The following is a 52,322-nucleotide window of genomic DNA, read 5'->3' as shown; positions in this document are numbered from 1 at the left end:
CGGCGACCACGAGGGTGTCACCGCCGCGTTCGAGCAGCAGATGGCGGTTGCGCAGCGGCTCCCAGCCCAGCTCGTCCATCAGGTCGACCCAGCCCTGGGCCTCGCTGTAGTACTCGTGGTTGCCGGTGACGTACACACGGGCACGGGTGGCCTGGACGGTGCCCAGGGGGGCGGCCTGGGCGCGGCGTCGTTCGGCCGTGCCGTCCGCGATGTCGCCGGTGTGGCAGACCAGGTCGGCCTCCAGGGTGTTCACCGTCTCGCACACCCGTGCCGACCAGCGGGCGCGGTCCAGTGGACCGTAGTGGGTGTCCGTGATGAGGACGACCCGGGTGCCGTCCAACCCGGCACCCAGCCGGGGGAGCCGTACGTCGAGCCGGCGCACACGTGGCACGCGGCGGGCCTCGGCGTACCCCCGGATGAGCAGTACGGCGCTCACGCCGAGGACGGCCCAGGTGACGATCCGGGCCCGGTCCTGACCCGCACCGACGCCGGCCACGGCCAGGACGAGCCGCAAGAAAACGCCGAGCAGGACGGACCAGGTGAACAGGACCCAGCTGGTGCCCAGCAGCGTGTCACCGATGATCGCCGCCCGGTCCTGCTGGCGCCGGCCGTGCCCGCGCACCATGGCGAGCGGCATGCCTACGAGGCCGGCGGCGAACAGGGCGGTGCCGGCCAGCGTGACGGGCAGCGGCCAGTGCTGCCCGGCGTGCAGCAGCACCCAGCAGGGCACGGCCCACAGCAGAACGGGGGCGAGCAGGGGGACGTAGCGCATCAGGCGGTGCACCCGGCTCTGCCGCGGCGCTCCCGACTCCCCCTCGGCGGGCCGGGTGCTGCTGGTGTTGGTCACGCTTCCCCTCCTTCACCGCGCTGCGGTCCCGCGCACTGTATCCGGTCGCCCCCGCACCGGCCGGACCGGTCCACTCGTAGGGCGGTGCCCGGGCGAGGAGTCCGGCACCTGAAGCACCACGTCATCCAGGCAACCGGTTCCTCACGCGCGGGGCGAGTCACTGACAAGGGGTGTACCGGCAGTACATCCCTATGGCCGCCCGCGGGACGTACCGTCGAAGACATGGACAATCGTGCGGAGGTCCGCGAGTTCCTCACCTCGCGGCGCGCCAGGATCACCCCCGAGCGGGCCGGCCTGCCTTCCGGCACCCGGCGACGCGTGCCGGGCCTGCGTCGCAGCGAGGTCGCGGCGCTGGCCGACATGAGCGTGGAGTACTACGCGAAACTGGAGCGCGGCAACCTCGCCGGCGTCTCCCCTGGCGTCCTCGAAGCCCTGGTGCGCGCCTTGCAGCTCGACGACGCCGAGCGCGCCCACCTGGTGAACCTGGCCCAGGCCGCCGACGGCTCCGACGCCCTCACCCGCCCCCGCCGCCGGCGTACCGGCAACCAGTGGACGCCGCACCGCAGCCTGCAGTGGACACTCGACGCGATCACGGCCGGACCCGCGTTCGTCCGCAACGGCCGGATGGACATCCTCGCCGCCAACGCGCTCTCCCGCGCCTTCTACGCCGACATCTACGCCACGCCGGGCAACCAGGAGAACCTGGCCCGCTTCAACTTCCTCGACCCCGCCTCGCGGCGCTTCTACCCGGAGTGGGACGCCTTCGCCGACGTCGCCGTGGCCATCCTGCGCACCGAGGCCGGCCGCAACCCGCACGACAAGGACCTGCACGACCTGGTCGGGGAGCTGTGCACCCGCAGCGACGAGTTCCGTACCCGGTGGGGTGCGCACAACGTCCGCCACCACGGCACCGGCACCAAGCGCTTCCACCACCACGCCGTCGGCGACCTCACCCTCGCCTTCGAGGGCCTGGAGCTGGCGGCCGCACCGGGCCTCACCCTCACCGTCTACACCGCCGAACCCGGCTCGGCCTCCGAAGAGGGCCTGCGCCTCCTCGCCTCCTGGGCCGCCACCCGGGAAGCCGCCCCGGAGACGGAACGCTCCGCGGCCGGCTGACCGCTGTCGGCGCCGGGTCCCGCGCCCTCAGACGTGCCGGGCGGGGGGAAAGCCCGTCCAGCGCAGCTCGGCGGGCAGGTGGCGCATGTCGTTGGTCAGGAGGACGCAGGCCGCTCGGCCGGGCGCGTAGCGGATGACGGTGAGCGCCGCGTTGGCGTGGTCGAGGCCGAGCCACCGCCACTTCGGTGCGTGCATGGCGTCGCGGACGAGCCAGGCGATGAGGAAGTTGTGGGTGACGACCAGCTCGTGCCGGTCCTCGGCGCAGTCCGTCACCGCCCCCGTGAAACGGCGCAGCGCCTGACGGGCGAGCGCCGGTCCGCGTTCGCGTTCCTCGTCCGTGGCACCGGCGAGGAAGCCGAGGTAGTGGTCCGCCGACTCGGCCGGGAGCTCCTGCCGTTGCGGTACGTGGGGCACCTAGTCGCCGGCGCTCTCCGAAACGCGCGCAGTGACACCCTCCAGTTCGTCCGCGACCAGGCGCGCGGTCTCCGCCGCCCGCGGCAGGGGGCCGTGGTGGACGGCGGTCAGGGGAACGTCGCGCAGGCGCCGGCCGAGCAGGGTGGCCTGCCGCCGGCCGGCGTCCGTCAGCGTGCTCTCGTCCGGCGAGGCCTCGCCGTGCCGCGCGAGATAGAGGTAGCGGGTGGCAGTGCCGGTCATCTCGGGCTCCTCGGGGCGCACTGGCGATCTTGTGCTGCCACGGACGCCGGTCCCGTGCGCCCTGGTTCCCTGCCCGCCGCGTCGCCCTGGTTCCCTGCCCGCCGCGTCAGCGCACGACCTCGGCCCAGACCACCTTGCCGGTGTCCGTCCAGCGCACTCCCCACCGGCTGGTGAGCCGGTGCACCACGTGCAGGCCCCGGCCCCCGTCGTCGAGGAGCCCGCCCCGGCCCAGCCGCGGTCTGCCGTTGCCGGTGTCGCCGACCTCGCACAGCAGTCCTGGACCGGCCCTGATCAGCCGTACCGTGATCGGGCCGCCGGCGAACCGGACCGCGTTGGTGACCAGCTCGCTGACCAGGAGCAGCACACTGTCGCGGGCGCTGTCCCTGGTGCGCCACTGCCGCAGCAGCGCGGAGACCAGCGCGCGGGCCCGCGCGGCCGCGTCGTCGCGGGCGGGCAGCCGCCAGGTCGCGGTGTCCCCCTTGCGGTAGCCGATCATGCGCGCGAGCAGCAGGGTCACGTCGTCGCGCTGGCGCGCCGGCATCACCTCGGAGACCACCCGCCGCGCTGCCTGCTGCAGCGTGTCCCAGGGGTGCACCGCGGACACCGCGTCCGCCAGCCTGCCGATGCCCTCGTCGATCGGCACGGCCGGGTCCTCCACCAGACCGTCGGTGTAGAGGGCGAGCAGAGAGCCCGGGGGTGCGGCGAACGCGTGCACGCCGAACGGCTCCCGCAGTGCGAACTCCGCTCCCAGACCGGGGTGCGGGCGGACCGGGAGGGGGCCGGCGTGTCCGTCCGGCGTGACCAGGATCGGGGGCAGGTGGCCGGCGCTGGACAGCGTCACCCGGTGGCTGACGGGGTCGTAGACGGCGATGCAGCAGGTCGAGCCGAGGGCGCTGTAACCGGCCGCCAGTCCGGACTCCGAGTCGTCCAGCAGCGTCACGGTGTCGTCCAGGTGCTCCAGCACCTCGTCCGGTGCCAGGCCGGCGGAGAGCAGCGCGCGGGCCTCCATGCTCAGCTGGCCCATGGTCGCCGCCGCCCCCAGTCCGTGCCCGACGACGTCACCGACGACCAGCGCGGTACGGCCGTCCGGCAGCGGGAAGCTGTTCACCCAGTCACCGCCGACGCCCGCGCTGTCGGGGGTGGTGGGCTGGTAGACGCTGGCGGTCTGGACGGTTCCGCCGGCCGAGCGCGGCAGCAGCCGGCGCTGGAGGGCCAGCACCTGGGTGTGCTCGCGCTGGTGCTGGCGGGCCAGGTCCACGTGGTGGGAGGTCCTGGCGACCAGTTCCTGGAGGTCGAGCAGCTCGCTGTCGGCGAAGGGGCGGTCCGCCCGCCGCCAGACCTCCGCCACGCCCAGGACGACCGGCGGATCGCCCTCCAGCACCAGCGGTACGCACGCCACACCCGCCGACCGGTCCCCGGGCACCAGGGCACGCACCAGCCGCGGGCTGCCGAGCACCCGCTCGATCGCCTCCCGGTCGGGCAGGACGATGGACTGCGGGGCGTCGGCGCGCCGTATCGCCTGCGACAGCAGGCGGCTCGCGTCGCTGGGAAGATCCTCGCCGAGGGTCACATAGCCCTCGGGCCACGCGCGGTCCGGCACCAGGGCGGCCCGCCGCAGCCGGATGCGGCCCTGCGCCCGCTCGGTGACGCCCTCGCCCGTCCACACGGCGAAGTCGAGGTCGACGGCGGCCACGTCCCCCCACGCCAGCAGGGACTCCGCCAGCGACTGCGCTGTCTCGCCGATGTCCAGCGAGGTGCCGATCGCGGTCTCGGCGGCGTACAGGTGCAGCCTCCTGGCCATGGCGATCACGGAGACCGTCAGACCCTCCTGGGGCGCCGCCGCGGGCAGGATGCTCATCGAGACCACCAGCTCCGACCCGTCGCGGCGGCGCAGCCGCTGGACCCGGGCCACGTGGGCCTCGCCGGTCTCGAGGACCTGGCGCAACCGCCGGGTGACCGTCGGTACGTCACCCTGGGGCAGGAGATCGACGAACGGGCTCCCGACCACGGCGTCCAGTCCCGCGAAGACGGGGGCGTCGAGGTTGCTCCGGGTGACTCTCAGCTCCCGGTCCAGATTGACCGCACCGAGGATCTGCTCCGGTCGGCCCCCTGCAGGATGGTCGTGCTCCGGTTGATCGCCGCCGGGGTCCCCCTGCGACTCGGCGGAACCGGCCGCCGCCGCTCCGCCATGCGGGATGTACTGCCCCAGAGCGCTGCTGACCAGGTCGAACGGCGACGAGGACGACGGGGAGGGTGTGGAGTCCATGCGGCTCCCTCAGCTCGCTCGCCAACCCCGGCACAGTGCCGGGGCCGTACTCGAACCCGTGCGGATGAGCCCCCGAGGATCCCGACCGCACACCCCATTCAATAACACCGGCGCACGCTTCGCCCACACCAGCGGAGTGCACGCTGATCACGCAAGGTGACCGAGCGGCCCCTGGAGCCACTCCCCTTCCAGGGCGGTGGCCGTGAGGCCGGGGGCGGCCGCGTAGAGGACGGCACGGCTGCCCGCCTTCTGCCCGGCGTCGTGCGCCCGGCGCAGGATGTCGAACACGGCGGCGCCCCCGCGGTTGCCGCTGGTGTAGCTGTCCCGGCTGTACTCCAGGAGCCCCGACGGCCACTCCTCGGGCATCGTCTGCTCCATGTACTCCAGCACCCGGGTTCCGCCGGGGTGCGCGAGCAGGACGTCGGGGTGCCAGGAGGCGGGGTCGTCCTCGTAGCGGGCACGGAGCCACTCCCACATCGCGGTGACCGTGTCCTGCACCGCCCGCGGCCCGCGCCGGTCCATCACGAAGTGGGTGCCGTCCGCCCGCGTCTCCAGGCGGTGCAGGTCCCGTGTGCCCGGCAGGGTGTGGTGCCAGGAGGCGTCCAGCCGGAGCACCGACTCGCGCCGCGGGCGGCCGGTGACCACGGCGGCGACCGCGGTGTCCGCGAACAGCAGCCGGACGATCAGGGACTCCAGGGTGTCGTCGGCGGGCTGGTAGGTCGTACTCAGCGCCTCGGAGATCACCACCAGGACCACCCGGTCGGGGTCCGCGGCCACGAGGTCCGCCGCCAGCGCCAGGGAGCGGGTCCCGGCCACGCAGGCCCACTGGGTGGCCGGCAGCAGCATGGCATCGCCGCGCAGCGGCAGCCGGTTGGCCAGGGCCACGTCCAGTCCGGGCAGGGCCGGGGTGGTGGAGTTGCTGGTGATCAGGCAGTCGACGTCCGCGGCGTCCAGCCCGGCGATCTGCAGGGCCCCGCGGGCCGCACGTTCCCCGTAGGACTGGACGGCCTCCCAGGCAGGGGCGGTGCGTTCCTGGACGGTCTGCGGCGCGGGTACCGCCCCGAGGGCGGCGATCGCGCGCTCCGCCTCCTGTTCGGTGAACCCGTCGCGGGCCAGCGCCTGCCGGGCGGCCCCGAGGTCGGCGGTCCCCAGGGCGCCGCCCTCGCCGGGCGCGACGGCGGCCTCCAGGGGAAGCATCCAGCCGCGGGTCCCGATGCCCGTACTGGCCGCGATGCCGTCGATCCGCGTCGCCCACGCCGCGTCCGGGTGCCGGTCGCGCACTTCCGCCACGATCTCGCTGGTCTTCACGGAGTGCTCGCCGTGTATCACGGCGGGAGCGCACAGGTATGCGGCCACGATGGGCACCTTTCTGCGGGGAGGGGCAAGGCGGGGGAGGGGCAAGGCGGGGGAAGGATGGGCGCCACGAGTGCTGTGGCACGGCTCACTTGACTGTGTGGCGGCCAAGTCGACGGCGGTACGCGCGACTTCGCGCGGCGCCTCGCACATCGAGCATGACGGCGAAAAGGGCATTTGTGCAGTGACCCACGCAACTTGGTCAGGCGTGGGATGCGTGAGACGGCGCACACGCCGAGGGCCGTCCGGACGGCGGACGGTGGCGCCCGGTTCTACCGGCCGGGGCGGTGAAGTGCCGTGATACCGGCCAGGACGAGGGTGATTCCGGCGAGGAACTGCTCGCGGTCGTCGTGGCCGCGCACCTGGTCCGCCACGGCCCGGGTGAACGGGTACTCGTCCGGGTCGAGTCCTTCCCAGGCCGTCGACACGGTGTCCAGGAACTCGTCACGGTCCACGTCGCGCCCCGACGGGCCGGCGCTCACGGCGCCCGTGGAGTTCGCGGCGTTCTGGCCGGCGGCGCCGAGGATGTAGTGCATCAGAGCCGAGGACGCCGTGAACCAGTGCGCCTCGGGGACGCCCATCGCCCGGACCTGGCGGCCGAGGCTCTCGAAGATCCGGGGCGCCACCGTCCCCCAGGGGGTGCGGGACAGCTGCGTCGCGAGCTGCGTGGCCAGCCACGGGTGCGCTTCGGTCGCGTCGAACAGGCCGAGCGCCACGGCGCGGATCGCGTCCTCGGGCGCGTCGGCGGTGCCGGCGGCGTCGACGGTCACGGCGGCGGTGACGACCGCGTCCGTGGCGGCGGCGAGCAGTTCCGCCTTTCCTGTGATGTGCCAGTAGATCGCCCCGGGGCCGGTCGAAAGGCGCTCGGCCAGGGCGCGGAAGGTGAGGCCGCGCTCTCCCACGGTGTCGAGGAGTTCGACGGCGGCCCCGACGATGCGCTCCCGCGAGAGGGGTTCCTGCCGCCGTTCCGGGCGGCGCGACCTGGTTGCCATGGGTCTCATCCTAGACCTCCTGGAACGTCGTTCCAGCTTGACATGCGATGGAACGGCGTTCCACCCTGGATGTGCTGGAACGTTGTTCCAGTCTCTGTCGGTCCTTGCCGGCCCCGGCCCCGGGGGCGGCGATCAGGAGGTTCGCACCATGACCACGCACGTCACGATCGTCGGTGCCGGACTGGGCGGCCTCACGCTCGCCCGTGTCCTGCACGTCCACGGGATCCCGGCCACAGTCCACGAGGCCGAGACCTCGCCCACGGCCCGCGCCCAGGGCGGGATGCTCGACATACACGCCGGCAACGGCCAGCCCGCCCTTCGGGCCGCGGGGCTGTTCGAGGAGTTCCGCGGTCTCGTACTGGAGGGCCGTCAGGCGGCGCGGGCCCTCGCGCCGGACGGGACGGTCCTGTACGAGGAGGGCGACGACGGCACGGGCGGCCGCCCCGAGGTGATGCGCGGCGAACTGCGGCGGATGCTGCTCGACTCGCTCCCGGCCGGCACCGTCCGCTGGGGCCACAAGGTCCGGGCCGCCCGCTCCCTCGGCGACGGCCGCCACGAGGTGGCGTTCGCCGACGGCACCTCCGTCGTCACGAGCCTGCTGGTCGGCGCGGACGGCGCGTGGTCCCGGGTGCGGCCGCTGGTTTCCGGTGCCATGCCCGAGTACGTCGGCATGTCGTTCGTCGAGACGTGGATGTTCGACGCCGACGTCAGGCACCCGGCCACCGCGAAGGCGGTCGGCGACGGTGCGATGTTCGCCCTCGCGCCCGGGAAGGCGATCCAGGCCCACCGGGAGACCGGAGGGACCCTGCACGCCTATGTGGCCCTGCGCAAATCGCGGGAGTGGTTCGACGGCGTCGACCTCGCCGGGGCGACGGGCGCGGCGCGGGTGGCGGGGGAGTTCGCCGGGTGGGCACCGGAGTTGACCGCGCTGATCACCGACGCCGACACCGCGCCGGTCCTGCGTCCGCTGCACACCCTCCCCGCCGCGCACCGGTGGGAGCGGGTGCCGGGAGTGACCCTGCTTGGCGACGCGGCCCACCTCATGCCCCCGTCCGGCGAAGGGGCCAACCTGGCCATGTACGACGGCGCCGAACTCGGCCGGGCCCTCGCCGCGCACCCCGGTGACACGGAGGCCGCGCTCGCCGCGTACGAACGGGACCTGTTCCCGCGTGGTGCGGCGGAGGCCGCCGACGCGTCCCGGCTGCACGCGCTGATGTACGGCGACGACGCGCCGTACGGTCTGATCGACATGTTCGCCGGACAGGAGTAGGCGGGCGGTGCGGCGGTCCCGGGCGGGTGGCGAGCGCCCGGGACCGGTCGGGCGCGCCCGGGTTCAGGCGGACGTCGGCGTGTCCGTGGGCAGTGTCCGGGTGGCCCGTTCGCCGCCGTCATCCCGCCGCGGGCGGAGGCGGGAGGCCAGGCTCCAGCGGCCCGGACCGACGGCGGCGACCAGGAGGAAGGACCAGCAGAACATGGCCGCCGACTCCCCGCCGTTCTCGATGGGGAAGAGCCCGTCGGGCTGGTGTTCCACGAAGTAGGCGTACGCCATGGACCCGGAGCACAGGACGGCCGCGGTGCGGGTGCCGAGGCCGCACAGCACCAGTGTGCCGCCGGCGAGTTGCACCACGGCGGCCCACCAGCCGGGCCACGCGGCGAAGCCGGGCGCGGCTCCGTGCGGGCCGCCCAGGACGTCGAACAGGGTGGCGGCTCCGTGGCAGGCGAACAGCAGGCCCATGACGATGCGGAAGAGCGCGATCACGTGCTCCCTGCGATTTTCCAGCGCTTCCAACGGTGGTGCTCCTCTCTTGCGCAGCGGCCACGGGTCGGGGACCGGCGGCCGGTGGGGATGGTGCGCGGCACGAAGGCGGGGTCAGAGGGCGTCCCGAGGGAGGGGGGAGACGCACGACCCATTCGACTGTCAACCATCACGCCGACCCTTGTCTAGACCAATAGCGCAACGAGTTGCGCGGTGCGGCCGTCGCGTCAAGTCGGCTCCGTTTCTTGGCGGTTGATGTTGCGCCGGCGCTTGACCGGACCAGTGCGCCGAGTGACCGGCGAGAAGCCCGGCACCACCGGCGGGTGGGGCGTCCGGGAAGCCCTCGGAGCCTGCGCTGCCGCGTGACGAACGGGTCCCGTTTTCCGGAAAGCCGGTAAAATAATTCGAAAGCGGAAAGGGGGCCGCGATGGATCCGTGGCTGATCTGGCTGATCGTTTCGGCGGTCCTGATCGTGGCGGAGATCTTCACCCTGACCGCCGCGCTCGGAATGCTGGGAGTGGCCGCGCTGATCACTTCCACCACCGCGGCGGCGGGTCTTTCCACGCCCTTTCAATTCCTCGTTTTCACGGTCGTCTCCGCGGTCACCCTCCTCTTCCTCCGCCCCGTCGCGCTGCGTCACCTCGTCCAGCCCGAGACCAAGCGCTTCGGCGTCGACGCCCTGATCGGCCAGGCCGCCTACGTCGTCTCCGACGTGACCGGAAGGGAAGGCAGGGTCCGCATCGGCGGTGAGGAATGGACGGCCCGCTCCTACGACGAGACGCTGGTGATTCCCCGGGGTGCGACCGTCGACGTCCTGGAGATCAGCGGCACCACCGCATTCGTCTATCCCCGGGAGTGACCATGGAAGCCTCGGCGTTCCTCATCGCCGGTGTGATCGTCGCGCTGCTCGCCGTCTTCACCGTGGTACGGGCGGTGCGCATCGTGCCGCAGGCCCGCGCCCGCAACGTCGAACGGCTCGGCCGTTACCACCGCACGCTGAAACCCGGACTCAGCGTCGTCATTCCGTATATCGACCGGGTCTATCCGGTGATCGACCTGCGTGAACAGGTGGTCTCCTTCAAGCCCCAACCGGTCATCACCGAGGACAATCTGGTCGTCGAGATCGACACCGTGCTGTATTTCCAGGTCACGGACCCACGCGCGGCCTTCTACGAGATCGCGAACTTCCTCCAGGCGGTCGAGCAGCTCACCGTCACCACCCTGCGCAACGTCGTGGGATCCATGGACCTGGAGAAGACCCTCACCTCGCGCGACACCATCAACAGCCAATTGCGCGGAGTGCTGGACGAGGCCACCGGCAAATGGGGGCTGCGGGTGAACCGGGTGGAGATCAAGGCGATCGATCCGCCGCAGTCCATCAAGGACGCCATGCAGAAGCAGATGCGGGCCGAGCGGGACAAGCGGGCCGCGATCCTCGGCGCCGAGGGCCAGCGTCAGTCGCAGATCCTCACCGCCGAGGGCGACAAGCAGGCCGCCGTCCTGCGCGCCGAGGGCAACCGCACCGCCGAGATCCTCAAGGCGGAGGGACAGTCCCGGGCCATCGACGAGGTCTTCCAGGCCGTGCACCGCAACGACCCCGACCCCAAGCTCCTCGCCTACCAGTACCTCCAGGTGCTGCCCCAGCTGGCACAGGGCTCGGGCAGCACGTTCTGGGTCATCCCCAGCGAGGTCACCTCCGCGCTCCAGGGGGTGTCCCGCGCCTTCACCGAAGCGCTGCCGCAGTCGCCGGCCACCCGGGAGAGCCCGTCGTCGGAGGAGGGCGCCGCCCAGGCGGCCAACGACACGGCGCAGGCCGCGGAGGCCGCCGCCCAGGCCCTCGCCGACGCGGCCAAGGCCAACGGCGTGCCCACCGAGGCGATGCGGACCGCCCCCGTGGCCGACGACCGCTGAGAACCGGCACGGCGGCATCGAGCGTAAGGTGAGAGCAGAGAGCCGTTCCATGGGTCTGACGAGCGTGGGTGTGGGCATCATGAGCAGTCACACGCAGAAGGCACGGACGACGCGTACCGCCACGCGGCAGGTCGACGCGCAGTACTCGGACATCTGCCCGTCCTGCGGACACCGCGTCCCCGCCGAGCTCCACCGGCACAAGACGCTGGGGATCAACGTCCCGGTCTGGGTCCCGGGCACCTGCCGGAACCCGGACTGCGCAAAGGCGGGCCGCGACACCGTCAGCCGACGGCAGGGCCCGTGATGGCACGCCCGTCGGCGTCGTAGGGCCAGACGTTGGTGCGGCAGCCGTGCAGGCCCTTGATCTGCTGCATCATCACCGGCGCCGGACGTCCCGCACCGGGGCAGCCCTCATGGCCGTGGCCGAGGAAGTGCCCCACCTCGTGGTTGATGATCAACGCGCGGTACGAGGTCACGTCGTCCGCGTAGTACTGCGTGGCCAGCAGCCACCGTTTGAGGTTGACCATGACGTCCTGGCCCACGTTGCAGTTGACCTCGCCGCCGGTGTCCAGGCCGTACTGCCCGCATATGTCGTCCACCGTCCCCGCCGTGGCGAGCCGTACCCGGAAGTCCGACGCGCCCCCGGACACCCGCCGGAACCCCACCTTCCCGTCGGCCGTCCAGCCCCGTCCGTCGGCCAGGATGCGCTCCACCTCGGCAGCGACGTCCGGTGCCGGGATACCGATGCCGTCCTCGACCTGCACCACGTACGTCAGTGTCCGCTCGCTCCCGCCGACCCGGTCACCGCCGCCGCCCGCGGTGGCGAAGGTCCCTGGTCCGGACGACGGTATCGAGTCGGGGTCCGGCTTCTCCTCCGTCCCCTTCCCGTCCTCCTCCGTCTTCTCCTGCTGCTCCTCCTTCTCCTCTTCTGTCTCTGTCTCCTTCTTCTCCTTCGCCGGCGAGGCCGTCGACCCGTCCTTCGGCTTCTCCTCCGTCCCGCCGGCGCGGGGCGACCCCGGTCCCGGCGCCGACGAGGACGCATCCGCCGTGTCGGTGGAACCGCCGGAGGACTCCGTGGCCCCCTTGAGGGCCAGACCGCCGGCGAGCACCAGGACGGCCCCGGCCGCGAGCCCCGGCCACAGCAGGCGGGACCGGCCGCCGCGGCGGCGGCGCGAGCGGCTGCCGCGGCGGCGGCCCGTGGCGGAGGACGGTGGGGGAGTCGGTCGACGGCGCTCGTTCATGATCACAAAGCGTGCCCCGGGCGTGTGATCGTCCGTGGACGGCTTTTGGACCGCTGTGTAACAGCCGTCACCCACGCGCGGTCCGCCACCCGTGCACGCGCATACTGAGCTGCATGCCACGGGTCCTGATCATCGAAGACGACCGCGCTGTCCGGGACGGCGTGCGACTGGCCCTGCGCCGGCAGGGGCACGAGGTCGCCGCGGCCGCGACCGGCGAGGACGGACTGGAGCAGCTCCGGTCGTTCCGGCCCGACGCGGTGGTCCTCGACCTGATGCTGCCGGGCATGTCCGGCCTGGAGGTGTGCCGCCGCATACGCGCCCACGACCAAGTGCCGATCATCATGGCCACCGCACGCGGCGACGACGCCGACATCGTCGTGGGACTGGAGTCCGGAGCCGACGACTACGTGGTCAAACCGGTCCGCGCCCGCGTACTGGACGCACGCATACGCGCCGTGCTGCGCCGCGTGGGCGGCACGGCGGACGACCAGGGGACACCGCGCACCGAACACCACGGCGACCTGGTCATCGACCGGGCCGGACTGACCGTCACCCACCAGGGGCGCCCCGTCGCCCTCGGCCCCTCCGAACTGCGGCTGCTGCTCACCCTGTCCGCCTCGGCCGGGCAGGTGTTCAGCCGCCAGCAGCTCCTGGAGGCCGTGTGGGAGCACAACTACCACGGGGACGCGCGGCTCGTGGACGCCTGCGTCAAGCGACTGCGGTCCAAGATCGGTGAGCCGCCGGGCAGTCCGCGTTACGTCCACACCGTGCGCGGCTTCGGCTACCGGTTCGGGCCCCGGTGAGAGTTCCCCGGGTGCTGCGGGCGCTGATGGGGCTGCGCCTGCGGCTGGTGGTGACCTTCACCCTCGTCGCGGTCGTGGCCACGGTGACCACCGGCGCGCTGACCTTCCGCGAGGCACGGACCGGGGTCCTGCAGCAGAGCCAGGACACGGTGATCGAGGAGTTCCGGCACCGCGTCGACACCCTGGTGCCCAACTACCGGTTCCCGCCCGACGCGGCCGGCCTGGAGTCGTTCGCCGACGACGTGTCCAGGGGCGGTCGGTCACAGCCGTGGCGGGTGCTGGTCGCCTACCGGGAGGCGAGCGCGACGTCCGTCCCCGGGGACGCCTTCGCGGAACTGTCCCCGGCGATGCGCGAGTCCGTGCGCTCCCGCCGGGCCACCGTGTTCCAGCGGGTGTCGCACGACGGCCGCCCCTCACTGGTCGTCGGCATGCCCGTCACCTTCGCCGGCCAGTACCGCACCGAGCGGCGCGCCTCCGGACTGGAGGTGTACCTCACGGTGCCGCAGCGGGAGGAACAGGGGTACGTCGACGCGCTGGTCACCGCTATCGAACGCGCCACCGTACCGGCCCTGGCCCTGGCCGTCCTGATCGCCCTCCTGGCCGCTCGCGGCGTGCTGCGTCCGGTGCGGGCACTGCGCCGGGCGACCCGCAGCATCGCCGAGGGGCGGCTGGACACCCGGCTCGCGGTACACGGCTCCGACGAACTCGCCGACCTCTCCCGCACCTTCAACGAGACCGCCGCGGCGCTGGAGGGCTCGGTGGCGGAACTGCGGCGCATGGAAGCCGGCGCCCGCCGCTTCGCCGCGGACGTCTCCCACGAACTGCGCACCCCGCTGGCGGCGATGTCGGCGGTCACCGACGTGCTGGACGAGGACGCCGCCGGCCTCGACGAGGACACCGCGACGGCCGTCCGCCTGATCAGCGCGGAGACCACGAAGCTGGCCGCGCTGGTGGACGACCTGATGGAGATCTCCCGGTTCGACGCGGGCGCGGCCGCCCTGCACCTGGACGAGATCGATCTCGCCGAGTCCCTGCGCCGCACGCTCGCCGCCCGAGGCTGGCAGGACACCGTGGAGACCTGCCTGCCGGAGCCGGGCGCGCTGCGCGGCCGCGTCGATCCGCGCCGCCTCGACGTCATCGTGGCGAACCTCGTCGCCAACGCCCTCAGGCACGGCGCGCCCCCGGTCCGCGTGGACCTCCACGCGCGGGACGACCCGCACGCCGGAAGGCAGGCCGTCGTCACGGTTCGCGACGGTGGGGGCGGCATTCCCGAGAGCGTCCTGCCCCATGTCTTCGACCGCTTCTACAAGTCGGCCGACGCCCGCGCCCGCAGCGAGGGCAGCGGCCTCGGCCTGGCCATCACCACGGAGAACGTACGCCTGCACGGCGGCACCGTCCGGGCGGCCAACCACCCGGAGGGCGGGGCCGTCTTCACGGTCGTCCTGCCGCTGCGGCCGGACGCCACGGAGGACCGGGCACCGTCCCCGGCGAAGGAGGACCGCACATGAAAACGTCCGCGCGTGCCTTCCCGCTGCTGCTCGCGGCGCTGCTCCCGCTCTCCGCGTGCGGCATCCCCGAGACCGGAGTGGTCGAGGCGGGCGAACCCGCGACCGGCGTCCTGGACCCGGGCGTCACCTCCGTGCCGTCGGAGTCCGTGCCCGAGGCGGTTCCCCTCGTCACGATCCCGCTCTACTTCGTCGAGGACGGGTCGCTGGCCGCGGTGGACCGCACGGTGCCGGGCTCGACCGACCTCGGCAGCACCCTGCTCATGCTGTTCAAGGGGCCCGACGCCAAGGAGCGCGGGAGGGGGCTGACCACCGAACTGCCGCCCGCCGCCGAGGCTCCCACCATCCGCACCGACGGCACCGGCGTCAACGTCCGGCTGCCGCGGAGCGCGGGGAGTCTCAGCGACACGGCCGTCGACCAACTGGCCTGCACCGTCGCCGTCGCCCGGCTGCGCCAGGACCCGGCACTGGGGAGCGCGCAGGTGACCGTCGAGCAGCCCGGCGGCCGGCTGGCCGGCCGCTCCAGCGAGGACTGCCCGCTCGGCCTGGCCGCCCCCAGGACCCCCCGGGCCCCGGGGACCGCCGACACCGGGGCGGACCCCGGCACAGGCGCCGGCGGAACCGGCGGCTGACGGCTCACCGGCGGCGCCGGACCCGGTTGCGCCAGGTGGCCCATCCGCCGGGCGCCCGGCGGCGGCCTCGGCGTGGTCCTAGGTCTGAGCCCAGGGCGCCTGGGTACTCTCCGCCGCATGGCGGTGGACAGAAGGACCGGGTCGCCGCGCCGGACACCGGCTCGGCAGCGGACGAACCGCACGCTGGGCCGGACGCTGGTGCGGTGGGCCACGACGACCGATCACAAGGTGATCGGCCGTCTCTACCTGGCGACGTCGTTCGGCTTCTTCCTCCTCGGCGGCGTCCTGGCCATGCTGATGCGCAGTGAACTCGCCCGTCCCGGGCTGCAGTTGTTCAGCAACGAGCAGTACAACCAGCTGTTCACCGTGCACGGCACCATCATGATGCTGCTGTTCGCGACCCCGCTGTTCGCCGGGTTCACCAACGTCATCATGCCCCTGCAGATCGGCGCCCCCGACCTGGCGTTCCCCCGGCTGAACGCGCTGTCGTACTGGATGTACCTGTTCGGCGGCCTGATGGTCGTGGCGGGATTCCTGACGCCCGGGGGAGCGGCCTCGTTCGGCTGGTTCGCCTACGCGCCGCTGAACAGCGCCACCTTCAGTCCGGGCCCGGGCGGTGACCTGTGGACGATGGGCCTGGTGGTGAGCGGCGTGTCGACCACGCTCAGCGCCGTCAACTTCATCACCACCATCATCTGTCTGCGCGCCCCCGGTATGACCATGTTCCGGATGCCGATCTTCACCTGGAACATCCTGTTCACGTCGATCCTGGTGCTGCCCGCCTTCCCCGTGCTCACCGCCGCGCTGCTGATGCTCGAGGCCGACCGCAAGTTCGGCGCGCACGTCTTCGACGCGGCGAACGGCGGGGCGCTGTTGTGGCAGCACCTGTTCTGGTTCTTCGGCCACCCCGAGGTGTACATCGTCGCGCTGCCGTTCTTCGGCATCGTCACCGAGATCATCCCGGTCTTCAGCCGCAAGCCGATCTTCGGCTACGTCAGCCTGGTCGGCGCCACCATCGCCATCACCTTTCTCTCCGCGGTGGTGTGGGCCCACCACATGTTCGCCACCGGCGCCGTGCTGCTCCCCTTCTTCTCTCTCATGTCGTTTCTCATCGCCGTGCCGACCGGTGTGAAGTTCTTCAACTGGATCGGCACGATGATCCGCGGCTCGCTCTCCTTCGAGACCCCCATGCTGTGGGCGTGCGGATTCCTGGTGACGTTCCTGCTCGGCGGCATGAGCGGCGTCCTCATCGCCTCCCCGCCCCTGGACTTCCATCTGACGGACTCGTACTTCATCGTCGCCCACCTGCACTACGTGCTGTTCGGCACCGTCGTGTTCGCGATGTTCGCCGGCTTCTACTTCTGGTGGCCGAAGTTCACCGGCAAACTGCTCGACGAACGCCTCGGCAAGATCCACTTCTGGACGCTCTTCGTCGGCTTCCAGACCACCTTCCTCGTCCAGCACTGGCTCGGCGAGCAGGGCATGCCTCGCCGCTACGCCGACTACCTGGCCGCGGACGGCTTCACCACGCTGAACACCATCAGCTCCATCGGCGCCTTCCTCCTCGGGCTGTCCACACTGCCGTTCCTCTACAACGTGTGGCGCACCCGCCAGTACGGCGTGAAGGTCGAGCGGGACGACCCCTGGGGCTACGGCCGTTCCCTCGAATGGGCCACCAGCAGCCCGCCGCCGCGCCACAACTTCACGTCGCTGCCCCGGATCCGCTCCGAGTCCCCGGCGTTCGACCTGCACCACCCCGACATCACCCGACACGACCAGAGGCATGTGCAGTGAGGACCGAATCCCGTCTGTTCACCGGTGTCGCGGTCTTCTTCGGCGCCGAGGCGGCGCTCTACGGCTGGTGGTCGCGCGAGCCCGCCGGCACCGCCGCCCTCGTCCTCGCCTTCCTCATGGCCTCACTCGTCGCGTTCTTCCTGCGCGTGCAGTACCGCAAGCGCGGTCTGCGGGCGCAGGACCGCGGTGAGGGCGAGGTCGTGGACACCGCGGGTCCGCTCGACTTCTTCCCGCCGCGCAGCGCCTGGCCGATCTCCATCGCGCTGGCCGCCGTGGTGCTCGCGTTCGGCATCGTCTTCGGCCTGTGGCTGGCGCTGATCGGCTTCGGCCTGCTCGCCATGGGGGTCGGCGGACTGGTCTTCCAGTACGCCGACCGGGGCGTTCAGCGCTCCGGTTCGCCCGAGTGGGCGTCCCGTTCCGCGGCTTCCGCCCGCGCCGTCGCTCCCGGCGCCGACTCCCGCTCCGGCTCCTCGACGTCGACCCGGTCGCCGTAGTACCACTCGCTGAGCGTCGCCCGCAGCCGGCCCACATGAGGGGCGTCGCCCTCCTTCGGGGACGGCGCGAGCGGCTCGGGCTGCCTGCGGGCCAGCAGTACGTAACGCTCCTCGGGGTCGAGGGGACCATGGCTCTCGGCGTAGCCGCCCGCGAGGGTCTGGTGCACCTCGCCCGTCTCCTCGCCCTCCGTCAGGCGCTCCAGGTCGTGCTCCTGCAGTGCCAGGCAGACGCGCTTGGCCGCGACGAAGGCCAGCAGCGGCGCCACCACCAGCGAGACGCGGAAGATCCAGGTCAGCAGGTTCAGGGAGACGTGGAAGGTGTGGGCGAGGATGTCGTTGCCGCCCGCCAGCAGCAGCACCGCGTAGAAGACGATCGCGGCGACGCCCAGCCCGGTGCGGACGGGCTTGTCCCGGGGCCGGTCGCACAGGTGGTGTTCCTCGTGATCGCCCGTCACCCACCGCTCGAAGAACGGGTAGGCGTACAGCACCGCGAACAGGGCGCCCGGCAGCAGGACCGCCGGCACCAGCACGTTCCACATGACGGTGTGGCCCGCCACCGCCGTCTCGAACGGCGGCATCAGCCGCAGCGAGCCCTCCAGGAACCCGACGTACCAGTCCGGCTGCGAGCCCGTGGAGACGACGTCGGGTCGGTAGGGACCGTACGTCCAGATCGGGTTGATCTCGGCCACCGCCGCCAGCACGGTCAGGAGACCGAAGACCATGAGGAACAGGCCGGTGGAGTTCGTCATGAACTGCGGGAACATCGGCTTGCCCACCGCGTTGCGGTTGGTGCGCCCGCGACCCGCCCACTGGGTGTGCTTCAGGTAGAACACCAGGATCAGATGGAGCGTGACCAGCGCGACCAGCAGTGCGGGGAGCAGCAGGATGTGCACCGAGTACAGCCGGGGCACGATGTCCTGGCCGGGATACTCGCCGCCGAACACGAACATGCTGATGTAGGTCCCCACCACCGGGATGGACAGCATGATCCCCTGCGCGATGCGCAGCCCCGTGCCGGACAGCAGGTCGTCCGGGAGCGAGTAGCCGGCGAAGCCCTCGGCGAGCGCCAGCACGAACAGCGTGAGACCGATCAGCCAGTTGACCTCACGCGGCCGGCGGAACGCTCCGGTGAAGAAAACCCGCAGCAGATGCACTCCGATGGCCGAGAGGAACACCAGGGACGCCCAGTGGTGCAGCTGCCGGATCAGCAGCCCGCCGCGCACGTCGAAACTGATGTCCAGGGTCGAGCGGTAGGCCTCCGACATCCGCAGGCCCAGCAGGGGCTCGTACGAGCCGTCGTAGACGACCTCCGTCATCGAGGGTTTGAAGAACATCGTCAGCCAGACACCGGTCAGCAGCAGCACGACGAAGCTGTAGAGGGCGATCTCGCCCAGCAGGAACGACCAGTGCTCGGGGAAGGCCTTGCGCAGCAGCCCCCCGCCCTCGGAGACGGGCAGCCGCCCGTCGGCCCAGGTGACGGTGTGTTCGCCCGCGTGACGGGCCCGCGCACCGGCGCGGGCCCTTCTCCTCTGCAACAGCACGGCGCATGGGTTCCCCACCGCCGGTGCCGGAAACTACGCCCCGGCTATGTACGGTCACCCTTCGGCTTGCCCCGCTGGTCCGGAGTACCGTGCGGCGGCGGGGAGAACGGCTGCGGCGAGGTCGCGGGCGACACGGGGGAGCCCGTGCGGCCGCGGCCCTGCTCCGGGCGTACGGCACCCGGGTCGCCGGAGGTCGGTTCGGCTCCGGAGCGCAACTGCTCCAGACGGGTGGACAGGATCTCCGTGGCCGGGACGCGGTCGGCGTGCGACCGCTCGTAGGCCAGCAGTTCCTCCACCTCGTCCGCACCCAGCGACCGGATCCGGCTCTCCAGCCCGCCGATCGGCAGATGGTCGTAGTCGGGCAGGGGCAGGGTGGTGCGAGCGGGGTCCGCCATGGTTCTCACTTCCCTCTGTACGGCACCTTGCGCGGGTCAGCGTCCGCCCGGGCCGCCGCTGCCGAAGGAGCCACTGCTGCCCTCGTCCCAGCGGGGCCGCTCCTGGTCGGAGGCGGTACGGCTGCCCTGGTGCCCCATCTCGTGCGGCAGCGTGCGTTCGTCGCTGCGCGGCATCTCGTCGGGCTCACGGCGCTCCCGCTCCTCGTGGACGGGACCGCCGTCGGGCATACGGGGCTGTTCCTCCGGACGCGGGGGCGGCGGCTCCCGGCGCATTTGCCGGCTGCCGAAGGCGAACGCGCCGATCAGCACGGCCACCACCACCACGGCCGCGACGACCAGCCAGATCGCGAGTGCGCCGGAGCCGCCCGCGGCCAGGTCCATCGATGCGTTGGTCATGGAGCGCGGGTACCCCCGGCCCGCGTGATCAACCTGCTCACCGCGACGCTCGCGTCCGCGAACGGTTGGCCTTCCTGATCGCCGCGAGCAGGTCCGCCTTCGACATCTTCGACCGGCCCTCCACGCCCAGGCGCCGGGCGACGCCGTACAGGTGCTCCTTCGACGCCTTCTCGTCGACACCCTCGCCGCTGCGCCCGCCCTGTCCGCGGGGCCGCCCGGACCGGGGGTCGGAGGGGCCCTTGCGGCCGCCCTCCTTGCGCTCCCAGTGGTCGCCGACCTTCTCGTACGTGTGCTTGAGCGCCCCGTAGGCCACCCGGTGCGCCCGCTCGCCCTCGCCGTACTCCTCGACGGCCGAGTCGTGGGCCTTGATCCAGGTGCGCCGGGCCTGAGGCGAGGAGCGTTGCAGAGTCGACGGCAGTTCCTGTCGTCCCGGCATGTCCGTGCACCTCCGTGCGGCGTCGGTCTCATCGCCCCCGCCGGTCGCGGGGGCGGTCCACGGGTGCCCCGCGGACCCACCCGGAAAACGGCTCGCAACCCTTGGAAACACCGGGTCCGGCGGTTTGGCGCCGCAAGCGGCGGCAACCCGCGCGGTGTGACATCGACGACGACTTCCCAGCAGGAACTGTTCCGCTTCCTCGAGGACCGCTTCGCGTGCGCGCAGGCGTGCACCGCGTGCGCGCGGGCGTGCGCCCTGCGGGCGAGTCTCGTGGACCCGGACGGGACCGAGAACCAGGAACTCGTACGGCGCAGGGGCATCATGTGCGCGGAGGTCTGCGACGCGACCTGCCGCGTGCTGTCCGAGCAGAACCAGGTGGACGAGTCCGCCATCGGCGCCCAGCTGGAGTGGTGCCGCCAGGTGTGTCTGGAGAGCGCGCACGTCTTCGACGGCCACCCGGGCGCCGAGGAGAGCGCGCAGGCATGCCGCGACTGCGCCCGCGCCTGCGGAGAGTTCCTCGCCACCCTGCGCTGAGGCCCTGGGAGCGCCACGCGCGACGCGCTAGCCTGCCCGTATGGCGGCGACGGACGGCGATCCGGGACTCTTCGGCCCGGACTCCGTGACCTGGCTTACGCCTTCCTTGGGGACCCCATTCCTGATACCCATACCGCATGAGCGACATGGGCTGGGTCCAGCTGATCGCGCGGGAGTACCGCAGACTGAGCGATGCCAAGGGCGGCACGTCCCTTGAGGACCAGGGCGTCGACAATGAGGACGCCGCGGAAGAGCAGGGGTGGGAGCTCGGCGAGCCGTACGTTGACGACGGCCTGAGCGCGAGCCGGTACGCGAGGAAGAGACGCGACGACTTCGAGCAGCTCGTCGACGACTTGCGCAGTGGACCGACCGGACGGCAGAGCCGGTTCGGCGCCGACATCCTGATGCTGTGGGAGTCGTCCCGCGGATCCCGACGCGTGGGCGAGTGGGTCAGCTTCATCGAGCTCTGCGAGGAGAAGCAGGTCAAGATCTGGGTCACCACGCATGAGCGGCTGTACGACCCGGCCAACGGCCGCGACCGCAAGGCACTCATCGACGACGCTGTCGACTCCGAGTACGAGTCGTACAAGACGCACCGGCGGGTGACACGGACGACGCCGAAGGAGGCCCGGAAGGGCCGGCCTCACGGGCGGGCGCCCCTCGGTCTCAAGCCGAAGTACGACCCGGCCACGGGCAAGCTGATCACCTGGGTGGAGGACCCGGACTGGTCCATGATCCCGAAGCAGCTGTTCGAGTTGATCGAAGCCGGCCGCACCTTCAACTGGGTCGAGCAGGAGTTCGCCAGGCGCGGCTACGTGAACCTCTCCGGCCGGCCCTTCACCCACGGGCACCTGCGACGCCTCGTGATCCACCACGCGTATGCCGGACTGCGCAGCCACAAGGGCACCATCTACAACGGCGTCTGGGACGGCATCGTCAGCGAGACCCAGTTCTGGAACGTCTACCGCAAGGTCACCGACCCGTCCCGCACCACGACGACCGGGGGCAAGCCGACCCACGTGCTCACGGCCGCGCTGATGTGCAGCCGCTGCGACATCCACCCCTCGCACCGGCAGGAGAAGGGACGCAAGCCCACCTACCGCTGCAAGCAGTGTGGACAGAAGATCCAGAAGGAACCCGTCGACGACCTGATCATCGGCCAACCCGACGACCTCGGCATCCTGCTGGAGTACCTCGCACGAGACGACATCTACGACGTGCTGCGGACGCCGGACAGCAGCAACGCCGCCGTGCTTGAGCTCGCGGCCCAGCTGGCGAAGGCCCGCGCCGAGCGCGACGAACTGCGCGGGGCGAAGGGATCCAGCGTCGCCGAAGTCCTCATCCTCGCGAACTCCCTCTCCGCGAAGGAGGCAGAGGTCGCGGACCTCGAGGACCGGCAGCGGGAGCTGACGCTGCCGGCCTCGGTCCTGAGCATCGTGAGGAGCAGCGCGGACGACGTCTGGGCGTCGTGGCATCGCGCGCCGCTTACGGCCCGACGAGAGACAGCCCGCTTCGTCATGAGCCCGCGCTATCTGGGACGCCCGTATGTTCTGCCCAGTCCCCGGACCGGGCGCAACCAGCCACCGGCGGCCGAGCGCCTGGAATGGCGAAAGACGGGCGGGCGCGCGGTCAGCTATCGCTGAGGCAGGCGGACAATCCGAGTAGCGGCGCCAGGCCGACCGACACGCACTCGTCCGCGTCCGCCGGTATCTCTGGCTGCGGGTCCGGCTGGCTGGGCGGCTTGTCTGTTGCAGGCGGCTTGCTGACATCCGGATCCGGGCTGCTCTCGCCACCGCTGCTCGGGGAACTGCTGCCCGTCGGTGCCGGCGGCACCGGCTTATCCGTGCCGACGTCCGGAGCTGTGGGCGTCGGCGAGGCCGTTGCCTCTGGGCTCGCCGAGGGGCCGGTCGGGCTGGGCGATGCGCTGGCTGACGGGCTGCCGGTGTCGCCCGGAGCGGACGGAGACGGCGTGGTCGTGGGGCCGCTGTCGGGGGGCTGTGGTGTCGCCGGCGGAGGCTGCGAGGGGTGCCAGGGCGATGCAGTTGGTGCGGCGGGGGGGCGGCCGTTCGGCATCGTTGTCAGTGTCTGCGGACCATGGCACAAGCGTCAGCGTGGTGACGGCGGTTGCGGTAGCAGCTGCGCCGACCGTTGCCCCGATGATCTGGCTGCGGTGTTCGCGCACGGCCTCGCGCGCTACGGAAACCACGGTGGCCAGTACCGCAACTGCGCTGCTTACGAGGAGCGTGAGGTGACCCTTCGAACGGATCGCGTACACGTTCCGCTTAGCGTTCTCCGGCATGTCGAACGGGTCCGGCCCCGGAGGCTTGTCTGTATCTGACGACTGCTGCCGAAACGTTTCTACGGCCTGCAGTGCGAGGGCGCGGGCGGCTTCGATCTTCCATTCCGCCTCGTCCGCTGCGGCCTCGTCTTCATCTTCCGGTTTGGCTCCGGCTTGACCTGGGGCCGGCCCGCTGGCCTGGTTCCGTGCCCCGTACAGCCTGACCACCATCATGACGGCGATCGTGAGCAGTGCTCCTGCGGCGAGTGCTGCCACGACCTGGGCAAAACTGATCACCCGTGAAACCTCCCCAGGTCCCATGTATCTAGCAATTTGTGGGGGAGGTACACATGTTCGACTTTGAACATGATTCGGGTGCCTGCATATGACCGATCGTGACTTAAGCGTTACCCTGCGCGTCGTGGCGGGAATTCGCCTGCGGGTGGTTCGCCCGAGTGGTCGGAGTGGCTTTTGAGTATGTCCGCGTACACCCTGCGGAACGCTTCGTCGGCCTGCTCAGGGGTCAGCTTCAGACCGCTGACCAGTGCCGCGATGGCCTGCTGGGCAACCTCCAACTCTTCAGTGAGGGTTGGAGTGGAGCTCGCTGCCGCCGGGCTGGTTTGCGGTGCCTGCTGGTCTTCGAGGCGCACTGGCTGTCCGCCGGCGAGTGCGGTATAGACCCCGCCCGGCGCCCAGTTCAGTGCGTCGTCGATGCCCCGTGCCGTGAGCTCGGCCGGCCGGTAGTCGCCGCGTCGGATCGCGCGCAGTGCCTCGTATGAGATGCCTGCGGTGTCTGCGAGTTGACGCCAGTTCATGCGCAGCTCGAGGCGGCGCTGCTTCATCGCCTCGTCGAGTAGCTCGTGCGGCTCCGGCATCAAGACCCCTTCTGACCAGCGAAACACAGGCTAACGCAAGGTACCGCAACGCCGTGGGGTCCGCCCATCACAGCGACTTGTGCCTACCTGTGTCCCCACCCTTGTAAACCTGTGGTGTCCTGCGTTAGCTTGTGGTGCATGCCAACCGCAACCACAAGCTCAGTCAAGCGGGAGCGGCTCCGTCGCGGGATGACTCAGCAAGACCTGGCCGAAAAGTGTGCCGAAGCTGGCGTCTCCGTTGACGAGTCGCACATCAGTCGCATCGAACGCGGGATCTATCACCCGCGCCCTCGACTGCGCGCTGTACTCGCCAACCTCCTTGGCCTCGACATCGACGACTTCGACCAGGTCGCGGCGTGACCCGCGAGGAACGGCGGGCGTACATACGCCGCGTGGTCGACGACGCCCCGCCTCTCAACTCCGAGGACGCCGACCGGCTGCGGGCGCTCATCCCGATGGGCGCCCGCACCGAGGCCGAACTGGCCGTCGCGGCGCCCCGCAAGCGGCGGCCGGCCGCTCGTCGCAAGGCCGCCTGACCCACACGAGAACGGGGCCGGCACCGGCTCGACCCCGGTGCGCGACCCCTCCGGCACACCCCACCCCCTACTTCCTCGAAGGAGTGGACGACCGTGACCGCATCATTCCAGACCCCCGGGCCTCTCCCGCCCGAAGCTCCACCCCTCACCCCCGTTCCGTTGAGCGTCGCCCTCGGCGCCGCCGAGTCGGGCTCGGCGACGGCGGCCGCGGCCGCGGTGATCGACGCGACCATGCGGGCCAACAACGACGCCGCCTCCGGCGAGCAGCTCGCCGAGGCCGAGCGCCAGGCGGGGATCCTCTTCGACGGCGCGAGCGTCGACGCCGCGGTGTCCGCCGCCCGCGCCCAGGCCCGGGCCGAGGCCGACGCCGAACTCGGTGAGCTCCGCGAGCAGCTCGCCGCGATGGCCGGCGCGCACCGGCAGCGGCAGGCCGTGCTGCGCCTGTGCGAGGGCCGCAAGGGCGACGATCTCCTGCTCGTCTCCGCGGTCGCCGTGGCCGCCGAGTGCGGGACCACCGCCCTTGACGACCTCCCCATGACGCTCACCCCCACGTCGCTCACCTGGGACGTGCCTGTGGACGGCGAGCCGGTGAAGCGAGTGACCGTCGACTGCGTGTCCTCGTACGGCGGCCGCGCCCAGCTGGTCGTCGAAGGCGATGACCGGCGGTCCCTCGCCCGCCTGCTCGACGCCGACGTCCACGCCCCGTGCCCGCACGCGAAGGACTGCGGCACGGCCGAGGACCTCGACCCCTCGGACCCAACGCTGTTCGGCTGGGCCCGCCTTGAGGTCGCCGGCATCGACGGCGGCCCCCGCTGGTACTGCACCCCCGGCTGCGTCTCCAACGCCCTCGCCCGCGCGGGCGAGGGACTCGCCGAGCTGGACCAGGCGGCCGAGGACCTCATCACCATCGACCGCGCCGAGCACCCCGGCGAGTACGGCGGTGCCGAGTGACCAGCGTCCTTGAGACCTACCTGGGCTGGCAGGAACCGCGGCACCTGGCGGGCTGCAAGCGGCCGTCCTGGCACGTGGACTTCCGCACCGACCACGACGAGTTGCGCGACCGGCTCGGCGGCGACGCGCACGCCTGCGCGAACGACGCCTGCGGCCACGGCGACCAGGTCGGGCGCACCACGGTGCGGATCGTGTGCCCGTCGTGCCAGGCCGCCCTCGTCATCCGCGGCGAGGACGCGTCGACCAGTGAGGGCGCGCACGTGACGTATGGCTACGGCCAGCAGCCCCGCACGATGGCCGGGCTGCTGCTGTGGCCGGGCGAGCCCTGGCTGAGCGTCGGCCGCCTTCGCGGTGACGAGCCGTACGACTTCGTCGTCACCGGCAAGGGCGTGAAGCGCGTGACCGAGGCCGACGTCGTCGGTGTCATCACGCAGGGGCGCGGCAAGCGCGGCGCGGTCGTCTGGAACGCCGCTGCCCTGCCCGTCCCGGGCGAGTTCCCCCAGTACCGGCGCCTTGACTGGGGCACCTCGAACGAGGACGCGCCTGCCCGTACGGTCGCGGCCGCCGCGAAGTGGATCGCCGCCCAGCTCGCCGAGCAGCCAACCGGCGGTGCCGCGTGAGGGCCATTGAGGAGCGGACGACGGGCAGCACCGGGAAGAGCACCCACGGCAGCGGCCGGTTGTCCGTGGGCGAAGCCACCCGGGTGCTGATGCTGCCGCAGCTGCCGTACGCCGACGCTGTCCACGCCGAGCTGCGGGCCGTCGGCCTGCTGCCCGCGTGCTACGAGGCCGGGTTACGGCAGGGCCTGGCCGGTGCGGCCGAGTTGTTCGTGCGGGCCGTCTGGCCGGTGGGCGCCCCGACGCTCGCCGACAGCGCGCGGCCGCGCGGACTGACCATCGCCTGGTCGCACATGACGGGCTGGTCCGCGCACGACGCCGATGAGCACTGCGTGCTCCTCGACGCCGACGCGCTCGCCGCGCCCGAGCTGGTGGCCGCCGCCGCCCTGCACCACGCCCAGCACGGCATCGACGAGGCCCGACCGTGGGCCCCGCCGGCCGACAGCCGCTGGTCCGAGGCCGTCTACCTCGACATCGCCCTGCATCGCTTCGAGGAACGAGAGGTGACCTGGTGATCCCGCTCTTGGTTTTCGCCGGGCTGGTCGTCGCCTGGTGGCTGGTGGGCGCCGCTGCCGACTGCCGCGCAGCCGGCCGCCGCCCGCTGCGGCGGATCACGCAGCCGGTGCGCGCTGCTGTACCCGCTCTGCCCGCCCGGATCCGCGGCGACCTCGACCGTGCCCGCGCTGCACGGGCCCGCCGCGCCCGCGCTCGCCTGCAGGAGGAGTCATGAGCACCCGACCGGGGATCGTCGCCGAGGCCGCGATCGAGGTCCTCGCCGACCGCCTCGCCCAGGAGCTGCCCGGGCTGGGACGCGACGAGGTCCGCCGCATCGCCCGCGTCCAGTCCGCCGCCCTCACCGAGGCCGGCTTCCACGTCACCGTCCCGGTGCCCGGCCTCGCCGCGGTCCAGCGCCGCATGCGGGCGACCCGCACCACCACCTGATCCCCGGGTGGGCGGGACGTGACCTGACTCCGTCCCGTCCGCCCGGCCTCAACGCCTCACGGAGTACCCCTTGATGTACAACCTGGCGCCGAAGAACGCGCCCTGGTTCGAGCACCTCACCGACAGCGTCCGCTCCCTCGGCGAGGCCGCCTACGAGTGGAAGCTGGCCAGCACGGCGGCCGACCTCGCCTACGCCCACGCCGAGCGCGGCGACGACTTTCACGACGGCAAGGTGACCGGCCAGCCCGGCCTCGACGCCACCGGCTGGAACGCTCGGCCGGTCACCCGCAGCCCGCACGCCCGGGCCACCTCCCAGCTCCGCCGCGTCGCCATGAACCACATGCACCACCTTGCCGGTGAGTACCGGCACGCCGCGATGTGCTTCGCCTCCGGCGCTGCATGGGCCATCCGCTCGGTGCACGCCGGCGAGCAGCCCGCCCTGGTCGTCCTGGCGATCGACGACACCGACCGCCGTGACCTCGTCCCCGGCAGCGTCACTCTCCCCTTCGCCGAGGCGCTGGAGGGGAGGTACAGCGGAGTCGGCAAGCTGCGCACCGCGCACGACCGGCTGACCAACTGCCTGTACGCCGGGGAGCTCGCCGAGGACATCGCGGACCAGGACTACGTCGCCGACCACGAGGCCTCCCAGATGCACGACCTGGCGACGGTCGCCGAAGGCCTGGCCGACGCCGCCTACGCGTACGGCCTCCTCGCTGAGCGCGCCCTGCAGTTCGTCCTCCTCGGCCCGAAGCAGACGCACCGCGTGCTCCCCGCCGAGCAGCGCGCCGCCCAGGAGCAGCCCGCCACCGAAGGCGAGGCGAAGTGACGCCGGCTTCGGCGCGGGACCTGCGCCGCGCACGAGTGGCGAAGCTGCGCCAGACCGAGCCGGACCTGAGCCACCGCGACATGGCGCAGCGCCTGGGCATCTCCAAGGACACGGTGCGCCGCGACCTGGACGCACTCGACGCCGCCGCGGCGCAGTCTGCGCCAGCCGATGACCAGGCCCAGACGCCGGACGCGCCGCCCGTGGCGCAGCCTGCGCCGCAGGCCAGCGACGCGGCTGCGCCACCGGACGAGCAGACGCCCACGCCCGCGGCGCCGTCTGCGCCAGCACGCCCGCTGCCCGTGCGCCAGGTCAACCCGCTGGCCGACATGGACGTGAGCCAGTGGCGCGCGCTGCGCCGCGACCTCGCCGTCCTGGCGCAGAGCGGCCGCTCGCCGGAGGCGCTCGTGCACCAGGCGGTCGTCGCCGCGGCGCACGCCTACCGGAAGGCGCTGGCCGCCGGCGAGCTGCAGCCCGGTGACGGGTTCCTGATCACCGGCATGACGCTGCGGCCGCGGGCGCAGCTGGCCGACCGGCCGACCGCATGACCGGGCGGCCCGCCCCGACGACTCGCCCCGCGGGCCGGGCCGCCCTCACCTCTCCCGCCCACTGGCCGCCCACGGATCTGCCCGGCCTGTGGGTCGACTGCGGCGACTGGCACACCCACCGCCGCGTGTGGCTACGCCTTCCGACCGCCCGCTTCACCTGCCGCCACGGCTGCGAGCGGGTGGCGGTCGGCGCGGCCGACGTCGCCGACTTCACCGCCACCGTCCACGCCGATCACGCCCGGACCTGCCCGGGCCCAACCACCTGACTGTGAGGACCTGATGACCACCGGAGCCATACCGACGCCCGCCGCCCTCGCCCCGCCGCGCGCCTACGACCGGGCCCGCTGGGAGGCCGCCGTCCTGGGCAGCGACCTCCACCGCAACTCCCGCACGATCGCCTTCGTCCTGGCCCACCTCGCCGACGCCGACGGCAACCTGCCCGCGGGCGGTGTCCAGCACGCCGGGCGCCTGGCCCACCTCGCCCGCATCACGGCGAAGCAGGCCCGCATGTCCCTCACCCAGCTCGAGGCCCGCCACTTCATCGCCCGCCCGGACATCCACACCTGGGTGCCGCAGGGCGACGTCGTCCGCCCCATCTCCCTGACCATGCCCAGGCCTTCGGCACGGCGGACCGAGTCGCATACCGGCGGCACCGATGAGCAGCACTGACGGCCAGTTACCGCTGCTGCCCGCCGACCCGTCCCGCTGGGGCGGGCCGGCCGCCGTGACCACGACGCCGATCCGCACGCAGGGCCGTACCGAGTACGCCGTCTCCTGCGACGGCTGCGGCCAGGTCCACCGCCACGTCAGCCCCGGAGTCCGCACCGCCCCGTGCGGCGCCACCTACACAGTCCCCGAAGCCGACGACGACACCAGCTAGGACACCGTGACCCACCTGCTTGAGCTCCCCGCCGAGCCCCGCCACCTTCGTGGCGGGGCCGGTGGCGCGGGCCTGGCAGACACGACGCCGGCGTGGCACCGGCAGAAGGTGAAGGTGCCCAAGCGGCTGTGGGGCAGCGGCGCCTACTCGCCGGGCGCCGTCGCCTACTGGGTGCAGATCGCCGCCCTGGCGCAGCGCACCGACGGCTGCCGTGCCGGCGTCACCACCCTCGCCCGATACCTCGGCGACGCGAAGCGCACCGCCGAGCGGTACCTGGCCGAGCTGTCCGCGCCCGGGCCGGACGGCATACCCGAGCTGACGACCGTGCGCCGCACTGCGTCGGACGGCGACGGCGAGACCGCCGAGCGCCGCACCCGCGCGGTCGGCCGCGGCGAGCACTTCGCGTATGTCCCTGTCCTCGCGGTCAAGACGCTGCGGCGCCCGCTGTTCGTCCTGTACTGCGCCGTGACGTACGCCGTGGCGACCGGTACCCCGGTGACCGCGGCCGAGCTGGCGGCGCTACTTGGCGTCACCGAGTACAGCGCGCGCCGCATGACCGACGAGCTCGAGGCGCTCGGCTGGATCACCGTGCACCGCCGCGCCGGCGCGCACGGCCGCCACCTCTACGAGGTCCACGACCAGCCGCTCACGGTCGTCGACGGCGGCCCCGGCCGACCGCACACAGATGGCGGATCGGGAGCGTGCGCAGATGGCGGATCCCTCGCGATCAAGGAAGACGCTGGACTGACTGACGAGAGCAGTACGCCCGAGCGTGGTGGTTTCCGCCGTAGGCGAGATGACCGTAAGTGGGGGCCCGCCCCTGTGGATACCCTCGGTAACCACCCTGAGGGTGAGACCCCGGCCGCCCCCGCGGTGCCGCCGGCCTTCCGAGGCCGTACGCGGCCCGCTGCGCGCCCCGCGTACGCCGGACCGCCGCTCACCCTCAGCCGCGACGCCTGGGCCCTGCTGCGCCCGGTCCTGGCCCCCGTGGCCGATCTCCTGCCGGACGTCTCGCCGTTCATGACCCGGCGCATCGTCCGCGAGATCCTCCGGCAGATCCGCGTCGACGGCGTCTGGCCCGACGAGATCCGCGACCAGGTCGCCCGGCTCCGCGGCTGGACCCCGCCCGAGGAGATCCGCGACCCCGGCCGCTGGCTCCTCGGCGCCGTCCTGCCCGTCCGCTCCCGCTGCGGCATGACCGGCTGCCACTGGGGATTCCTCGCCCACACCGGCATGCCCTGCAAGACCTGCGCCGAGATCGAAGCAGCCCGCGGCCGCGCCGGCCACCCACCGCATACCGGCCCCCGCCCGTACGCCTGCAGCGCGTGCGGCTGGGACTCCCCGACACCCCTGCCGTACGACCGCTGCGCCGCCTGCAGACCCGCCTGACCCACGAGAGGAACCGTCCTGCGATGCCCTACCCGCCACCACGCCCGCCCGCCGCCAACGGCCCCGGCCGCTGCCCCCGCTGCCTCGCCGACGTCATCTGGTGCGTCACCGCCGCCAACCGCGTCCCGTTCGCCGTCGACCCCGACCGCGACCCCGCCGGCAACCAGGCCGTACGCCAGGACCACACCGGCCGCTGGCTCACCCGCCAGCTCACCCGCGACCGCCCCACCCCGGAGAACGACGAGCACCTGCACATGCCCCACCTCAAGAGCTGCCCCGTCCCCGCGCCCCGCCGCACCCCGGCCCCGCGCATCAACCGCGACCGCCGCGGCGTACGCCCCGTCAGGTGGCAGCGATGACCAACCGCCCCCGCGGCATCCGCGGCCCCCGCCCCGCCGGCTACATCCTCGACGAGGCCGTCGAACACCAGGCCCCGGTGAGCTCCGCCGAGCAGACCGCGCTCGATCTCGGACGTGACCTCCTGCGCGACGGACTGGGCCCCTTCCTCCACCGCCTCGTAGGCCCCCAGAACGCAGCCCGCATCCTCCGCGACGTTGCCGAGCCTCTTGCCCGGGCTGCCGTCTTCAGCGCGGCCGCCGACGTAGCCGACGGCGGACACGAGGACGCATGCGGATGCGGTGGGTGCGCGGACTGCACTGCCCACCGCATCGGCCAGAAGCTGCGCCGCATGGCCGACGAGGCCGCCGCCGACGCGCGCCAAGACGGGGCGCAGCGATGACCATCGACGCCCTGCGCCGGCTCCTCACCGAGATCGACACCGAGCGGACCGAGGCGGTCGCACGCCGCTGCGCCCCGACGTCCCACGACCCGCGGGCCGTGCGCGCCTGGGCCCACCAGAACGGCATCGACTGCGCCGCGGACGGCCCCATACCGCGACTCGTCCAAGCCGCCTGGCGGGCCGCACAGCAGCAGACCGAGGGAGCCACGCCGTGATCATCACAGAGGCCCTTGACGCGCTCTGGTCCCTCGGCCAGGCCGGCATCGCATGGCTGGTCATCGCGGCGGCCGCCGGCACAGGGCTGATCTTCGGCACGATCGCCGGCGTCTCGTGGGCCTGCCGCGCCCTGCGACGAGTCGCACGCCCCCGCCGCCGGAGGACCTCATGACGCCCGCACCCCGCGCCGTGATCGCCGCAGCCCTCGAGGACTGGTGGATCACCACCGACCCCGTCGAGCCCTTCGTACCCACCACGGTCGCCGCCGACGTCGAGCTGCACCTCATCAGCTCCGGCTACCGCATCACCCACGACGACAGGACCACCATGCCCACGCCCCGCACCGAGCCCACCTGCGACGCCTCCACCATCGCTTCGACCGGCAGTATCACGGGCCCCCGCATCCTCGGCCCCTGCATCCTCCGACAGGACCACGACGGCCCCGTCCACAAGGACGCCACCGGCGCCACCTGGGCCCGCACCAGGGAGTGGTACCCGAGCCGCGCCAGCATCGCCTACGGCACCCTCCTCGTCGTGCTCTGCCTCGCCGGCAGCATCGTCGGGGTCATACGCGGTGACTGGTGGTGGGCCCTGGCCGCCGTCTTCGGCGGCGCCGTCGCCGCGAAGGAGCTCGTCGACGAGCTCGCCGAGCGCCGAGCCCACCGCCGCGGGAGGCGGACGTGACCCCAACTCAGGTCTTCACCGTGGGCGCCCTCGGAGGCCTCGCCGCCATCGTCGGCCTGGTCCTCTTCGTGGCCCTCGCCGTCTGCCTCTACCTCCTCGTCGCCCGCCTCATGGACGCCGCCGAGGAGCACCAGGAGCAGCGACGCCGACGCCGCGACAAAGACACCTGCCAGGCCATCCTCGACCTGCCCACCACCGACCACCCCACGGAGCCCCGATGACCGACTAGCCAGGCCTCGCGCGCGGGCGCGCACCTGCGGTTACCGCGCGCACGAACGCAGGCGCGCGCCCGCGCGCGAGGCAGCCACCCCCACCCGCCAGTACGAATGCCCCCGCCCCACCGGCCGGAGAGAAGGACCATGGCCAACGCCCCGACCGTCGCCGACCTGGCACGCAGGATCGCCGACCTCGAACAGACCCGCGAGGAGCTCCGCGAGGAGATCCGCGAGGCGCGCGGCATCCTCAAGGATCTCCGCTACGAGATCAAGACCGCCCGCGAACTCGTCCCGCTCCTCACCGACGAGGCCTTCGAGGCCGAGGTCGCCAAGCAGGTTGACCAACTCGACGCCGCCGCCAAGCAGGCGATGAAGGAGGCCACCGACAAGATCTTCAAGTCGTTCGACGAGCTGCACGCCATGCTCATGGGCGAGGACAGGAACAGCCGGCGCAAGGGCCGCACCCCCATACCTGAGGCCCTGCGCGCCTACGTGGCCGCCCACGGCGCCCCAGGGCAGGCACCGTGACCGCCTGCACCATCTGCCCCCGCCCCGCCCCCGACGGCACCCGGGCCTGCGAGGCCTGCGCCGACGAGCTGCGCGCGTGGCTGGCCGAACTCCCCGGCCAGGCCCGGCTCCTCGAGCAGTTCGTCACCCCCAGCGCCGGCCCGGCGCAGGGCCGCCTCGGCGGCACCGGCCGCGCCCACGCCCCCGCGCCCGTCGACTTCCGCGTCCTGGTCCTCCTCGCCCCGGGCCGCTACGACCCCGCGCCCGGCTCGGACGACGAGGGCACCGCGCCCATCGCGGCCGTCCTCGCCGCCTGGGCCGGCCACATCGCCTACCAGTACCCCGCGGCCGCGCGCGACCCGTACGGCGTCGCCCACACCCAGCCCTGCGACGAGGCCTGGCCGACCGAGGGCCGGACGATCCCCGGCTGGTGCGCCTGGCTGACCGCCTACCTCCCGTACACGCTCACCCTCGACTCCGTCGCCGACTACCACCGCGCCGTCGGCGACCTCGTCCACCGCGTCCGCTCCCTCACCCACGCCGTACCGCGCCGCCACCCCATGGCCGCCCCGTGCCCGTCCTGCGAGGCCTTCGCCCTCGTCCGCACCGACGGCCACTGGAACATCGTCTGCAGGGCCTGCGGCCACACCCTCGAGCCCGACGCGTACGACCAGCACGCCGCCGCTGTCCTGAGCGCCCACCAGACCCGCAACCCCGGCGCCGTGGCCTGAGTCGCCACCGCGCCACCACCCACGAGAGGATCGATCCCATGACCACAGAGCGTGTCTCCATCCAGGTCCTGCTGCTCTTCGGTGAGCAGGCCGAAGTCGTCGCCGACGTCCCGGCCGAGGAGCGCGGCGAGCCCGCCCGCTACCCCGCCGCCGACATCGCCGCAGCCGTCGGCCTGCCCATCGCCGAGCTGCCCGGCACCCGGCTCACCGCCGACGTCGGCGACGACGGCCGGCTGTCCGGCTGGCGTCTCGCGTAGCACCACCCGACGGGCCCCCGACCGTGCGCGGACGGGGGCCCTTTTCTTCACCCAAGGGTGTTGTAATCCACTACCCAAACGCTGTAAACTACTACTCAAGAGGGAGGGGCCGCGAACCCCGAACTCCCGATCCATCTCAACTCAACAGCGGAAAGGACAGTCACATGGCTGACCACGACGACGAGATCATGGGCGCCCTCGCCTACACGATCTCCCGGGTGTACTCCCTCCTCGTCGAAGTCTGCGGACTCCTCCCCGTCCCGATCGGTATGCCGGTCGAGCGGGAGATCCCCACCAGCACCGTCATCCCCGCAGTCCAGCGGGCGGCGGCCCTGGCGGCGGAAGAGCCGATGGGGGAGACGCAGGAGGCGCAGTTGTTCACCGGCTGCATTCACCTCCTGGCCGCGATCGACCTCTACGCACTCTGTGCCACGAGGTACATCGAGACCCGCGCCGAAGGGTGCGGAGCCAACCTGGTCTACGCGGAAGAGGCCCTCAAGGACCTCGCCCGCTGGCTGGTGATCAACGCGGCTGACTGATCCAACCGCCGCCCCCGGCACCCAGCCGGGGGCGGCACCCGCTGAAGACAAGAGAAACCGGCAGGGGCCGGGCCTAAGCCCTCGGCGCCAAGCACCGTCGCGAAACCCCTACCGGTCCAGACCCATCGCACTCACGAGGAGAGGACAGGCTCACATGGTAGCCCGCAGGCCCGCCCGGCCCCCGGAGACCGTCGCGGACATCGCCGACCGCACCGGCCGCCCGCTCACCACCGTCAGCAAGACCTGGACCCGCCACGCCGCCTGGCCCACGCCCCTCGAGCAGCTGCGCGGCCGCTGGCGCCTGTATGACCCCGACGCCGTCGACGCCTTCATCCGCGACCACATCGACCGCCAGGCCGTCACCCTCGAACCCCGGCGCCTCTACACCGCGCGCGACCTCGAGGCCGCCGGCGTCGGCATCACCGCCAGCACCATCCGCGCCGACCTCTCCCGCAGCCGCAAGGGCGGTCCCCGGCGCTGGCCTGAACCCGACGACACCCAGGGTGGCGTCAACCGCTGGTACGGCTCCACCGTCACCGAAGCGCTGAGCCAGCGGCGCGCATACCGCAGGCCTTGACGTCTCCCGGCGCGGGCGCAAGCCGGCGCTGCGCGGTAACCGCTATGCGAACACGCGTTCCCATCGGACACTCGTTGTGCAGTGCACCGACTCGCTCGCCATCCAGGCGTACGCGACCGCGCCGAGAGGGGAACCCATGCCCGGCTGGACCCTGCACCAGGGAGACGCGCTCACCATCCTCACAACCCTGCCCAGCGACTCCGTGGCCGCCACGATCACCGACCCGCCCTACAACTCCGGCGGCACCAGCATCACCGCCCGCACCAGCACCACCGCCCGGGACAAGTACGTCTCCGGCAACGCCCAGCACGCTCTGCCCGACTTCGATGGCGACACCCGCGACCAGCGGAGCTACACGCTCTGGATGACCCTCGTGCTCGCACAGTGCTACCGCATCACCCAGCACGGCGGGCCGCTCCTCGTCTTCACCGACTTCCGCCAGCTGCCCGCCACCTCCGACGCCCTGCAGGCCGCAGGCTGGACCTGGCGCGGCATCGTCCCCTGGCACAAGCCCATCAGCCGCCCCGCCCGAGGAGGCTTCAAGAGAGCCTGCGAATACGTCCTGTGGGCCACCAAGGGCCCCGTAGACGCCGCCCGCAACCCCGTCTACCTCCCCGGCCTCTTCACCGCCAGCCAGCCCCGGGGCAAGGGTCGCGTACACATCACCCAGAAGCCCGACGAGCTCATGGCCGAACTGGTCAAGATCTGCGCGCCGGAGGGCACCGTGCTCGACCCGTTCACCGGCTCCGGTTCCACCGGCGTTGCCGCACTCACCACCGGCCGGTTCTTCGTCGGCGTCGAACTCTCTGACCGCATCGCCGAAACCGCCCGCGCACGCCTCAAGCAAGCCGCCGGCTGACGGCTGTCACCGTGCCGTGCCACACTGGCCCGCGGCACGCGCTCCGCTCGGACAGCGGCGCTTCACACGGCCCGCCTCGCACCCACCCGCGAGGCGGGCCGCGCCGTGTCGCTGGACAAGATCGCCACATAGCGTGAACATGGAGCCAGTAGCACACTTGTGCCCATCGGCAGTGAAGCCGCAGCCCCGGCGCCTCCCCGGCCCGGGGCTGCGCCACGTCCAGGGGGTGACCGACCGTGGCCGAGGATCTCTACAACGGCGCCCAGGCCGCCGAGCTCGCCACCCGATGGCGCCGCATGCTCAGCGCCGACGCCGCCCGCGTCAGCCGCCCAGCCATCTGCAACTGGGTCACCCGCGGCCACCTCGCACCGGCCGGCCTCGACGACCGCGGCCGCCCCCTCTACGCCCTCGTCGACCTCGCCCACGCCGAACGCGCCACCCGCCCCCGCGCGCTGCGCCTCGTCGGCATCGGCGCCCCCTAGCCCCGCTGCCCGGCCAGAGGCGGCGTGACCCGCAGGCGCCCCAACGCCGCGGGCACGTGCCGGGCAGCGGGACGACATCACGGAACAGACACACCGTCACCACCGCGCCCCCACAGGGCGGCATCATGCGCGTACACACCGCATCCACGTCCTTGGGGGGACCATGCGCACCCGTACCGCCCTCGCCGCCGGCCTACTCGCCCTCGTAGCCCTCACCACCGCCTGCGGCAAGTCCGACGCCGAGCAGCAGGCCGACTGCCAGAAGGCACTCAGCTCCGAGGCCACCAAGACCAACCGGCCCGACGCCTGTAAGGACCTCTCCCAGGAGGACTACGACACCCTCCTGATGGCCTGGGCCCTCAACAACGCCGTCGACGAGCTGCCCGAGCAGGACCAGCAGCTCCTCGACAAGCACGACGACGGCGAGCTCAACGACAGCATCGGTGGCGACGAGTAGCCCACAGGAGGTGGCGCCCGTGGCCGGCAACCCCCGCAACGGGCGCCCCTACCGCCGCCTCTGCGACCAGCAACGTGCCCGCCGCCTCCCGTGCTGGCAGTGCGGCCACGAGATCGACTACACCCTCACCGGCTACGCCGCCCAACGCAGCGCCTGGTCCTTCACCCTCGACCACGCCGTCCCGCTGTCACTCGGCGGCGACCTCCTCGACCCCGCCAACGCCCGCAGCGCGCACCGCCGCTGCAACAGCGCCCGCGGCAACCGCACCACCCAGCCACAGGCCCGAGCGTCCAGGAGGTGGTGACCATACGCGAGCTGCTCCACCGCATCGCCCGCCGCTGCCCCACCCACGACCGCGCCTCGTACGCCGTCACCAGGCGCCTGGAACACCAGCTCGGCATGGAGCCCAGCACACCGCCGGACAGCATCACCGACACGCACTACGACCCGAACCTGATCGACTGCGGCTACAGCTGGTGCCGAACGAGGAGGCGACCATGAGCGACCACGAGCAGAGTCACGCCGACTGGCGCGACGAGGCGCACCGCCGCGCCCAGGCCCACGCCTTCCACTGGGCCGAGCGCGCGACAGCCGAGTACAGCCAGGCTGTGCAGCACGAGGACGACGCCCGCGCCCGCCAGAACCACGACAACGCCTGGCAGCGCGACCGTATGGCCGAGGAACGACGCCTCGCCCAGTTCCACGGCGTCCGGTCCACCGAGGCCCTCAAGCTCGCCGACACGTGGGCCCGCACCGCCCGCGCACTGGCCGACGGGGCGCAGCTCCTGCCCGAGCCGGCGTACGTCATCGGCGGCACGCTGAGTGAGGACGACGTCCACCGAGCGGCTACCCGCTACCCCATGGGTCACCCCCGGTGACAACGTCGGGAGGGAGCACGGTTGCTCTACGTCATCACCGGCCCGCCAGCCGCGGGCAAGAGCAGCTGGATCGAAGCGCACGCCACAGCGCGTGACATCGTCATCGACCTGGACCGCATCACCCGCGCCCTCACCGGCCCCGGCGCCCCGGCCTGGAACCACGAGCGCCTGGCGCAGCGCGTCGCACAGCGCGCTCGCTACGCCGCCATCGACGAGGCGCTCAAGCACCTCGACGAGCTCGACGTCTACCTGATCCACACGATGCCCAGCTCACAGGCCCGCACCCGCTACCGCCGGCTCGGCGCCCGCATCGTGGTGGTCGACCCCGGCGAGGACGTGGTGCGGGAGCGGGTGCGGGCCATGCGGTCCGAGGCCATGGAACGCGTGGTCACCCGGTGGTACCGGGAGTACCGCAAGGGTGGGTCACACCCCGTCACCACCCAGGCGTCACGGGACTGGTGAGCGGAGGCGAGCGGCCGGCGAGCGCGTCGAGTGCTCGCGATCACGATGCGATCGTGTCCGGTTCGCCCCGATCGTCGGCCCAGGTCAGGGGGAGGGGGAGGGGGGCCGGTGCCAGACGTACGGCGAAGGGGCGGGCGACCCAAAAGCCCTTGTCGCCCGTCTCTCTCCCCGCGGCCGTGCGCTATCCACCGCGAACCGAGTTCGACCCTCCTAAGCGTCACCCTCTGTGACGGTCTGCCCGTCACGTTCTGTTACTGACCACTTGTCACACTCCGTGACCCTTCGACCGGTTACGGGGGGTGATGTCCGATGGGTGACGCTCCGAAGCGACGGGTGCGCCGCGGCGCCGTCGCGGCCGCCACCACGGCCGAGCTCGCTGACCTCGGCGTCGACCCGACCGCCAACGCGCAGGCTGCGGCCGCCCTCCGGCTCGCCGCCGAGCTCGACTCCAGCCAGAGCCCGAAGGACTCCGCCGGCGTTGCCCGCGAGCTGCGTCAGGCCATGGCCGTCGTCCGCGCGGCCGCGCCACCGAAGGAGCGCGGCGACCGGATGGACGAGCTGGAGAAGCGGCGGCGGGAACGGCTCTCCCCTCAGGCGCGTAAGGGGTCCGGGTGATCGGCTGCCAGACGCCGCGGATCCTCTCTGCGCCGTGGCGCCGGCGCATCGACACCGGCCGCTGGGACGGCACCGAGGACCAGGAGGCGCTGGACTACACGTCGCCCTCCGGCGTCGAGTGCATCGAGCTCGCCGAGGATGCAGGCCTGACCCCCGACCCCTGGCAGCGCCTCGCCCTGCACCACTCCCTCGCCGAGGACGACCACGGCCGCTGGCTCTCGCTCGACGTCGTCCTCAACGTCGCGCGGCAGAACGGCAAGGGCGGGTTCCTCGAAGCCAGACAGCTCGGCGGCGTGATCCTGTTCGGCGAGAAGCTGATCATCCACACGGCGCACCAGTTCAACACCGCCCAGGAGTCGTTCCTGCGGCTGGACCAGATCATCGAAGGGTCGTACGCCCTGAGCCGCCGCGTGAAGCGCGTACGCCGCTCCCACGGCGAGGAGGGCTTCGAGTTCTTCAACGGCGCCCGCATCCGCTTCCTGGCCCGCGGTGGGGACAGTGGCCGCGGGTTCTCCGGCGACCTGGTCATCATGGACGAGGCGATGAAGCTGCGGGCGGCCCCCATCGGCGCCCTGATGCCCGTGCTCAGCGCCCGGCCCAACCCGCAGCTGGTGTACACCGGCAGCGCCGGCCTCGGCGACGAGAGCGAGCAGCTGGCGCTGCTGCGGGCCCGGGCGATGAAGGACGGCGATCCGGACCCGTCGCTGACGTACCTCGAGTACTCCATCGCGTCGCACGCGAAGGAGTGCCCCACGGACGGCGACGGGCACGTCATCTGCGACCAGCACGACGACCGCGGCGACGAGGCCTCGTTCGCCCGAGCCAACCCGGCGCTGGGTGTCCGCATCCGCACGTCGTACGTGCTGCAGGAGATGCGGGCCATGCGACCCGACCTCTTCGACCGTGAGCGGCTCGGCGTCGGCGACTACCCCGAGGTCACCGACGAGACCTGGCAGGTCATCAAGAAGGAAGCCTGGGAGGCCCTGGCGGACCCCCAGTCGCGCTCCTCGGATCCGGTGGCGTTCTCCATCGAGGTCACCCCGGAGAGGACCTGGGCGTCGATCTCCATGGCCGGTGGCGCCGGCGACGGCGTGCACAGCGAGGTCGTCGAGCACCGGCCCGGTACGGACTGGGTGATCGCGCGGGCCAAGGAGCTCGACACGAAATGGAACCCGTGCGCCTGGGTGATCGACGAGGGCGGCCCGGCCGGATCGCTGGTGCCGGGGCTGCGCAAGGCCCTGCGGTACGAGGAGCCCGAGGACCAGGTCGACGACGAGCCGGAGCGCGAGCCGCGGGACGAGCTGGTGTTCTGCCCGAAGGTCCGCGAACTGACGCAGGCCTGCGGCCAGTTCTACGACCGCGTCGTGGAAGGCACCCTCTTCCACCTCGGCCAGGCGCCGATGACGACCGCTCTGGCCGGAGCCAAGAAGCGCGAGGTCGGCGACGCCTGGCTGTGGGCCCGCAGGTCGGACGGCGTGGACGTGAGCCCGCTGGTGTCGTCCACCTACGCGATGTGGGGCTGGGAGCAGCACCACGAGGACGAGCCGGAGGAGGTGGAGCCGTGGGGCTTCCTCGCGTGACGAAGTGGTCGCGGCTGGCCCGTGCCCGGGTCGGCTACGTGACGGGCTGTGTGGGCCTCGCTGTGGGCGCGGGAGTGCAGTTCGGGACTGGTATGGGGCTGATGGTCGGCGGGGCCCTCACGGCGGGGTCGTTCCTGCTGCTGTCCGACGTCGACAGCGAAGGGGAGACCGATGAGTGACGAGATCACGGTGCGCGCCGTGCCCGGCGGGATCGAGATCCTGGACGCGCCGAGGAGCGTCTGCATCTCGCTCGAGGTGCTGGCCGAGGCCTGCAGCCACACGATGCGCGTGGACGGCGACCGGATCGTCATCGCCGACCAGGTCGTCTACCAGGTCACCGCGTGGCAGGCCTTCCCGCCGGGCCTGCGGTGCGCGCTGGTGGAGGACCGGCGGCCGCCGGCTGAGGGGGAGCGGTGACGAACCTGTGGCAGCACGCGCGGCGCCGGCAGTCCTCGAGGGAGGACGACTGGTGGTCGGTGGGCGACAACGTCTACTACGGCACCGGACGGCCGGTGGACGGCAAGGAACGGCCGCTGCCGTACGACTTCGAGGCGAAGATCCGGCACGCGTACAAGGCGAACGGGCCGGTGTTCGCGCTGATGCTGGTCCGGCAGCTGCTGTTCAGCGAGGCCCGGTTCCAGTTCCGGCAGATCCGCAACGGCCGCCCAGGCGAGCTGTTCGGGACCGGCGCGCTGGCGCCGCTCGAGACGCCGTGGCCCGGCGGCACGACGGGCAACCTGCTGTCGCGGATGATCCAGAACGGGGACCTTGAGGGCAACGGGTACGTCACGAACTACAACCCGGGCCGGCTGAAGCTGATGCGGCCGGACTGGGTGACGATCATCACCGGGTCGAACGAGGAGCCCGGGCTGCCGAGCGAAGCGCTCGACTCCGAGCTGGTCGGCTACATGTACGACCCGCCGACCGGCAGCGCTCCCTGGTTCCTGCTGCCCGAGCAGGTGGCCCACTTCGCCCCGATCCCTGACCCGGAGTTCCAGTTCAGGGGCATGTCGTGGCTGACACCGGTGCTGCGGGAGATCGTCGGGGACACCGCGGCCACCCGGCACAAGCTCAAGTTCTTCGAGAACGGGGCGACGCCGCAGGTCGTGGTGTCCATGGACGCCTCGGTGACGCCGGACAAGGTGAAGCGGTTCCAGGCGCTGATGGACTCGCAGCACCGCGGCGTCGACGACGCCTACAAGACCTTGTACTTGGGCGGTGGCGCGGACGTCACCGTCGTGGGCAAGGACCTGCATCAGCTGGACTTCAAAGCGACGCAGGGCGCCGGCGAGACGCGCCTGGCGGCCGCGGCCGGAGTACCGCCGGTGATCGTCGGTTTCTCCGAGGGGCTGGCCGGCTCGTCGCTCAACGCGGGCAACTACGCCAGCTCGAGGCGCCGTCTGGCCGACGGCACGATGCGGCCGCTGTGGCGTGAGGCCGCCGGATCGCTCGCCACGCTGATCGACGTCCCCGCCGGCGCCGAGCTCTGGTACGACGACCGCGACATCGCGTTCCTGCGGGAGGACCGCCGGGACGCGGCCGAGATTCAGGGCCTGCAGTCCCGCACCATCCGGACCCTCGTCGACGCCGGCTACGAACCGGCGAGCGTCACGGCCGCGGTGGCGGCCGAGGACTACAGCCTGCTGCGGCACACCGGCCTGTACTCGGTCCAGCTGCAGAAGCCCGGCAGCGGCCAGGCGGGCCCCGCCCCGGCGACAGACACGCAGGAGCCGGCGACAGACCCGGAGGAGGGGGCCTGACATGGAAGAGACGTTCCGGCGCTACTTCCCGCTCGAGGACATCCGTGTCCGCGCCGGCGGGGACGGCCGCACGGTGGAGGCGTACGCCGCGGTGTTCGACACCCCGGTGGAGATCCACGACCAGGACGGCGACTACATCGAGCAGATCGACCGCCGCGCCTTCGAGCGCACCCTGCAGCAGCTCGCCCCCGCGGGCAGCCGCAGCACCTGGCGAGTCGGCGTGTTCTACAACCACGGCCGCACCCTGTGGGGCACCCCGTCCGAGCGGGGCAGCATGCCGATCGGCACGCCGATGGAGCTGAAGACCGACAGCCGCGGCCTGCTCACGGTCACCCGGTACAACAAGACCGAGCTGGCCGACGAGGTCCTGGAGAACATCCGCGAGGGCGCCATCACCGGCCAGTCCTTCACCGGCCGGTTCACGCGCTCCGACCCGATGAGGACGCCGCGCGGCGGGCACCGGGCGGGCCGTGACGGCCGCCTGCGGACGGTGCGGCGGCAGGAAATCGCGCTGAAGGAGTACGGCCCTACGCCGTTCCCCGCGTACGCGGACGCCGCGGTGATCGGCGTCCGGGCCGAGCAGGTCATGCCCCTGCTCGGCGAACTGTCCGCCGACGAGCGTGAACGGCTCGTCGACATGCTTCGGACCGGCACTCCGCTGGACCCGCCCGCCCAGGGCACTCCAACGGACCCGCCGGCCGCCGGCGACCCCGACCCGGGGTCCGCCGCCGAGGACCCGCCGTCAAGGCACTCCGCTCGGCAGAAGATCGCGTGGGCCAAGGTCCGCGCCGAGATCAAGGCCAGGAGGGCCCAGTGACCACGACCAAGCGGAAGAAGAAGAGCGACAAGCTCAAGGAGTCGCTCGACGCGATCCGCAGCGAGCTCCTGGAGCTCGAGGAGATCGAGGAGCCGACCGAGGAGCAGGCCACTCGGGCCGGTGAGCTCCTCGGCGAGTTCGACACCGCGCAGGAGGCGTACAACGAGCAGGTGGAGCACGAGCGGCGCGTCGACGCCGTCCGCGCGGCCGCCACCGTCCCCGGCTCGCAGGAGCGCACCCCGGGCGACGGCCCGGAGTTCATGCGGTCCCGCGGCAACCCGTACGAGGAACTGGACCGCGTGCGCGGCGCCAACCTCATGGAGCGGACCACCGTCCGTGATCTCCGCTCCCGCGCGCTGTACGCGGTGGAGCTCGCGGCCGAGACCCTGACCGAGGACCAGCAGGAGCGCGTCGAGCGCCTGGTCCGCGCCGACCGGCGCGGCCGCATGGCGCAGCACCTGCTGCTCACCGGATCCGACGACTACGCCCGGGCCTTCGAGTCCCTCCTGACCAACGCCGGCAACCCGGCGCTGCTCGAGGACGAGGAGGCCGTGGCGTACAAGCTGGCCGAGGCGCACCGCCGCGCGATGTCCCTGACCGACGCCGCCGGTGGCTTTTTGGTCCCCTTCACCCTGGACCCGACGATCATCCTGACGAACGCCGGCAGCGCGAACCCGTTCCGGCAGGTGTCGACGATCAAGACGATCACGACGGACACGTGGAACGGCGTCTCCAGCGCCGGCGTCACCGCCTCATGGCTGGGCGAGTCCGAGGAGGCCGGTGACAACTCGCCGAACTTCGCGCAGCCGTCCATCAAGCCGGAGAAGGCCGCGGCCTGGGTCCAGGGCAGCTTCGAGGTCCTGGCCGACTCCGGGTTCGGCGCCGAGGTCGGCCCGCTCCTGGCGGACGCCAAGGACCAGCTGGAAGCCACGGCCTTCGCCATCGGCAACGGCGTGAAGAAGCCCAAGGGCGTCGTCACCGCGGTGTCCGCCGTGGCCGGGTCGGTCGTCGCGTCTGAGGACACCGACACCTACGCGGTCGGTGACGTGTACGCCGTCGAGCAGGCCCTGCCGCCGCGGCACCGGCTGACCGGTTCGCCGTCCTGGATGGCGAACAAGACGATCATCAACAAGACGCGGCAGTTCGACACCAGCGGCGGCAGCTCGTTCTGGGCGAACCTCGGTATGGGCCAGCCCGAGCAACTGCTCGGCGCCCCCATCTACGAGGCCTCGGCGATGGACGGCGCCATCGACACCGGCGCCGAGAACTACGCGCTGCTGCTCGGCGACTTCCGCAACTACTACATCGTCGACCGGGTCGGGATGACGATGGTCTACGAGCCCCTCGTGAAGGGCGCCTCCGGCAAGCCGACCGGTGAGGCCGGCTGGTTCGCCTACTGGCGCGTCGGCGCGGACGTCGTCAACGCCGACGCCTTCCGGCTCCTGAACATCACCTGATCCCACCCACCCAGGGCGCGGCCTGCCGTACGGCGGCCGCGCCCGCCCCTGTGCCAGGAGCAGCGATGTATCGCGCGAAGGAAACGTTCTGGGCGCCGGGCAACCGGCGCATCGTCAAGGGCGACCTGGTCGCCGAACACGACCCCGTCGTTGACGGGCGTGAGGGCCTCTTCGAGGCGGTGGTCATCCCGCAGGCCGTGCCGCCCGCTCAGGCCGCCGCCAAGCGGTCCGAGGCCGCGAAGGCCGCCGACACCCCGGCAGTCCCCGACGACGGCAAGGAGACGGCCGCAGCGCCGACTCCAGCGCCCCCGGCCGACAGCGACGGTAGCGAGCCGTCCGCCCCCGCCCCCGCCCCGGCCCCGCCGGCGGCGAAGAAGACCACGGCGAAGAAGACCACCGCACCGGCCCGGAAGCCCGCAGGAGGTGACGCGAAGTGAGGCGCACCGTCTACCACCACGTCCGCGCCAAGGCCACCCTCGCCGTCGCCGCGCACGCTGCGACGGCGAACGGCAGCAGCGTGGACCGCAAGCTGTCTGGCGCCTCCGGTTCGAACGAGTGGTTCGAGTCGGCGACGCTCCTCGTCCACGCCGGCACCATCACCGACGGCTCGCACGCCATCAAGCTGCAGGACAGCGACAACGGCACCGACTGGACCGACGTCGCCGCGAAGTACCTGCAGGGCGCGCTGCCCACCATCGCCGCCGCGGACGACGACAAGGTCTACGAGGTCGGCTACACCGGCAACGCCCGGTACCTGCGGGCCGTAACCACGGTGACCGGCAGCCCCGCAACCGGCGGCGTCTACGGCGCGACGATCCTGCTGGGCTTCCCCACGGTCCTGCCGATCTCGCGGACCTAGGCGGCCGCCGTGGCGCTGCTGACCCTGGCCGAGGCCAAAGCCCAGCTCAACACCAAGAGCGACGTCGACGACACCGAGCTGCAGGCGTACATCGAATCGGTCACGGCGGTGATCGAGGAGTTCGTCGGGCCGGTGGAGCAGCGGGAGGTCACGGAGCACCACGATGCGGGCCACGGCCGCCGTGTCCTGGTGCTGCGCACGGTGCCGGTGCTGTCTCTCACGTCGGTGACCCCGCTCCTCGTGGGCGGCGTCTCCTACCCAGTCGACGGCCTGGTCCTGGACCCGGAGAGCGGGGAGGTGCGGCGCCGCAACGGCGGCTCATTCCGGGGCCTGCTCGAGGTCGTCGAGCAGGCTGGGCGGCTGTCGGTGCCGCCCACGATCAACCTCGCGGCGCGGATGCTTGTACAGCACCTGTGGCGCACTCAACGGCCGTCCCGTGGCGGGGGCCTGGCCGGCGGGGGCGACGACTACTCCGTCGCGTCTCCGATCCCAGGCTTCGGCTACGCCGTGCCCAACCGTGTGCTGGAGCTACTCCAGCCGTACCGGCTGCCCTCTGGAGTGGCGTGATGATCCTGATCTCGCGAGTCCCCGAAGTGATCGAGGCCCTCGTCGCGCTGGGCAACGCGGACGCCGAGCTGTCCGGGGTGGCCGTGGCCGACGGCCCCGAAGTGTCGGACACACAGGCACAGGACTGGCTCATCTTCGGCTTCGACGGGGACCCCTCCGGGGACTTCCAGGCAGCCCAGTCCGTGAGCAACGGCGCCGGCCTCGGCACCCGGCGCGAGGAAGAGTTCGAGATCACCGCGGCGGCGATCGCCAACCGCGGCGACACCGACGTCGTCGCCGCACGTGATCGGGTGCTGGGCATCGGCGCCCGCGTGGCGCAGTGGCTGCAGACAGACCCGACGCTAGGCCTCGCCGAACTGCAGGCCGGTACCGGCGCCATGCGCCTCATCCAGAACCAGACCGAGGACGGGGCGCAGGTCGTGCTGCTCATGACGGTGTCCGGCCGCGGATTCAACTAAGGAGAAAGCATGGCTGCACTGACCAGCACGGTGATGCCGCTGACCGGCGGCGTCATCGCCTTCACCGCTGCGGGAGCGGGCGGGGACACCTGCCCGACCGGCCGCGGTGTGCTGCTGCTCGTGAAGAACGGGGACGCCAGCCCGCACACTGTGACCCTCGTGACGCCGGGCACCGTCAACGGGCTGGCGGTCGCTGACCGGGAGGTGACGGTCGCGGCCGGCACCCAGGTCGGCATCCCCGTCAACGCCGACTACCGGAACCCGTCGACGGGTCTGGCGTCCATCACCTACGACGCGGTCACCTCGGTGGAGGTCGCCGTGATCCGGGGGGTGGCCTGACATGGGCCTCGTGACGATGCGCCATCCCGACCTGCCGGAACAGCCCATCGAGGTCGACGAGGTGTCCGTACCCATTCACCAGGCGTCGGGCTGGCAGATCGACGACAACCCCCCGCCCACGCTCACCAAGGCCCGGCCGGCGAGGCGCCGCCGGCAGACAGGAGATGAAGACTGATGGCGACCCCGATCCAGCCCTCGACGCGCTACTACCGCCGGGGCGTCACCAAGGTGCTCTGGGTCCCGACGATCGGGACCCTGACCGCACCCTCGCGCGCCGAGCTCAACGCGGGCACCGAGCTCGCGGACGAGGTCAGCGCGATGTCCGGGTGGCAGACCACTTCCGGCACCGTCCCCACCCCGGCGCTCGGCAGTCGCTTCACTCCGGTGGTGAACGGCGAGATCACCGCGTCCGACAGCTCGCTCACGTTCTGGGCATCCAAGAACGCCGACGACGTGCGCAAGCTCCTCATCCGTGAGGCGGCCGGAGTGATCGTGTGGATGGACGAGGGCGACGTCCCCGGACAGACCATGGACCTCTTCCGAGTCACCGTCTCGGCGGCATCCAAGGTCCGTGAACTCGACGGCGCCGCGCAGATCGCCGCCCAGTTCGCGATCACCGCCGAGCCCGCCGAGAACGTCGAGATCCCGGACGCTGCGTAGCCATGCCCAGGAGAGTTGAGATCCTCGGCACTGCCGAGCTGACGGGGCTGTCTCGTCGCCTTCGGACGGCGGGCGGCCCCCGGCTGAGGCAGAACCTGGCGCGCCGGATCCGCCGGGCGGCCGAGCCGCTGCAGCGCGACCTGCAGCAGAGGATCCGTACCCAGCCGCTCGTGAGCGAGGGCCGCAAGGCAGGGAAACGCGGCGGGCCCTCACCGACGACGCGACCCTTCCGGCCGATGCTCGCCGGCGGAATCCGGACCAGCGTCCGCCAGGGCTCCAGCCCCGGCGCCCGCGTGTGGATGGACAAGGGGCGCCTCGAGCCTAAGGCACGGAACGTGCCGAACCAGATCGAGAACGGTCGCCTGCGTCACCCCGTGTTCGGCAACCGCAAGCGCTGGGCGAACCAGATCGCGCGGCCGTCGGGCTGGTGGACGAAAACCGTACAGGCCGGCCTCCCGCGCATGCAGGCCGAAGTGGAACGCGTGCTGCGCGACGTACGCCGCGACCTTGAATGAGGAGAGACAGTGATCATCACGCTGGTGCAAGACGACGGCTCGGCCGAGAGGCGGTCGACCGACGAGCTGTCCGCCCTTGAAGCGGCCGCCATCGAGGAGGCCATGGGAGACGTCCCCTGGCGGGGCATCGAACTACGGCTGCAGGCGCAGGACCCCACCGCCATGCGGGCCGTGCTATGGGCGTTCCGTCGGCGCGACGAACCAACCCTCGACTTCGCGACGTTCGATGTGCCCGGGTGGCGCCGGCGCCTGCGCGCGCGGCTCACGCGTGCCGAGATCGACGAGGGCTTCACCAACATGCTGCGCGAGGCCCTGGCCAAGAGCGAGGACAGCATGCTCGACACGCTGGCCCCGCACCTGCGGAAGCTGGCCGAGGACCCGGACGACGTCGACGCCGCCCTCGACGCCCTGGGAAAAGGCCACTTGACGCGCCGCCACAAGGACTCCGTGGGCTGATCGAGCTGTACGAGCCGCTGTTCTACCACTACCTGCACATGCAGCCGGACCAGTACGACCGGCTGCCCGTCGACCGGTTCCTACGCCTGGTCGCGTGGATCGACCGGCACTTCGCATCACGGTGAAGGAGGTGACCAGCTGTGGCTGAGCGCCTGACCTTCACCCTCGCCGGCAGGGACGAACTGTCCCGGGTGATGAACGGCACCGCCGACAGCGCGGACCGGCTGAGGCTGCGCCTGGCCGGGATCACGACGGACGCCGACGGGAACCTTCGGGATCTTGAAGGAAGGTTCCTGTCGGTGGCCGACGCGCAGCGCCGCGTCGACGACCACACCGGGATCGTGCAACGCAGCATGACCCGGCTGTCGGACGAGACCAACAAGCTCGGCGACAGCCTCAAGGCCAACCTGATCAGCCTCCTGCCGGCGGCGATTCCCGCGGCCGCGGGCCTCGCCAGTTCGGCGGCCGTGCTTGCCGGGCAGCTCGGCGCCGTGGGCGTGGCGGCCGGCGCCTACGCGCTCGCCCTCGGCCCGCAGATCTCCGCGATCGGTGACGCCCTCGAAGCGCAGCAGAAGTACGAGGACGCCGTCGCTGAGTCCGGCGCCACCTCGAAGGCGGCCGCGAAGGCGCAGGCGGAGTACCAGACGCAGATGGAGAAGCTGCCGCCGGCGACGCGCGAGGCGGCCATCGCCGTCGGCCTGCTCAAGGACAACTACAAGGAGTGGTCCGACGACCTGTCCGGCGACGTGATGGCGCCCTTCGTCAAGGGCATCGCCGTCGCCAACTCGTTGCTGCCCGAGACGACGGGCCTGGTGCAGGGAGCGTCCGGCCAGTTCGACCGGCTGATCACCCTCGTCGGCGGCGCCATCTCGACGCCCGGCTTCGACTCGCTGAACGACCGGTTCACCACCTTCACGAACAACACCCTGGACCACGGCATCGACCAGCTGACCGTGTTCCTCGCCAAGCTGCAGTCAGGCGACTACGACAGCAGCGGCATGCGCGAGTGGTGGGACTACGCCCAACAGGCCGGGCCCGTCGTGTTCGACACCCTGGAGAACGTCGGCGACGCGCTGCTGCACATCCTCGAGGCAGGCTCCGGCGTGGGCGTCGGCATGCTCGACGTCATCAACGTCCTGACAGGCGTGGTGGCCGCCGTACCGCCCGACGCCATCGCCGTCTTCCTGCAGCTGGCCATCGCCATCAAGGCCGTGAAACTCGCGGCCGCCGGCGGCGCCGCAGCGAGCGCCGGCATCGCAGCCCTCGGCGTTCAGATCGGCGCCATGCGCGCCTCGGCCGCAGCCGCGCCCGGCGCCCTCGGCGGGGCAGGCGCCGCGATCAGCGGGCTGTCCCGCACGGCGAAGATCGCGGCCGCCGGTACCGGCCTCGGCCTCCTCCTGATCGGGCTCGACGCCCTGTCGTCCGGCAGCCAGAAGCCGAAGCCGGACATCGACAAGCTCGGCGATTCGATCATCCAGCTGGGCGAGTCGGGGAAGATCGGCGGCGAGGCACTCCGTACGTACGGCAAGGACCTCGGCGGGCTGGCCGACAGCCTGCAGAAGGTGATCGATCCCGAAGGCCTCGACCAGGTCCAGCAGTCCATCGTCAGCTTCTTCGGCACCGACAGCACACCGGTGAAGAACGCGAAGGAGGACATCGACGCCCTCGACCAGGCGCTGGCCGGACTCGTGTCGAACGGTCAGGCCGACCTGGCCGCGGCGGGCCTGGACCGGATCGTCGCCTCGCTGGAGAAGCAGGGCTTCACCTCGGAGGAAGTACGCGGCCAGCTCAACGACTACAAGGACGCCCTGGCCGGCCAGCGCCTCGAGCAGGAGCTGGCGGCCCAGAGTATGGGCCTCTTCGGCGAGCAGGCCCAGACCGTGCAGGCGCAGCTGGACGCGCAGAAGTCGAGCGCCGACGGGCTGCGCGAAAGCATCATCGCCCTGAACGAGGTCAACCAGTCCGGCCTCTCCGGGATGATCGGTTTCGAGGCGGCGATCGACGCGGCGTCGCAGGCAGCGCAGGAGAACGCCGGCGTCCTTGAGTACCAGGGCGGCCAGCTCGTCCTCAACACCGAGAAGCAGCGGGCCGCGGCCACCTCGCTCAACGACCTCGCCGCGAAGACCGACTCGGCGGCCGCCGCCGCCCGGGAGTCCGGCGAGTCCTGGGAGACGGTCAACGGGATCTACGAGCGGGGCCGCCAGCAGCTCATCGCCAACGCGATGCAGATGGGCCTCAACCGCAGCGAGGCCAAAGCGCTCGCCGACCAGATCCTCAAGACACCGGACAAGACCGCCCGGCTGAAGGGCAACCTCGAGGACCTCAAGGCGAAACTGGCCGAGGCCAAGCAACGGCTGAAGGACGCACCGGCCTCGAAGCGGACGGACATCCTCGCGGACATCTCCGACCTCGAGCTCAAGATCCGCATCGCCAAGGACGCACTGAACAACCTCGACGGCTACAGCGCCACGACGTGGATCTACACCGACTACGACACGCCGCACCACATGGCCACAGGCGGCATCGTCGAGCGGGCGAGCGGCGGGCCCATCCCCGGCTTCCCGAGCGGCGGCCGGCTGCGCGGCCCGGGCACCCCCACCTCGGACAGCATGCTGATCTGGGGATCGACCGGCGAGTACATGGTGCGGGCGGCGGCCGTCGACGAGTACGGCGAAGCGTTCTTCGACGCCCTCAACAACAAGGAGTTGCAGCTGTTCACCGGGAGGATGCCGACGCCGGGACTGCCCGCCCGAGCGCCGGAACCTCCGTCCTCCCGGCAGCCGCAGACCGAGGTGCCGCTGGTGACGTACAACATCTATCCGCGCGCCTCGGTGATCACCGCCCGGGACCTCGAGCTCATCACTCGGCAAGAGGAGGCGCGCATGCGTGTGGGGAGGGCCCGGTAAATGCCCATCATCACCGCACCCGTCATCACTCCGGAGATCCCGGAGACGCCACCCGTCGAGATCCCGGAGATCGGCTACGCGTCGATCACCTACGTTGACCCGACCGGCCGGCGGTGGCCGATGACGGACCTGTCCGCCGACTGGTACGCCCTCGCCGAGCGAGTGTCCGGGCTGGGGGCGGCACCGTACACGCTGACGGCGGACCCGCATCCGCGCGGCGGATCGCGCCTGCGGCACGTGCAGCCGCAGTCCAGGAACATCGTCTGGCCGCTGCTCGTCAAGGGCATCGACCACATGGCGTTCACGAAGAACTGGCGGGAGCTGGGACGGGCCTTCACGCGCACGCTGCGGGAGGGCCCAGGCTGGCTCGAGGTGGCCCGGCCGGACGGCTCCGGCCGCCGCATCGCCGTCTACTACAGCGAGGGCTGGGACGGCCGCGGGCAGACCGCGACCGGCATCACCTGGGACAGCGCGATCATCACCCTGTGGTGTGAGGATCCTTACTGGCAGGACCTCCAACCCCAGACCGTGCACCGCGAGAGCGGCAGCCAGGTGGACTACCTGGCGCCGTACCCGTCCGTATCCAGCAGCCAGGTCCTCGGCGCCACCACCGTCGACAACGGCGGCGACGTCGACGTATGGCCCACCTGGACAGTCACCGGCCCGGCGACCAGCATCACCTTCACCCGCGAGGACAACGGCCAGGCCTTCACCCTCGACATGACAGCGACCGCGCACGGCGCGCTGCTGAGCGGCGAGACGGTGACGATCTCGACGGACCCGCCACGCGTCCGCTCCGGCACTGGGGAAGTCCTGACACGGGGCCTGAACTTCCCCGCCGCCGTGCTGTGGAGCATCCCGCCCGGACGGACCCCGGTGACGTTCCTCCTGGCGGGCGCCGAAGCAGGGTCGGCCGTCGACCTCACCTTCTACCCGCGGTACGAGACGGCATGAGCAGGAGGTAATCCGATGGCGATCGAACTCCTGGTCACCGACCAGAACCTGAACGTCCTCGGCGATCCGATCACCGGCTGGACGAAACTCACCTGCGACCTCAACCGCAACGCGCCGGCATCCGGATCCGTGATGCTGCCCGCCCGGCCCGAGGTCATGGAGCTGTTGCAGCCCGGCCACCGCCTGGTCGTCATCCGGGACCAAGCCATCTGGTGCGCGGGACCGATGGAGGAACCGCAGAACTACACCTGGGACCTGGCCGCCAACGCCG

The 52,322-nt window shown here is 71.9% G+C and carries 74 protein-coding genes and 1 pseudogene (2 of these 75 running past the window's edge); 62 read left to right on the top strand and 13 right to left on the bottom strand.

The features are described from left to right. Positions 1-847, bottom strand: the 5' portion of a protein-coding gene (locus ACZ6IM_RS05725) for a metallophosphoesterase (protein WP_469554454.1). It extends 374 nt beyond the left edge of the window; the window shows 847 of its 1,221 coding nt (coding positions 1-847); the start codon lies at positions 845-847; its stop codon lies beyond the left edge, outside the window. A gap of 222 nt (positions 848-1,069) precedes the next feature. On the opposite strand from ACZ6IM_RS05725, the gene ACZ6IM_RS05720 reads away from it, so the two are divergent. Beyond that, the gene (locus tag ACZ6IM_RS05720; RefSeq protein ID WP_052837241.1) at positions 1,070-1,963 is read left to right on the top strand and encodes a helix-turn-helix transcriptional regulator; all 894 of its coding nucleotides are present in this window, start codon (positions 1,070-1,072) and stop codon (positions 1,961-1,963) included. A gap of 27 nt (positions 1,964-1,990) precedes the next feature. On the opposite strand, the pseudogene ACZ6IM_RS05715 reads toward ACZ6IM_RS05720, so the two are convergent. From ACZ6IM_RS05715 to ACZ6IM_RS05700, 4 genes and pseudogenes are all read right to left on the bottom strand, one after another. Continuing rightward, a pseudogene (locus ACZ6IM_RS05715) lies at positions 1,991-2,617 on the bottom strand (histidine phosphatase family protein). A 106-nt stretch (positions 2,618-2,723) separates the two neighbouring features. Then, positions 2,724-4,883 carry an ATP-binding SpoIIE family protein phosphatase gene (locus tag ACZ6IM_RS05710; protein WP_469554452.1) on the bottom strand — a complete coding sequence of 720 codons (2,160 nt, stop codon included), beginning with the start codon at positions 4,881-4,883 and terminating at the stop codon, positions 2,724-2,726. 147 nt (positions 4,884-5,030) lie between these two features. After that, positions 5,031-6,239, bottom strand: coding sequence for a type III polyketide synthase (locus ACZ6IM_RS05705; RefSeq protein ID WP_469554449.1), 1,209 nt, complete (start codon positions 6,237-6,239; stop codon positions 5,031-5,033). Positions 6,240-6,508: 269 nt separating this feature from the next. Continuing rightward, complete coding sequence (locus ACZ6IM_RS05700) at positions 6,509-7,228, bottom strand: TetR/AcrR family transcriptional regulator (RefSeq protein ID WP_052837244.1); 720 nt, start codon at positions 7,226-7,228, stop codon at positions 6,509-6,511. A 148-nt stretch (positions 7,229-7,376) separates the two neighbouring features. On the opposite strand from ACZ6IM_RS05700, the gene ACZ6IM_RS05695 reads away from it, so the two are divergent. Next, positions 7,377-8,498, top strand: a complete 1,122-nt coding sequence (locus ACZ6IM_RS05695) for an FAD-dependent oxidoreductase (protein WP_052837245.1) — start codon at positions 7,377-7,379, stop codon at positions 8,496-8,498. 63 nt (positions 8,499-8,561) lie between these two features. Here the strand turns inward: ACZ6IM_RS05695 and ACZ6IM_RS05690 are convergent, their stop codons facing one another. Next, positions 8,562-9,017 carry a DoxX family protein gene (locus ACZ6IM_RS05690; RefSeq protein WP_052837246.1) on the bottom strand — a complete coding sequence of 152 codons (456 nt, stop codon included), beginning with the start codon at positions 9,015-9,017 and terminating at the stop codon, positions 8,562-8,564. A gap of 394 nt (positions 9,018-9,411) precedes the next feature. On the opposite strand from ACZ6IM_RS05690, the gene ACZ6IM_RS05685 reads away from it, so the two are divergent. From ACZ6IM_RS05685 to ACZ6IM_RS05675, 3 genes are all read left to right on the top strand, one after another. Next, positions 9,412-9,843 carry an NfeD family protein gene (locus ACZ6IM_RS05685; protein ID WP_052837247.1) on the top strand — a complete coding sequence of 144 codons (432 nt, stop codon included), beginning with the start codon at positions 9,412-9,414 and terminating at the stop codon, positions 9,841-9,843. 2 nt (positions 9,844-9,845) lie between these two features. Beyond that, on the top strand, positions 9,846-10,895 hold the full coding sequence (locus ACZ6IM_RS05680) for an SPFH domain-containing protein (protein WP_052837248.1): 1,050 nt from the start codon (positions 9,846-9,848) through the stop codon (positions 10,893-10,895). A 79-nt stretch (positions 10,896-10,974) separates the two neighbouring features. Next, entirely contained in the window at positions 10,975-11,199 is a 225-nt protein-coding gene (locus ACZ6IM_RS05675; protein WP_469554446.1) for a hypothetical protein, read from the top strand. Here the strand turns inward: ACZ6IM_RS05675 and ACZ6IM_RS05670 are convergent. Continuing rightward, entirely contained in the window at positions 11,177-12,136 is a 960-nt protein-coding gene (locus ACZ6IM_RS05670; protein WP_469554445.1) for a DUF3152 domain-containing protein, read from the bottom strand. The genes ACZ6IM_RS05675 and ACZ6IM_RS05670 overlap by 23 nt on opposite strands. A gap of 113 nt (positions 12,137-12,249) precedes the next feature. On the opposite strand from ACZ6IM_RS05670, the gene ACZ6IM_RS05665 reads away from it, so the two are divergent. The 5 genes from ACZ6IM_RS05665 (at position 12,250) to ACZ6IM_RS05645 (ending at position 17,364) form a co-directional block, all read left to right on the top strand. Further along, complete coding sequence (locus tag ACZ6IM_RS05665) at positions 12,250-12,939, top strand: response regulator (protein ID WP_052837250.1); 690 nt, start codon at positions 12,250-12,252, stop codon at positions 12,937-12,939. Positions 12,940-12,965: 26 nt separating this feature from the next. Continuing rightward, positions 12,966-14,447 (top strand): sensor histidine kinase, encoded by a 1,482-nt coding sequence (locus ACZ6IM_RS05660; RefSeq protein ID WP_052837374.1) that lies wholly within the window; start codon positions 12,966-12,968, stop codon positions 14,445-14,447. Beyond that, positions 14,444-15,076: a hypothetical protein gene (locus tag ACZ6IM_RS05655; RefSeq protein WP_469554443.1), complete on the top strand. Its 633-nt coding sequence runs from the start codon at positions 14,444-14,446 to the stop codon at positions 15,074-15,076. The genes ACZ6IM_RS05660 and ACZ6IM_RS05655 overlap by 4 nt, the downstream gene beginning before the upstream one ends. Before the next feature lie 117 nt (positions 15,077-15,193). After that, complete coding sequence (ctaD, locus tag ACZ6IM_RS05650; protein WP_469554441.1) at positions 15,194-16,870, top strand: aa3-type cytochrome oxidase subunit I; 1,677 nt, start codon at positions 15,194-15,196, stop codon at positions 16,868-16,870. Beyond that, positions 16,867-17,364 (top strand): cytochrome c oxidase subunit 4, encoded by a 498-nt coding sequence (locus ACZ6IM_RS05645; RefSeq protein WP_469554440.1) that lies wholly within the window; start codon positions 16,867-16,869, stop codon positions 17,362-17,364. Before ctaD ends, ACZ6IM_RS05645 begins: the two co-directional genes overlap by 4 nt. On the opposite strand, the gene qcrB is transcribed toward ACZ6IM_RS05645, so the two are convergent. Genes qcrB through ACZ6IM_RS05625 form a run of 4 tightly spaced genes read right to left on the bottom strand, consistent with a single transcriptional unit; the run spans position 17,253 to position 20,132 of the window. After that, complete coding sequence (gene qcrB / locus ACZ6IM_RS05640) at positions 17,253-18,905, bottom strand: cytochrome bc1 complex cytochrome b subunit (RefSeq protein ID WP_052837253.1); 1,653 nt, start codon at positions 18,903-18,905, stop codon at positions 17,253-17,255. The genes ACZ6IM_RS05645 and qcrB overlap by 112 nt on opposite strands. A 44-nt stretch (positions 18,906-18,949) precedes the next feature. Then, positions 18,950-19,300: a DUF8129 domain-containing protein gene (locus tag ACZ6IM_RS05635; RefSeq protein WP_469554438.1), complete on the bottom strand. Its 351-nt coding sequence runs from the start codon at positions 19,298-19,300 to the stop codon at positions 18,950-18,952. A gap of 36 nt (positions 19,301-19,336) precedes the next feature. After that, positions 19,337-19,696, bottom strand: coding sequence for a DUF6479 family protein (locus ACZ6IM_RS05630; protein ID WP_469554436.1), 360 nt, complete (start codon positions 19,694-19,696; stop codon positions 19,337-19,339). A gap of 37 nt (positions 19,697-19,733) precedes the next feature. Continuing rightward, on the bottom strand, positions 19,734-20,132 hold the full coding sequence (locus tag ACZ6IM_RS05625) for a ChaB family protein (protein ID WP_052837256.1): 399 nt from the start codon (positions 20,130-20,132) through the stop codon (positions 19,734-19,736). A gap of 156 nt (positions 20,133-20,288) precedes the next feature. On the opposite strand from ACZ6IM_RS05625, the gene ACZ6IM_RS05620 reads away from it, so the two are divergent. After that, positions 20,289-20,666, top strand: coding sequence for a four-helix bundle copper-binding protein (locus tag ACZ6IM_RS05620; RefSeq protein WP_052837257.1), 378 nt, complete (start codon positions 20,289-20,291; stop codon positions 20,664-20,666). A gap of 137 nt (positions 20,667-20,803) precedes the next feature. Further along, complete coding sequence (locus ACZ6IM_RS05615) at positions 20,804-22,309, top strand: recombinase family protein (RefSeq protein ID WP_469554434.1); 1,506 nt, start codon at positions 20,804-20,806, stop codon at positions 22,307-22,309. 194 nt (positions 22,310-22,503) lie between these two features. Here the strand turns inward: ACZ6IM_RS05615 and ACZ6IM_RS05610 are convergent, their stop codons facing one another. Further along, positions 22,504-23,241 (bottom strand): hypothetical protein, encoded by a 738-nt coding sequence (locus tag ACZ6IM_RS05610; protein ID WP_469554433.1) that lies wholly within the window; start codon positions 23,239-23,241, stop codon positions 22,504-22,506. A 110-nt stretch (positions 23,242-23,351) separates the two neighbouring features. Continuing rightward, entirely contained in the window at positions 23,352-23,819 is a 468-nt protein-coding gene (locus ACZ6IM_RS05605) for a helix-turn-helix domain-containing protein (protein WP_469554431.1), read from the bottom strand. Between the two features lie 138 nt (positions 23,820-23,957). On the opposite strand from ACZ6IM_RS05605, the gene ACZ6IM_RS05600 reads away from it, so the two are divergent. The 50 genes from ACZ6IM_RS05600 to ACZ6IM_RS05355 all read left to right on the top strand — a co-directional run. Next, entirely contained in the window at positions 23,958-24,179 is a 222-nt protein-coding gene (locus tag ACZ6IM_RS05600) for a helix-turn-helix transcriptional regulator (RefSeq protein WP_469554429.1), read from the top strand. Further along, positions 24,176-24,355 (top strand): hypothetical protein, encoded by a 180-nt coding sequence (locus ACZ6IM_RS05595; RefSeq protein ID WP_469554427.1) that lies wholly within the window; start codon positions 24,176-24,178, stop codon positions 24,353-24,355. Before ACZ6IM_RS05600 ends, ACZ6IM_RS05595 begins: the two co-directional genes overlap by 4 nt. 159 nt (positions 24,356-24,514) lie before the next feature. After that, the gene (locus tag ACZ6IM_RS05590) at positions 24,515-25,306 is read left to right on the top strand and encodes a hypothetical protein (RefSeq protein ID WP_469554425.1); all 792 of its coding nucleotides are present in this window, start codon (positions 24,515-24,517) and stop codon (positions 25,304-25,306) included. Next, positions 25,303-25,926 carry a hypothetical protein gene (locus ACZ6IM_RS05585; RefSeq protein ID WP_469554423.1) on the top strand — a complete coding sequence of 208 codons (624 nt, stop codon included), beginning with the start codon at positions 25,303-25,305 and terminating at the stop codon, positions 25,924-25,926. Before ACZ6IM_RS05590 ends, ACZ6IM_RS05585 begins: the two co-directional genes overlap by 4 nt. Next, positions 25,923-26,438 (top strand): hypothetical protein, encoded by a 516-nt coding sequence (locus ACZ6IM_RS05580; RefSeq protein WP_469554421.1) that lies wholly within the window; start codon positions 25,923-25,925, stop codon positions 26,436-26,438. Before ACZ6IM_RS05585 ends, ACZ6IM_RS05580 begins: the two co-directional genes overlap by 4 nt. Then, positions 26,435-26,653, top strand: coding sequence for a hypothetical protein (locus tag ACZ6IM_RS05575; protein WP_469554419.1), 219 nt, complete (start codon positions 26,435-26,437; stop codon positions 26,651-26,653). The genes ACZ6IM_RS05580 and ACZ6IM_RS05575 overlap by 4 nt, the downstream gene beginning before the upstream one ends. Further along, positions 26,650-26,865: a hypothetical protein gene (locus ACZ6IM_RS05570; protein WP_469554417.1), complete on the top strand. Its 216-nt coding sequence runs from the start codon at positions 26,650-26,652 to the stop codon at positions 26,863-26,865. The genes ACZ6IM_RS05575 and ACZ6IM_RS05570 overlap by 4 nt, the downstream gene beginning before the upstream one ends. A 70-nt stretch (positions 26,866-26,935) precedes the next feature. Beyond that, positions 26,936-27,691, top strand: coding sequence for a hypothetical protein (locus ACZ6IM_RS05565; RefSeq protein WP_469554415.1), 756 nt, complete (start codon positions 26,936-26,938; stop codon positions 27,689-27,691). After that, a complete protein-coding gene (locus ACZ6IM_RS05560) occupies positions 27,688-28,236 on the top strand; it encodes an HTH domain-containing protein (RefSeq protein ID WP_469554414.1) in 549 nt (182 codons plus the stop codon). The genes ACZ6IM_RS05565 and ACZ6IM_RS05560 overlap by 4 nt, the downstream gene beginning before the upstream one ends. Further along, positions 28,233-28,502 carry a hypothetical protein gene (locus ACZ6IM_RS05555; protein ID WP_469554413.1) on the top strand — a complete coding sequence of 90 codons (270 nt, stop codon included), beginning with the start codon at positions 28,233-28,235 and terminating at the stop codon, positions 28,500-28,502. The genes ACZ6IM_RS05560 and ACZ6IM_RS05555 overlap by 4 nt, the downstream gene beginning before the upstream one ends. A 13-nt stretch (positions 28,503-28,515) precedes the next feature. Next, positions 28,516-28,905 (top strand): hypothetical protein, encoded by a 390-nt coding sequence (locus ACZ6IM_RS05550; RefSeq protein WP_469554412.1) that lies wholly within the window; start codon positions 28,516-28,518, stop codon positions 28,903-28,905. Next, entirely contained in the window at positions 28,892-29,116 is a 225-nt protein-coding gene (locus ACZ6IM_RS05545; RefSeq protein WP_469554410.1) for a hypothetical protein, read from the top strand. The genes ACZ6IM_RS05550 and ACZ6IM_RS05545 overlap by 14 nt, the downstream gene beginning before the upstream one ends. Before the next feature lie 6 nt (positions 29,117-29,122). Beyond that, the gene (locus tag ACZ6IM_RS05540; protein ID WP_469554408.1) at positions 29,123-30,505 is read left to right on the top strand and encodes a hypothetical protein; all 1,383 of its coding nucleotides are present in this window, start codon (positions 29,123-29,125) and stop codon (positions 30,503-30,505) included. 23 nt (positions 30,506-30,528) lie between these two features. Then, positions 30,529-30,864, top strand: coding sequence for a hypothetical protein (locus tag ACZ6IM_RS05535; protein WP_469554407.1), 336 nt, complete (start codon positions 30,529-30,531; stop codon positions 30,862-30,864). After that, positions 30,861-31,244: a hypothetical protein gene (locus ACZ6IM_RS05530; RefSeq protein WP_469554405.1), complete on the top strand. Its 384-nt coding sequence runs from the start codon at positions 30,861-30,863 to the stop codon at positions 31,242-31,244. Before ACZ6IM_RS05535 ends, ACZ6IM_RS05530 begins: the two co-directional genes overlap by 4 nt. Then, a complete protein-coding gene (locus ACZ6IM_RS05525; RefSeq protein WP_469554403.1) occupies positions 31,241-31,459 on the top strand; it encodes an Lsr2 family DNA-binding protein in 219 nt (72 codons plus the stop codon). The genes ACZ6IM_RS05530 and ACZ6IM_RS05525 overlap by 4 nt, the downstream gene beginning before the upstream one ends. Continuing rightward, positions 31,456-31,632 carry a hypothetical protein gene (locus ACZ6IM_RS05520; RefSeq protein ID WP_469554401.1) on the top strand — a complete coding sequence of 59 codons (177 nt, stop codon included), beginning with the start codon at positions 31,456-31,458 and terminating at the stop codon, positions 31,630-31,632. The genes ACZ6IM_RS05525 and ACZ6IM_RS05520 overlap by 4 nt, the downstream gene beginning before the upstream one ends. Beyond that, positions 31,629-32,144 carry a hypothetical protein gene (locus ACZ6IM_RS05515; RefSeq protein ID WP_469554400.1) on the top strand — a complete coding sequence of 172 codons (516 nt, stop codon included), beginning with the start codon at positions 31,629-31,631 and terminating at the stop codon, positions 32,142-32,144. Before ACZ6IM_RS05520 ends, ACZ6IM_RS05515 begins: the two co-directional genes overlap by 4 nt. Beyond that, positions 32,141-32,365, top strand: coding sequence for a hypothetical protein (locus ACZ6IM_RS05510; RefSeq protein ID WP_469554398.1), 225 nt, complete (start codon positions 32,141-32,143; stop codon positions 32,363-32,365). The genes ACZ6IM_RS05515 and ACZ6IM_RS05510 overlap by 4 nt, the downstream gene beginning before the upstream one ends. A 138-nt stretch (positions 32,366-32,503) precedes the next feature. Further along, entirely contained in the window at positions 32,504-32,887 is a 384-nt protein-coding gene (locus ACZ6IM_RS05505; RefSeq protein WP_469554397.1) for a hypothetical protein, read from the top strand. After that, the gene (locus tag ACZ6IM_RS05500; protein WP_469554395.1) at positions 32,884-33,597 is read left to right on the top strand and encodes a hypothetical protein; all 714 of its coding nucleotides are present in this window, start codon (positions 32,884-32,886) and stop codon (positions 33,595-33,597) included. The genes ACZ6IM_RS05505 and ACZ6IM_RS05500 overlap by 4 nt, the downstream gene beginning before the upstream one ends. A 38-nt stretch (positions 33,598-33,635) precedes the next feature. Continuing rightward, entirely contained in the window at positions 33,636-33,854 is a 219-nt protein-coding gene (locus ACZ6IM_RS05495) for a hypothetical protein (protein ID WP_469554393.1), read from the top strand. A 164-nt stretch (positions 33,855-34,018) separates the two neighbouring features. Next, a complete protein-coding gene (locus ACZ6IM_RS05490; RefSeq protein ID WP_435252052.1) occupies positions 34,019-34,393 on the top strand; it encodes a hypothetical protein in 375 nt (124 codons plus the stop codon). 154 nt (positions 34,394-34,547) lie between these two features. After that, positions 34,548-34,970, top strand: a complete 423-nt coding sequence (locus ACZ6IM_RS05485; RefSeq protein ID WP_469554391.1) for a hypothetical protein — start codon at positions 34,548-34,550, stop codon at positions 34,968-34,970. Between the two features lie 136 nt (positions 34,971-35,106). Next, complete coding sequence (locus ACZ6IM_RS05480; protein WP_469554389.1) at positions 35,107-35,829, top strand: DNA-methyltransferase; 723 nt, start codon at positions 35,107-35,109, stop codon at positions 35,827-35,829. 236 nt (positions 35,830-36,065) lie between these two features. Further along, the gene (locus ACZ6IM_RS05475; RefSeq protein ID WP_469554387.1) at positions 36,066-36,311 is read left to right on the top strand and encodes a MerR family transcriptional regulator; all 246 of its coding nucleotides are present in this window, start codon (positions 36,066-36,068) and stop codon (positions 36,309-36,311) included. Positions 36,312-36,474: 163 nt separating this feature from the next. Then, positions 36,475-36,768, top strand: coding sequence for a hypothetical protein (locus ACZ6IM_RS05470; protein WP_469554386.1), 294 nt, complete (start codon positions 36,475-36,477; stop codon positions 36,766-36,768). 19 nt (positions 36,769-36,787) lie between these two features. Next, positions 36,788-37,072 carry an HNH endonuclease gene (locus ACZ6IM_RS05465; protein ID WP_469554385.1) on the top strand — a complete coding sequence of 95 codons (285 nt, stop codon included), beginning with the start codon at positions 36,788-36,790 and terminating at the stop codon, positions 37,070-37,072. Continuing rightward, entirely contained in the window at positions 37,069-37,269 is a 201-nt protein-coding gene (locus ACZ6IM_RS05460) for a hypothetical protein (RefSeq protein WP_469554384.1), read from the top strand. Before ACZ6IM_RS05465 ends, ACZ6IM_RS05460 begins: the two co-directional genes overlap by 4 nt. Then, a complete protein-coding gene (locus ACZ6IM_RS05455; RefSeq protein WP_469554383.1) occupies positions 37,266-37,646 on the top strand; it encodes a hypothetical protein in 381 nt (126 codons plus the stop codon). The genes ACZ6IM_RS05460 and ACZ6IM_RS05455 overlap by 4 nt, the downstream gene beginning before the upstream one ends. A gap of 21 nt (positions 37,647-37,667) precedes the next feature. Continuing rightward, positions 37,668-38,108 carry an AAA family ATPase gene (locus ACZ6IM_RS05450; protein ID WP_469554381.1) on the top strand — a complete coding sequence of 147 codons (441 nt, stop codon included), beginning with the start codon at positions 37,668-37,670 and terminating at the stop codon, positions 38,106-38,108. Between the two features lie 309 nt (positions 38,109-38,417). Beyond that, positions 38,418-38,723, top strand: a complete 306-nt coding sequence (locus ACZ6IM_RS05445; RefSeq protein WP_469554380.1) for a hypothetical protein — start codon at positions 38,418-38,420, stop codon at positions 38,721-38,723. Beyond that, complete coding sequence (locus ACZ6IM_RS05440) at positions 38,720-40,303, top strand: terminase (protein WP_469554379.1); 1,584 nt, start codon at positions 38,720-38,722, stop codon at positions 40,301-40,303. The genes ACZ6IM_RS05445 and ACZ6IM_RS05440 overlap by 4 nt, the downstream gene beginning before the upstream one ends. Next, positions 40,285-40,482, top strand: coding sequence for a hypothetical protein (locus tag ACZ6IM_RS05435; protein WP_469554377.1), 198 nt, complete (start codon positions 40,285-40,287; stop codon positions 40,480-40,482). Before ACZ6IM_RS05440 ends, ACZ6IM_RS05435 begins: the two co-directional genes overlap by 19 nt. Continuing rightward, positions 40,475-40,720 carry a hypothetical protein gene (locus ACZ6IM_RS05430; RefSeq protein WP_469554376.1) on the top strand — a complete coding sequence of 82 codons (246 nt, stop codon included), beginning with the start codon at positions 40,475-40,477 and terminating at the stop codon, positions 40,718-40,720. The genes ACZ6IM_RS05435 and ACZ6IM_RS05430 overlap by 8 nt, the downstream gene beginning before the upstream one ends. Continuing rightward, positions 40,717-42,063 (top strand): phage portal protein, encoded by a 1,347-nt coding sequence (locus ACZ6IM_RS05425; protein ID WP_469554374.1) that lies wholly within the window; start codon positions 40,717-40,719, stop codon positions 42,061-42,063. Before ACZ6IM_RS05430 ends, ACZ6IM_RS05425 begins: the two co-directional genes overlap by 4 nt. Position 42,064: 1 nt before the next feature. Beyond that, positions 42,065-42,880: an HK97 family phage prohead protease gene (locus ACZ6IM_RS05420; RefSeq protein ID WP_469554372.1), complete on the top strand. Its 816-nt coding sequence runs from the start codon at positions 42,065-42,067 to the stop codon at positions 42,878-42,880. Further along, the gene (locus tag ACZ6IM_RS05415) at positions 42,877-44,337 is read left to right on the top strand and encodes a phage major capsid protein (protein WP_469554371.1); all 1,461 of its coding nucleotides are present in this window, start codon (positions 42,877-42,879) and stop codon (positions 44,335-44,337) included. The genes ACZ6IM_RS05420 and ACZ6IM_RS05415 overlap by 4 nt, the downstream gene beginning before the upstream one ends. A 65-nt stretch (positions 44,338-44,402) precedes the next feature. Next, positions 44,403-44,774: a hypothetical protein gene (locus tag ACZ6IM_RS05410; RefSeq protein ID WP_469554369.1), complete on the top strand. Its 372-nt coding sequence runs from the start codon at positions 44,403-44,405 to the stop codon at positions 44,772-44,774. After that, on the top strand, positions 44,771-45,196 hold the full coding sequence (locus ACZ6IM_RS05405; RefSeq protein ID WP_469554368.1) for a hypothetical protein: 426 nt from the start codon (positions 44,771-44,773) through the stop codon (positions 45,194-45,196). The genes ACZ6IM_RS05410 and ACZ6IM_RS05405 overlap by 4 nt, the downstream gene beginning before the upstream one ends. Before the next feature lie 9 nt (positions 45,197-45,205). Continuing rightward, positions 45,206-45,763: a head-tail connector protein gene (locus ACZ6IM_RS05400; protein ID WP_469554366.1), complete on the top strand. Its 558-nt coding sequence runs from the start codon at positions 45,206-45,208 to the stop codon at positions 45,761-45,763. Then, positions 45,763-46,221, top strand: a complete 459-nt coding sequence (locus tag ACZ6IM_RS05395; protein ID WP_469554364.1) for a hypothetical protein — start codon at positions 45,763-45,765, stop codon at positions 46,219-46,221. Before ACZ6IM_RS05400 ends, ACZ6IM_RS05395 begins: the two co-directional genes overlap by 1 nt. Before the next feature lie 9 nt (positions 46,222-46,230). Beyond that, complete coding sequence (locus tag ACZ6IM_RS05390; protein WP_469554363.1) at positions 46,231-46,560, top strand: hypothetical protein; 330 nt, start codon at positions 46,231-46,233, stop codon at positions 46,558-46,560. Position 46,561: 1 nt separating this feature from the next. Continuing rightward, the gene (locus tag ACZ6IM_RS05385) at positions 46,562-46,735 is read left to right on the top strand and encodes a hypothetical protein (protein WP_469554361.1); all 174 of its coding nucleotides are present in this window, start codon (positions 46,562-46,564) and stop codon (positions 46,733-46,735) included. Then, entirely contained in the window at positions 46,735-47,220 is a 486-nt protein-coding gene (locus ACZ6IM_RS05380) for a phage tail tube protein (RefSeq protein WP_469554359.1), read from the top strand. The genes ACZ6IM_RS05385 and ACZ6IM_RS05380 overlap by 1 nt, the downstream gene beginning before the upstream one ends. A 2-nt stretch (positions 47,221-47,222) precedes the next feature. Further along, complete coding sequence (locus tag ACZ6IM_RS05375) at positions 47,223-47,735, top strand: hypothetical protein (RefSeq protein ID WP_469554358.1); 513 nt, start codon at positions 47,223-47,225, stop codon at positions 47,733-47,735. 9 nt (positions 47,736-47,744) lie between these two features. Continuing rightward, positions 47,745-48,191: a hypothetical protein gene (locus ACZ6IM_RS05370; protein ID WP_469554356.1), complete on the top strand. Its 447-nt coding sequence runs from the start codon at positions 47,745-47,747 to the stop codon at positions 48,189-48,191. 140 nt (positions 48,192-48,331) lie between these two features. Then, entirely contained in the window at positions 48,332-51,097 is a 2,766-nt protein-coding gene (locus ACZ6IM_RS05365) for a hypothetical protein (protein ID WP_469554355.1), read from the top strand. Next, positions 51,098-52,051 carry a phage tail family protein gene (locus ACZ6IM_RS05360; RefSeq protein ID WP_469554353.1) on the top strand — a complete coding sequence of 318 codons (954 nt, stop codon included), beginning with the start codon at positions 51,098-51,100 and terminating at the stop codon, positions 52,049-52,051. 15 nt (positions 52,052-52,066) lie between these two features. Beyond that, positions 52,067-52,322, top strand: partial view of a siphovirus ReqiPepy6 Gp37-like family protein gene (locus ACZ6IM_RS05355; protein WP_469554351.1) — the beginning only. The gene runs 929 nt beyond the window's last position; only the first 256 of its 1,185 coding nucleotides appear in the window; it begins with the start codon at positions 52,067-52,069; the stop codon falls past the right edge of the window.

The sequence above is a fragment of the Streptomyces sp. NPDC042336 genome, from assembly GCF_055581985.1.
This window is presented reverse-complemented; position numbering and strand designations above follow the sequence as displayed.

What these genes read in the sequence shown, in the direction of transcription:
- ACZ6IM_RS05720 (WP_052837241.1), top strand. Translation starts at nt 1,070, where the DNA reads ATGGACAATCGTGCGGAGGTCCGCGAGTTCCTCACCTCGCGGCGCGCC.
- ACZ6IM_RS05710 (WP_469554452.1), bottom strand. Translation starts at nt 4,883, where the DNA reads ATGGACTCCACACCCTCCCCGTCGTCCTCGTCGCCGTTCGACCTGGTC.
- ACZ6IM_RS05700 (WP_052837244.1), bottom strand. Translation starts at nt 7,228, where the DNA reads ATGGCAACCAGGTCGCGCCGCCCGGAACGGCGGCAGGAACCCCTCTCG.
- ACZ6IM_RS05695 (WP_052837245.1), top strand. Translation starts at nt 7,377, where the DNA reads ATGACCACGCACGTCACGATCGTCGGTGCCGGACTGGGCGGCCTCACG.
- ACZ6IM_RS05685 (WP_052837247.1), top strand. Translation starts at nt 9,412, where the DNA reads ATGGATCCGTGGCTGATCTGGCTGATCGTTTCGGCGGTCCTGATCGTG.
- ACZ6IM_RS05680 (WP_052837248.1), top strand. Translation starts at nt 9,846, where the DNA reads ATGGAAGCCTCGGCGTTCCTCATCGCCGGTGTGATCGTCGCGCTGCTC.
- ACZ6IM_RS05675 (WP_469554446.1), top strand. Translation starts at nt 10,975, where the DNA reads ATGAGCAGTCACACGCAGAAGGCACGGACGACGCGTACCGCCACGCGG.
- ACZ6IM_RS05670 (WP_469554445.1), bottom strand. Translation starts at nt 12,136, where the DNA reads ATGAACGAGCGCCGTCGACCGACTCCCCCACCGTCCTCCGCCACGGGC.
- ACZ6IM_RS05665 (WP_052837250.1), top strand. Translation starts at nt 12,250, where the DNA reads ATGCCACGGGTCCTGATCATCGAAGACGACCGCGCTGTCCGGGACGGC.
- ACZ6IM_RS05660 (WP_052837374.1), top strand. Translation starts at nt 12,966, where the DNA reads ATGGGGCTGCGCCTGCGGCTGGTGGTGACCTTCACCCTCGTCGCGGTC.
- ACZ6IM_RS05655 (WP_469554443.1), top strand. Translation starts at nt 14,444, where the DNA reads ATGAAAACGTCCGCGCGTGCCTTCCCGCTGCTGCTCGCGGCGCTGCTC.
- ctaD (WP_469554441.1), top strand. Translation starts at nt 15,194, where the DNA reads ATGGCGGTGGACAGAAGGACCGGGTCGCCGCGCCGGACACCGGCTCGG.
- ACZ6IM_RS05635 (WP_469554438.1), bottom strand. Translation starts at nt 19,300, where the DNA reads ATGGCGGACCCCGCTCGCACCACCCTGCCCCTGCCCGACTACGACCAT.
- ACZ6IM_RS05630 (WP_469554436.1), bottom strand. Translation starts at nt 19,696, where the DNA reads ATGACCAACGCATCGATGGACCTGGCCGCGGGCGGCTCCGGCGCACTC.
- ACZ6IM_RS05625 (WP_052837256.1), bottom strand. Translation starts at nt 20,132, where the DNA reads ATGCCGGGACGACAGGAACTGCCGTCGACTCTGCAACGCTCCTCGCCT.
- ACZ6IM_RS05615 (WP_469554434.1), top strand. Translation starts at nt 20,804, where the DNA reads ATGAGCGACATGGGCTGGGTCCAGCTGATCGCGCGGGAGTACCGCAGA.
- ACZ6IM_RS05605 (WP_469554431.1), bottom strand. Translation starts at nt 23,819, where the DNA reads ATGCCGGAGCCGCACGAGCTACTCGACGAGGCGATGAAGCAGCGCCGC.
- ACZ6IM_RS05600 (WP_469554429.1), top strand. Translation starts at nt 23,958, where the DNA reads ATGCCAACCGCAACCACAAGCTCAGTCAAGCGGGAGCGGCTCCGTCGC.
- ACZ6IM_RS05570 (WP_469554417.1), top strand. Translation starts at nt 26,650, where the DNA reads ATGAGCACCCGACCGGGGATCGTCGCCGAGGCCGCGATCGAGGTCCTC.
- ACZ6IM_RS05555 (WP_469554413.1), top strand. Translation starts at nt 28,233, where the DNA reads ATGACCGGGCGGCCCGCCCCGACGACTCGCCCCGCGGGCCGGGCCGCC.
- ACZ6IM_RS05550 (WP_469554412.1), top strand. Translation starts at nt 28,516, where the DNA reads ATGACCACCGGAGCCATACCGACGCCCGCCGCCCTCGCCCCGCCGCGC.
- ACZ6IM_RS05545 (WP_469554410.1), top strand. Translation starts at nt 28,892, where the DNA reads ATGAGCAGCACTGACGGCCAGTTACCGCTGCTGCCCGCCGACCCGTCC.
- ACZ6IM_RS05535 (WP_469554407.1), top strand. Translation starts at nt 30,529, where the DNA reads ATGCCCTACCCGCCACCACGCCCGCCCGCCGCCAACGGCCCCGGCCGC.
- ACZ6IM_RS05530 (WP_469554405.1), top strand. Translation starts at nt 30,861, where the DNA reads ATGACCAACCGCCCCCGCGGCATCCGCGGCCCCCGCCCCGCCGGCTAC.
- ACZ6IM_RS05525 (WP_469554403.1), top strand. Translation starts at nt 31,241, where the DNA reads ATGACCATCGACGCCCTGCGCCGGCTCCTCACCGAGATCGACACCGAG.
- ACZ6IM_RS05515 (WP_469554400.1), top strand. Translation starts at nt 31,629, where the DNA reads ATGACGCCCGCACCCCGCGCCGTGATCGCCGCAGCCCTCGAGGACTGG.
- ACZ6IM_RS05505 (WP_469554397.1), top strand. Translation starts at nt 32,504, where the DNA reads ATGGCCAACGCCCCGACCGTCGCCGACCTGGCACGCAGGATCGCCGAC.
- ACZ6IM_RS05495 (WP_469554393.1), top strand. Translation starts at nt 33,636, where the DNA reads ATGACCACAGAGCGTGTCTCCATCCAGGTCCTGCTGCTCTTCGGTGAG.
- ACZ6IM_RS05490 (WP_435252052.1), top strand. Translation starts at nt 34,019, where the DNA reads ATGGCTGACCACGACGACGAGATCATGGGCGCCCTCGCCTACACGATC.
- ACZ6IM_RS05485 (WP_469554391.1), top strand. Translation starts at nt 34,548, where the DNA reads ATGGTAGCCCGCAGGCCCGCCCGGCCCCCGGAGACCGTCGCGGACATC.
- ACZ6IM_RS05480 (WP_469554389.1), top strand. Translation starts at nt 35,107, where the DNA reads ATGCCCGGCTGGACCCTGCACCAGGGAGACGCGCTCACCATCCTCACA.
- ACZ6IM_RS05470 (WP_469554386.1), top strand. Translation starts at nt 36,475, where the DNA reads ATGCGCACCCGTACCGCCCTCGCCGCCGGCCTACTCGCCCTCGTAGCC.
- ACZ6IM_RS05455 (WP_469554383.1), top strand. Translation starts at nt 37,266, where the DNA reads ATGAGCGACCACGAGCAGAGTCACGCCGACTGGCGCGACGAGGCGCAC.
- ACZ6IM_RS05445 (WP_469554380.1), top strand. Translation starts at nt 38,418, where the DNA reads ATGGGTGACGCTCCGAAGCGACGGGTGCGCCGCGGCGCCGTCGCGGCC.
- ACZ6IM_RS05430 (WP_469554376.1), top strand. Translation starts at nt 40,475, where the DNA reads ATGAGTGACGAGATCACGGTGCGCGCCGTGCCCGGCGGGATCGAGATC.
- ACZ6IM_RS05420 (WP_469554372.1), top strand. Translation starts at nt 42,065, where the DNA reads ATGGAAGAGACGTTCCGGCGCTACTTCCCGCTCGAGGACATCCGTGTC.
- ACZ6IM_RS05410 (WP_469554369.1), top strand. Translation starts at nt 44,403, where the DNA reads ATGTATCGCGCGAAGGAAACGTTCTGGGCGCCGGGCAACCGGCGCATC.
- ACZ6IM_RS05395 (WP_469554364.1), top strand. Translation starts at nt 45,763, where the DNA reads ATGATCCTGATCTCGCGAGTCCCCGAAGTGATCGAGGCCCTCGTCGCG.
- ACZ6IM_RS05390 (WP_469554363.1), top strand. Translation starts at nt 46,231, where the DNA reads ATGGCTGCACTGACCAGCACGGTGATGCCGCTGACCGGCGGCGTCATC.
- ACZ6IM_RS05385 (WP_469554361.1), top strand. Translation starts at nt 46,562, where the DNA reads ATGGGCCTCGTGACGATGCGCCATCCCGACCTGCCGGAACAGCCCATC.
- ACZ6IM_RS05380 (WP_469554359.1), top strand. Translation starts at nt 46,735, where the DNA reads ATGGCGACCCCGATCCAGCCCTCGACGCGCTACTACCGCCGGGGCGTC.
- ACZ6IM_RS05375 (WP_469554358.1), top strand. Translation starts at nt 47,223, where the DNA reads ATGCCCAGGAGAGTTGAGATCCTCGGCACTGCCGAGCTGACGGGGCTG.
- ACZ6IM_RS05360 (WP_469554353.1), top strand. Translation starts at nt 51,098, where the DNA reads ATGCCCATCATCACCGCACCCGTCATCACTCCGGAGATCCCGGAGACG.